This is a genomic window from Frateuria sp. GZRR33, from assembly GCF_051900425.1.
In the GTDB taxonomy this organism is placed as follows: Bacteria; Pseudomonadota; Gammaproteobacteria; order Xanthomonadales; family Rhodanobacteraceae; genus Frateuria_A.
Window position 1 is genome coordinate 1 of the sequence record NZ_JBHZGK010000017.1, and the last position, 40,493, is coordinate 40,493.

Below are 40,493 nucleotides of genomic sequence, written 5' to 3' on the forward strand. Positions count from 1 at the left end.
ACCTTGACATGGTAGGGGTCACAAGTTCGATCCTTGTACCGCCCACCAAGAGTAATCCAGCAACGGCGCGGCTTTCGGGCTTAGCGCCGTTTCTGCTTTCTAGGCCGACTGACCCCGCACTGACCCCACGAAGGCGCGGAACCTTGGCCGCCAGTTCGTCCGCCAGCGCATCCAGCGCCACCCGCGCCTGCCCCAGGTAGCCGGGATCAAACTTCGCGTAAATCTCGCTGGTCCCTGCGGCCTTGTGGCCGATCTGCCCCGACACCTCCCACCCCGGCACGCCGCGACGGCGTAGCTCCGTGGCGACGGTATGGCGCAGCACCTTGGGGATGAACCACGTCGGAAGCTTGGCGTCCGTGCGCACCTTGGCCCATGCCTTCTTGATCGAGGCGATGCGCTTACCGTGCCAGTGGACGTAGTAGGCCGCATCGCAGCCCGCCAGCTCCCGCCGCAGCATCTCCGTCAGCGGCACCACGGGGCGGTACTTCTTGGTCTGCTGCCGGCCTGCCGGATTCAGCCGGATCAAGCCCGCCTGCCAGTCCACCTGGAACGGCTGTAGGCCCAGCGCGGCGTCACCACGGCATCCCGTGCCCAACCGGATCATGCAGTAGGCCCACAGGTGCGAGTCCTTCGGAATCGCGTTGAGGAACGCCGCAAGCTGGTCGATCGTCGCCGTGTGCGGGTAGGGCTCACCGATGGGCGGCAACTCGACCCACGGCACCTGCACGATTTCCTGCCGCTTCCATGCGCGATTCAGGGCCGACTGCCCGACCCCCATCACACGGCGGACATAGCCTTCGCTGTAGGTCTTGCCGCGATACGTCCGCGAGCGCAGCCACTTCACGAAATCCTCTTGGGCGTCCACGGTCAAGTCTGCAACCGTCTTGTCGCCCCAATACTCCCGCCACAGGTCCGCCGCACGCTTCGCCGTGTCCTTGCTGGGAATATGGCTACCGTGCCGGGCGAGGTAGCGCGTCAGCAAGGTCCCGATGGGCACGTCCTCCGGGGCCTGGTCCTTGATCGCCGCGTTGGCGACAAACCACTCGGCTAGGGCGACTTTGGCTTGCTCAAAATCTGCTGTGCCAAGAGAAGCGCGCTGCTTGACCCCTTTTCCGTCGCGCCACGTCCGCTGCCAGTTGGCCGTGCCTTTGCGTCGTTCGAGCCAGTAAATGCCGAGCTGGAAACGTTGCATTGCTGTGCCTCAAGGTACGCGGTGATGTGGTGTTCGGTGTACTTCGGCGTGGGGCCGATCATGATGCAGCCGATCTTGCCCGCCTTGCGATAGCGGGCCAGGGTGATCGTGGAGATGCCGAGGTAGTCGGCCACCTCGGGTTCGCTAAACAGGTGCGGAAGTTTCTCAGCCGCCGACATTCAAGCACCTCCATTGAATCCCACGCTTCATGTCACTGACATTTGACTGGTTGATTCCGTACATCCTTGCAATCTTTCGCTGTGACAGACTGCCGTCCTCAATGAGAGCCTTTATCTCAAGCGCCTGTTCTTTCGTCAGCTTGGCGCCAGGACCGTCCTCACCGAATGGCTGTTTGCCACGGCCTTTCGCCTGACGGTCATCGGCGTTCTCCTTGGCCGTCCCAAGGAATAGGTGGGCCGGGTTAACGCACGATGGGTTGTCGCATGTGTGGCACACACTCAGATCTTTGGGATCGACCCCGTGGGCGAGGAAGTAGGCGACACGCGGGGCCCTATAGCCGCGAAACAGTCCATACCCACGCACGTTTGCACCCTTCCAAAGCCAGCATCCGTCACCGGGCGCTTGATATTTATTGTGGAATGACTCGATTGCCGAATTCGATAACTCAATCGGCCTGAACTTCCTACGCGCAGCGCCCATCACTCGACCTCTTGCTCTTTCTTGTTCGGGCGGATCAGCGCCCATGCCTTGTCCACGCTGCGCTTCAGCAGGACGCACGAACCCGTGCCAAAGAACGTGGCAGATGCGTAGTGGCCTTGAAGTAGCAGATCGCCGCAAGCCATCAACATCACGATGGCCGTAGCCAGGGCTGCCGCGGAGTACGCTACCCGGAATGCCTCCCGGAACCCCTCAATGACGTGTTCCATCATTCCTCCCCCACCACCCGGCCAGGATTTCGGCGGCGCGTTGTTTGACGCATGCGAGAACGAGCGCTGGACTGGCGTAATTCATCTTGCACTCCCCCATCGCCTGCAACAGCGCGTGTGCTGCCATGGCGTCGTGCCAGGCGTCGTTCGGTTCGCCGTCCGCCGACATGCGGCTTGCGAGCGGGACAAGTCGTGTGCGCAGCTTCACCCCTCGCCCTCCTTTGTGGCGTCGATGGCGGCGTCGTATGCCTCGATCGCGTCGTTGAATTCCGCGTCAGAACAGCAGCCTTCCGGCACGTCCTCGCCCGTCCAACTTGGGACGCGACGCGCAACAGCGACCAGACTCTCCGCCGCCTCCATCCGCTTCGCCATGTCGGCTAGGGCGGGGGCGTGGGTGCGGATGAAGTTGACGGAGGCGGCAATCAGGTCAGCGTCCGGCTTGTAGCAGTCGCCACGGATCGTATCGGCAAGGTGCAGCGGTGCCACGTTCGACACCTCGTCAATGTCTGCATCATCCGCGCCATGGACGCTAGCCTCGTCCTCTTGCTGGCCGACGTAGTAGCGCCCGCGCGAGGCTGATTCCCACGGCCCCGGCGTCGCCTTCTCCGACAGCGCGACGATCTTCTCAAGCTCATCCAGCAGGTTAGGCGTCATGGGTGGGGTCCTTGCGCTTGTCTTTTGCATTGTCGATGGGCGCGCAGTCGGTGCAGGCGTAGCCTCCGATCCGGCTCTTAGCGAGAATCCAGCCGCCTTTGTGTATCTGGCTGCGGCTACCCGCCTTGCCGCAGTAGCAGCAGGTAATCTCCGGCAAATCAGCCACGGCTGTTCTCCGAAAGGTGGGCGGTAACGCGGGGGTGCGAGTCGCGCCAAATGGCGTCGGCCTTTTCGAGCCATTCGCGCCCGTTCGTTTGAGCGTCGGCCATGCACTCGTCAAGCGTTTGGAAGCTGTTGCCTGCGCCACTGGTCGCGAAGATGTGGCCGTCAGGCATCATTACGTGCCAGCGCCACAGGTTGTCCGGGGCGATAATCCGCGCGATCTTCAACTGGCAGTGCGGATGGATGCGCGAACAGCGGTGGTAGCACTGCGAACGCTCAAGGGCGCGCTGCAACCGCTCAACCTCCACCTCTCGGGCCAGCAGGTGGGCGCGGATCAATGCCATGCAGCGGGCGTCCTCTTGCGCGGTAGTGCCGCTCAACCGCGATTCGTCCAGCGGCGTGCACATGCGTTCCACCGCCTTCCTCACCTCATCGGGCAGCATCGGGGGTGTCCTCCTGTGGGGCGGTTTTCATGAAGCAAATCCAGTGCGTGCCGCCTTTCTTGCCTGACGGGTGTCCGAATAGCGGCTTCTGGTCGGTAAGCGCCAACACTTCGCGCACCTTGATCTGCGTTTCGTTCCACTTGAAGATCAGAACGCCATCGTTGGCCAAGACGCGGAAGCACTCGGCAAAGCCGGCTCGCAGGTCATCGCGCCAGGTGTCGGCGTCCAGCGCTCCGTACTTCGCCCGCATCCAACTGACCTCGCCCGCTTTGCGCAGGTGCGGCGGGTCGAACACCACCAGCTTGAACGCGCCGTCCTCGTAGGGAAGGGAGCGGAAGTCCAGCGGCACATCCGGGAAGATGGACAGCGTCCGGCCATCGCAAAGCGTGCGCTGCTCCGTGCGAATGTCGCCGTACACCACGCTCGGGTGATTGCGGTCGAACCAGAACATGCGGCTACCGCAGCACGGGTCGAGGATCGTCTTAGCGGTCACCTCACCCCTCCTTCCCGTTGGCGTTGGGGAGGGCGCGGAGCTTTTCGAAGGCGCTGCGGATTCGATCCGGCGACCATCCAGTGCGCATCGCCCCGGTTTCGCAGAACAGCAGCGCCACATCGCACGCGCGCCGCATTTCCACATCCACCGCCTGCGCAGGCTGGGTGAGATGGGCGTCGATGGCGTCGGCCATAGCGCCGTGCTTGCGCATCACGTCAAGCCGGCGCTTGTCCATTGCAGCAACCGCAGCCATCCGCTTGTGATAGTCGAGCACATCACGCAGCGTCATCTTCTCGCCCATCACGGCTTCTCCTGGTGGGTGGTGCGGCTGAACAGGTTTCGCACGGCCACGCGGATGCGATAGACGGCGTTCTGCGCTGGCAGGCCCTCCCGATTGATCGTCAGACGCTTGCTGAACGCATGGATGGAAACCTCATAGCGCAGCGGATTGAGCCACACGCGAAGCGGGATCGTCTCGCGCGGAACATCGCGCCAATACATCCACACCCACAGGCGACCGCCAAAGGCTTTGAGTACAAGATGTTCAGGGCAGTACATCATCCTTCTCCTGGTGGGTGGGGTGGAACTTGGCGAGGGCGGCAAGGGCGCGACGGAAGTTGTCCGCCTTCTGACCGCTCTCGAAATACAGGCGCCCCTTGCCGTCGATCACGCCTTGCGATGCCGCCTCCACCAACTCCCGCACCTCCCCGGACAGGTCGGCGTGGGCGGCGCGGTAGCCCTTTTCGGCCCAGTGGCGATAGTCAGCACCGAACTCGACGCCTCCGTTCTCGGCAATCTCGCGGGCCAGCCACGCCTCAAACCTCGCGCGCACATCGTCACTGTGCATAGCTGGCATCCTCCGCGATGGCTTCCATCGGCGTGAATCCGTCCTTGCGGTACTCCTGCCAGCACTCATCGGCGGCCCAGCTATAAGCCTCGCGTACCGACTTCGCCCAATTCAGGCGGCGCAGGTGGTAGGCCAGTCGAACGGTCCAAAAGAAAGCGCGCACATCGTCAGGGGCGGTCATGGGGTGGCCTGCTGGGCGGCGGTGAGCAACACGGCGCGCATCTGGTCGAGGCACTCGTCGGGGATGGTGCAGTTGTACTTACGCAGGCACACGTAGGCTTCGCGCACTTCTTCGCAGGTGAACGCCACATACCCATCCACCCCATTCCCGCCCTCGGACGGCGCGGGGGTGGCGGCGATGACGCGGCGCAGTTCAGCCAGCAATTCGTCGGCGCCTTCGTAAGTTCCGGGCTCTTCGGAATCGATCACGTTGCCGATCAGATAGGCGCACTCGCGAAGCAGCCCAGTGTGGCTATGCACGCGCTCGGCAGGTTGGGCGGGCGGGGCGGTGTCACCGTAGACCAGCGGACGCGGCTTGTGCGTCACGCCATCGCGGTCAGTCACCGGGTGCGAATCACCGATCAGCTCGGGATGCCACGCAACCGTGCCATCGATGACAGCCTGCATTTCCGGCGGGCAGCTTGTCCGAACAGCGTCCCTAAAGCTCACGATGTGCGGCACCATCCACGCCACCGCCTCCCCCTGCGCGGCAGGCTCGGGGGCGGCCAGGGCGGCGATGTACTTGCGCGCGAACGCCTCAGCTTCCGCACGGGACGCGCCATAGCTCCACGCATCTTCCGGGATCGGGGAATCCCTGTGCATCGCATAGCCGGCAAACCACGCCTCCGTCATTGCATCCACCATCGCCTCACTCACCCCTCGCGTGGTCGTGGTCGTGTTCATGTCAGGCTCCTTGGGTGAGGGCGGCGGCGGCGCGGACGATGGCGCGGCGGGTGGAGGCGTATGGGTCGGAGCCCAAGCCCTCAGCCGCAAAACGGTCGGCATCCTCCGTGATGTTCTCGGCTACTACATCGACATGGCTGCCGGGGTAGAGCAACACGCTCAGATTCAGCTTCACCGCCAGCCGGAATGCGTCGGCATCGGACTCAAGAGGATTCCAGCCGGTAGCGAACGTCCCGCCCTCATAGCGAATCCAGAGCGAAGGAACGGGCGGATCAAGTTCCATGCGCTCGCGGTTCATCGGGTGACTGGTGTCATAGCCCGCAGCCTTCGCCGCTAGCTCCAACAACTCCCGCTGCTCCGTGGTGGGATGGGTCATGGGGTGGCCTCAGAAGGGGATTTTTTCGGAGTCGTCGAAGTCACCAGCCGGAGCCGGTGCCTGCCGCTGCTGACGCGGGGCGCTGGATTCGGGCTTATCGCCCTTGCCGACGATCAGGTGAACGTCGCTCGCGTTGACCTCGACGGACGTTCCCTTGCCGCCATCCTTGCGGTCGTACTCGCGCACGCGCAGCTCGCCAGTCACGGCAACCTGCGTGCCCTTGGTCAGTTCCAGCTTGGCGAGCGATTCGGCACGCTTGCCGAATACCTGGGCGGTGATCCAGTTCGTGCCCTTGTTGTCGCCGTAGCCGTAGCCGACAGCCACGCGGGCAGACCACACGGCGGTACCACTTCCGGTGTAGCGGGTTTCGGCATCAGCGCCGAGACGGCCCGTGAAGGTGTAGGTATTCAGGTCGCTCATGCCGCTTTCTCCGTAGTCTTGGCCTTGGCCGCTGCATCGGCCTTCTTGAGTGCGCTGCGAGCCTTGCTGTCGAAGCGAGTCCAAAGCGCGATCTTTTCGTCAGAGTCCAGGTTCTGGCTCTGGATGTAGTCGTGGGCGGCTTCGGCATCACCGGACGCCAGCAACTCGCCGGCCTGCTTGGCGATGCCCAGCAAGTACGCCTGTTCTTCCTCGTTCATGGCCTCCCACGCGCCATCGGTGGGCTTGCCTGCGGGCAGGGCGGGTGCCTGCGAAACCTGCGTGACTTCCACCACGCGCGCCTCGCCGTTGTCCGCCTGCGCCATCTCGTCGGCGGTATAGAGGCCGGAAAGTTCGGCGGGGAAGGCGCGGCGCAGCGCAAGAGCTTCGGCCACCTTCGCCAGCATCAGTTCCGGCATCTTCCCCCACAGGCCAGACAGCTTGCCTTCGCGTGTTGTCTGCGCGTAGCTGTCGAAGCGGGCCACGGCGTACAACGGCTCTTGGAAGTCGGAGCGCATCACGCCCACCTTCGCGGCCATCGGCGGCTTGCTGTCCAGCCAGCAGTCAACCCAATCCTTGCCATCGGCGGTCCACCACGGGCCACGCTGGCCGGCGTACTTGCCGCTGCGCTCAGCGATCAGGCGGAAGCCGTCGATGCTGACCTGGATGGACATGACCTCGCGCTTTTCGCGGCCATCCCAACGCTTCACCGCGTAAATCTGGCGGGCGAACGGGTCAAGCCCGGTGCGCTGGCATTGCTGCACGAACAGGGCAAGCTCGTCATTGGTCGAACCCTTGGCGATGGTGCGCTTGATAAGCTCGATCTGCTCACCGCCCATCGAGCCTTGAACTGCCAGTTGGTTGCTCATCTCATCCTCGCGCCGATACGCCCGGCGCTGGCGTGTGTGGAATAGGTTTGCCCGTTGCTGCTCGTGGACGGGCGCTCACCGGAGCGGCGCTAGCAGCTAGCGGGCGGTGTTACTTGTCGCTCTTGGCGGGCTTTTCGTCGCCGGACAGATTGCGCAGGGCGTCTTTCGCCAACCCATAAAGTTCCTTCGCCTCGTTGCCCATGGCGTCGAGTGCTTGCGGACTGGTGATCTTCGGAAGCACGACCATCGCTGCGATGGTCTTGGTAGACGGCATCAAACAGGCGACCGCGAAGCAAACAACGGCGGCTGGCGCGGTCCTTTTGAAAACCTTGGAACCGATAGCCTTTTGCGCCAGTACGTCGTCACGGTTTTCCCATGAACAGATGCCCTGGGTGGCCACGGCAAGGGCGATGCACGCGGCAAGCGCCAGAACGAGCGATAGCACGCCAAAGAGCGCGGATATGCCATCGGCCTGAAACATCAGATAGACAAGAAGCGGACTCATGGTGATTCCCTCTGTTGGATTCAGTGCTGCGGCTGATGCCACGCGATCACATCGCGGGCCTGCTCTGCCGTGATTTCGATGCTCCCGACCAGCGCGACCAGGATCGACTGCGCGCGGGAGATAAACACGCTGTCCAGCGGGTCAACCGGCGCTGACAGTTGCGGCCACGGTTTGACGCCATAGGGCGACTTGGGGGCGTGGGTGAGGGTGGTCATGCGGCCTCCGCGATGGCATGGGGCCATTCGGTGATGGGGTTGATGGTCAGGCGACCGCCAAACACGCAGCCCGTATCGACGTACCGCACGTTGCCAAGCTCCACCGGCTGCTTGAGCGGGGTGTGCCCGACATACAGGCAATACAGGTCGTTGATGTGGCTTGTGTCGCCGTAGGTGATACGGGTACGCGACCACAGCGCGATTTCCGCCAGCCGCTTGCGCTTGTTGTTGGAATCCGCCTCGCTCATCGCTTCCGCGAAGTCATCCCAGCTATCGCCATTTATTTCGGCGTGCACGAGGCCAACGCGACCGGCCCGCGTCTCCACTTCGATCAGGTACGGCAGGGAGTCCAGCACTTCGGCAATGAGCTTCTGGCGCGAATCATCCAGCGATAGGAACCAACCACCGCCGTTGGCGAGGTAGTTGCCCAAGTCATGCTTGCCTGCCGCAACACCGACTGCCATCTGCTCGTGGTTGCCGCGCACCGCGTGGAACCACGGCTTAGCGATCCAGTCGATGCATTCCTCGCTGCTCGGGCCACGGTCCACAAGATCACCAACGCTGAACAGGCGGTCACGCGAGCCGTCAAAGCCGATGGCATCCAGCTCGTATTGCAGACGCTCGAAGCAGCCGTGAATGTCGCCAACAACGAAGTCACAGCCAGTCGTGTTGAGCGGAAAACGCCGAATAACGTTCACGCCGCATCTCCTTGCTCAAAAGTGCCACCGCCGACAGCGTCAACGCAGGGGTTCGTATCGGCTGCCGGGGTGGCGGGGAAAAGTTCGTCAAAGGCGTTTTCGATACGCCGCATGACGGTCAGCTTGCGAAGCTGGGCAATGGCGTCGTCGGTCAGCAGATCGCACATCACGCGGCCCTCGCTTCGGCTTCGTCCTGGCGCGCACGCTCTGCCATCTCGTCGGCCAGCTCAGACGCCTTGTTGGTGGTCTCGTCGTCCACGGCGCGGCTGCACTGCTTGGTCAGGTGGAGCAAGGCACGCAGGGCAATGGCGCGCTCCGGGTACTTGCGCTGGCTCTCCATCAGCTCGCCCACGGAGCACTGGCGGGTGAACAGTTGATCGAGCATCCAGTGGGCGTCGGCCAAGGTTGCGATCTGGTCGGCCAGTGCCTCGCGGGGTTCGTCGCCACCGAAGCTGTCCGCCACGCTCAGCACAATCTCGCGCTGCTGATCGTCGGTCAGCGATTCGCGGGCGCGATCCATGGCCGAGTTGTCGCAGTCCGACCTGGCCAGCAGGTAGGCGTCGTGGTTGGGGATGCTATAGGCGTTCATACATGACTCCCCAAATACTGGCCGGCGAGGTCGCACAGCCACAGAACACCCAAGCCGAAGGCCAGCCACCCAGCGATGCAGGCAAAGCCCTTGGCGATGATTGAAACGGCCTCGACCAGCGTCACAGGCGGCTCAGGCGTCACGTCGCAGCAAGCCACCCCCGCCGCCTCCACAGGACTGATGAGGGCCTGCGTCTTTTCGTACTGGCGGATCGGGTAGCGCTTGGCGTGGTCCGCGTGCAGGGCCTTACGCTGCGCAATCGTCGGGACGGGCTGGTAGGGGAGGGCGGTCATGGCTGCGCTCCCACGTTGGCGAGGGCGGCTTTAGCCTTGGCAATGACATCCTGTGCGCGCGGATGCTTGCCGTAGAATTCTTCGGTGGCCTCCATGTCGATCACGCACTCGGAAAGCGCCTGGATCAGCTCGGCCACGGCTGCACGGGCCAGCTCAAGCTGCTTCATGTCAGCTTCGTAAGTGGCGCGGGTATGGGCGTGGAGTTCGCAGTCGTCAGAGCAATCGTTTGCGGTGATAAGCGCCTTGTACTCAAGGATGGCGTCATCCATCACCGCCAGCACATCCACCCGCTGCTGTTCGTTAGGGGAGGTCATGCGGCCACCTTCTGCGAATCAATCGCGTCCAGCAGATCAGCGGCGAGCTGGGCGGCTTCCTCGCGGGAGAGGTAGATGGTGCAGTTGCTGGTTTCGATGCGGATGGCCTGCCAATCGGCATAGCCCTCGGTGGTCGCCGCCTCGACCCGCGCCGGCTTGTGGAAGCTGGTGAAGCTGATGCTTGCCATATCTCACTCCCCCTTCATGGCTCGGCTGTGGGCGGAGCCTTCGGTGTCTTCGGCTCGGCTGGCCGCGTTGGCCAGTGCTTCGGCAATAGCCGAATGGCTGGCGGCGAGCTGGCGCGCCTTCTCGGGGGTTAGGACGATGGAGAGGGTTTCGTCGCCGTGTTCGCTGACGAAGTGCACGCCGGTTGCGTGCGCCACGACGATCACGTCTGCGTCGCCGTGCTGGATCAGGTCTGACTTCCAGGTTCCCATCGCCGTCCCCTTGTTGGTTGGCTTGGGAGTAAGACTAAAGCAACACTTGATATCAGTCAAGCATGGGTTGAAGTAGAGTAAAGCTAAGCTTGCTGGCTGTTTATCAGATGTTCAGGATTGTGCCCAGGACAAAAGAAAGCCCGCACGAGGCGGGCTAGAGGTGGATGAAGGTAGTTCTGCTACTTGTTTGGTTGATCCATGTGCAGCGCCTGCATGTATTGGACGGCCAGTGCTGGATCGATGGCGGCCATCTTGTTCAAGGCGGCCCATCGCTCATCGTCGGTTTGAGCCAGGAGCAGCACGCCCGCCAAGCGCTTCACTTCCTGCTGCTGTTGCTGCTCCTGTTCCTGTTGCGCCTGGAATGCCTGCTGTTGCCTTAGGGCCTCTTGCGCTTGCTGTATCTCGATGTTGCGCATCCGCGCGGCTTGCCCCTCTGCATAGCCGCGCTGGAACGACCCCACTATGTCCGGATGCTGTAGCTGGACCTGCTGAGCGAACAAGCGGCTGCATGTAAGAAGCATGGCCGCAGCCATCGCCAGCCTAGCCATGACCGTTACTCGGTTGAGCAAAGGGGTCTTTAGTTCCCTCTTGGCCCGTGAACGGGTTGATGTTCGGCTTGCTTGACCAGTTGTTTGTTCTAGTGCCGTCCGGAGCTGTCTGATAGTGCGGCTGGACGTAGGTGCCGTCCTTCTTGACGTACCCGTTGTGGTGGACTGGCGCTCGATAGATAGGCGCGCCTGGAGCTTTGGGTACCTTATACGGCTTGTAGTGCTGTGCTGACGCCACAAGCGAGAATGACATAAGCACTGCCGCTATCGGTAGCTTCTTCATGTTTACCCCCTGGATGCTGGTACTACAGGTCTCCGCTCCGCTGCACGGCGCGGCCGATGATATATATGTCTTCGGCGCTTTCCCGATCCACTACCTCATCCGGATACATGCGTTTGTCCGGGTTTTCGCTCATGACGATGAGCGAGCCATCCACGCCCCAGCGAAGCGTCTTGATCTTTGCCTCCCGGCCAAGCACCAGCGCATACACCTTGCCATCCACCACCCGCGTGTCTGCGCGGTTGATTAGCACCGCATCGCCATCCGCTAGGCGGGGAAGCATGGAATCGCCACGGACGGGCATCACGACAAGATCGCCCTCACGTAAGCGCTTCTTTTGGAGCCAGGCGCGGGAATAGGCAAGCTTGCGCTTGGTGCGCCGGAATTCCGGCACCGTGCGCCCACCGCCCGCCGAAAGTTCGACGTCAACCAAATCTACCATCACATCCTCGCTGGGATCGGCGGATTCGTCGTCAACGCCACGTATCTGATACGCGGGGATGCTCACGGGCCGCCGTGAAAAGGCGATCCCAGAATCGGGCTCGTCCTCACCTAGCCAGTATGCAAGCGGCTTGCCAGTGAGGTCAGACAGCGCCGCAAAGTGCTTCTTGTCTATGCGTCCCGTGCGCTTCCACTGACTTACGGCTTGAGGCGTGACGTTGCACGCCTCAGCAACGCGGGCCGCAGCGGAGGGAATTCCCTCTATGGCGCGGTTAAAACGCTCTTTTAGTTGGTTGGCATCAAGCATTGCTGGATGGTCCCATTGCGGGCTTCCGCCGACAAGCAAGTTATGCTTGACATGGGTAAAGTGATGCTTTACCGTGTCAACCACTATGAATTCCCTTCATCAAGCAATCCGCTACGTCGGCTCCCAGGCCGAGCTTGCCCGACGCCTTGGCGTCCGCCCGCAGCTTATCAGCCAGTGGAAGTCCGGGAAACGACCCATCCCCCCGGCGCGCGCCGCTCAGATCGAAGAAATCACCCACGGCGAAGTTCGGCGCCAAGACCTGCTGCCCGATTTCCCGTGGGTCGTAAGCCCCACTGCCAACCACAAGACCTCCTGAAGGAAGACCAGCCATGGCCTACGAAGACCCGGCCCATGTTCGAGACAACGTCATCAAGGTCCGTCTTAACGACATTGAGGACGAGCTGATCCGTGCCGCCGCCAAGTTCAACCAGCGCCAGCCAGCAGCCTTTGTTCGTGAGGCGCTGCTCGACTGGATGGCTAAAAACGTGGGGCAGAGTAACGACCATGCCCGCGCTGCGTGAAGGCCCCAACAGGGTCCGCAGGGGGGCCTATGGAATTGAACCTATCGGACGCGGAGTTCAAGGAACTCTGCGAAGCCGCTGCGCGCGTCGGGATGACTCCCGAGGAATTCGCGGAGCAGGCCATTTCTGCCGTCATCAAAGCCCGCTACGCGCTTCCCAAGTTGGAAGGGCGCGTCCTGGCCTTTGGGCGTCCTAAGAGGGACGACACATGTCCGTAATTGCGTTCCCAAAACGCGCAGCCCGCACCTCCCCGCAGCATGAGCCTGCTTGCGTCGAAGTGAACGCAACGGCTCCCGACTGTGAAGCCGTGCGCGACATGTTCAATGAGGCCCGCATTCGGGTACTTGGCAATGCGTGGCTGATCGCGGCCACCGCTGGCGACGACAAGGCTGAGCGCCAGTTTTGGGACGCCTACGTGGAGGCTAAGGCCAAGCGTAGCCCTGCCCTGGTCGCACGGATCGAGACGGCCAGGGGGCTGCGGTAATGGCCGGCTGGATCAAACTCAGGGACGATTTCGACTCTGCTGGCGGCCTCTTTCGCATCTCGCAGAGCCTAGGCATCACCTACGCCGAGGCGTTCTACAAGGCGGTATCCGTCGCAAGCTGGTTTGCGCGGCATGGCAAGCAAGGAAAGCTTGAAACGGAAAGCTGCGTGATTGACTGCTATGTGGAGTGCCCCGGCTTCGCGGAGGCCATGAAGCAGGCCGGTTATTTGCGCGAGCATGGCGGCGTTCTGACGCTGCATGGCTACTGCACGGTTAGCGCCACCCGCAAGGGCCTTGGCAAGAAGATCAGGGCTGAAATCCTCAGCGGTGCCTCATGCGCCGCCTGCGGTGCGACAGGCGGCCTTGTCATCGACCACATCATCCCCGTTGTCCGTGGTGGCACCTGTGAGCGAACCAATCTCCAGGCCCTTTGCGCCCCGTGCAACATGGCTAAAGGCCGCAAGACGATGGACGAGTTTATGGCTGCGCGGGGTGCCGCGTAATGGCCGCGCTCCCCTACATGCAGCTCTACGTTGCCGACTATCTGGCCGACACGGCGCACCTGTCCGCCGAGGAAAACGGTGCCTACCTACTGCTGATATTCAACTACTGGCAGCGCGGCCATGCCCTGAGTAACGCAAGCGAACGCTTAGCGAACGTTGCGCGCTTGTCTAGCGAACGCTGGGCGGAAATCAAGCCGAAGTTGGCTGAGTTTTTCACCATCGACGGCGATACCTGGACCCATGACCGGATCGAGGCCGATTTGGCGGCTGTTGCTGCGAAATCGACCAAGGCGAAGGCCGCTGGGGCCACTGGTGGAAGCAAACGCGTAGCGAACGCTAAGCAGACGCTTGGCGAACGCTCAACGGATGCTGATCAAACGTCAAGCCATACAGATACAGATACAGATACAGAAGATAAGAGCAAATCCGCTGGCGCGGACCTTTTGGGGGCCTCAAAAGGCAATCCCGAGGGCCGGAAGAGTTCGGCTACCGAAATCGACACTTGGCTTCGTTCGCTGGATGGTGACGCCATCCCTGCTGACGACCCGATTTTCTCCTACGCCGAAAACGCCGGCATCCCGCTCGACTTCCTTGAGCTGTCCTGGCATCGCTTCGTGGAGGACATGCGGGAGCGTGGCAAGCGGCAGAAGGACTGGCGGGCGCATTACCGCAACGCGGTCAAGGGCAACTGGCTCAAGCTGTGGTGGCTTCAGGACGGCGAGTACCGCCTGACCACGGCTGGCGAGCAGGCGCGGAGGGCTCGCGCATGAACGCCGTGGCCCGCTTTGATGACTACGCCGACGCCCGCCCGCTGCCCCAGGCCATCGACGCCGAGCAGAGCGTGCTTGGTGGCTTGATGATCGACCCTCGCGCCTTCGCCAAGGTGTCCGACTGGCTGCACGCCGAGGATTTTGCCAAGGCTGAGCATCGCCTGATCTTCAAGGCCATCGCCGGGCTGATCGAACGAGGCTCGCCGGTGGATGCCGTAACGCTGGGCGACTGGTTTGAGGACAACGGCATGGCCGATGGCTTCGGAGGTCCCGGCTACCTGTACGACCTGAGCAACAACACCCCGAGCGCCGCCAACATCGTGGCGTATGCGGAAATCGTGGTGGAGAAGTCGCGGCTTAGGAAGCTGCTGGATGCCGGCCAGCGCATGGCGTCCGCTGCGGTGGCTCCTGGCGCGAACCCGCAGCACATCGCCGGTACTGCCGCTCACGAGCTGGCGCAAATGCAGGTTGCTACGACACGCGGTGGGCTGGCGACGGCCAAGGAGTCCATGAACCGCTTCTATGCCGAGTTCATGGAGCGGTATCGCAACAAAGCGCCGCTGCTTGGCATTCCTACGCCGTGGCATGAGGTAAACAGCCGCACCAAGGGCCTGCGCGATGGCGTGTTCTACGTCGTGGGTGCCCGTCCAAGCATGGGTAAGAGCGTGTTCGGCTTGCAGCTAGCCGGGTTCGCCTCGATCCACGACCACCGCACGGCGCTGTTCTCCGTCGAGATGACCGAGCAGGAGTGCATGGGCCGCATGGCTGCCTGCTTCGGCTGCATCCCGCACGAGTGGGTCGAGCAGCCCGACGACGAGCTGGCCGATTCCGAGGACTACTGGAACCGCTTCACGCCGACGACGACCAAGCTGCGCGAGTCGCCCCTGCTGATCGATGCAACGCCCGGCCTGACGGTCGAGCAGTTCATGGCCCGCGCCCGCCGTGCGCACCTGCAAAAGCCGCTCCGCCTGATCGTGCTGGATCACATGCACGACATGGGGTTGGACCGTAAGGCCGAGACGCGCCACGAGTACGGACGCATCGCCCAGGCAGGAAAGACGCTCGCCAAGGAATTCAACTGCCCGGTCGTGTTCCTGGCCCAGCTCAACCGCGCCGCCGCGACCCGTGCCGAGAAGCGCCCGACGATGACCGATCTTCGCGAGTCCGGCGAAATCGAGCAGAAAGCGGACGTGATTCTGTTCCTGCATCGCCAGGACTACTACACGCCCGGCGACATGCCCGGCGTAGTTGAGGTCATCCCGGCCAAGGGACGAAACATCCGCACGGGCGAAACGATCCATCTGCGCAACCGCTTCGACCAGATGCGGCTAGAGGATTGGGAGGGCGCACTTCCTGAGCCGGTGGTTACAGGGCCTCAAAAGTCACGCGGTTTCGGTGCGCCCGTATGACCGCCTTTTGCTGCTTCAACCACATCGAGCGCATTGCGCGCCTTCCCACTGACCAGTGGAAGCCCGAGGTCGAGAAGCTTCCGACCGACTGCGGGAACGATCAATGCACGACACGCAACTGCCAGGAAGAGGTGCGCGGACGGCTGCGCATGCACTGGCTAATCAAGCGAGGGAACAAGCGATGAGCAAGGCACTCAAGACGGGCGATGTGAAGCGGTATAGGACTAACCCGTTCGTTGTCGGTCCGATCCATTCGTGGGCCGTGGTGGATGGCGAGGGCTGGGTGTTCGGATGCATCCGCCGCGCTCATGCGCGCGATTGGAGGGCTTACTTCAAGGGCGAAGGTCACCGCATCGCCCGCGTCCTCTCGATCGGCCCGAAGCTGGTCACGGTGAGGATCGAGAAGTGACCGCTCTCGTCATCAACTCCGCCGAATCCCTGAGTCGCGCGCTTGGCGATATCCGCGAACTTTGGAATACGCACAAGTTCCTTCGGCTGAATGTGCGCACGGGCAGGGATCGAAGCCTGCCGCAGAACGCCTTCACTCACGTTTGGTACGAGCAGATCGCCCAAGAGCTGCGCGAGGACGACGAGCTTGGCTGGAAGTGCTACTGCAAGCTGCACCACGGCGTGCCGATCCTGCGGGCAGAGAACGAGGAATTCCGCCTCGCCTATGACAACGCCATCAAGGGCCTGAGCTACGAGCAAAAGCTTCAGGTAATGCGCCTGCTTCCGGTCACGTCGCTGATGACCAAGGCGCAGTTGAGCAAGTACGCCGATGAAGTGAAGAAGGACTTCGCACGTCGCGGCGTGCGCCTGGAATTCCCGGAAAACACGGGGCCTCAAAAGGCGCGGAGGGCGGCATGAGCCGAATCGAAACCATCGGCAACGCAACCCTGTATTTAGGCGACTGCCGCGAAATCCTGCCGACGCTGCCATCCGGTTCCGTGAACTGCTGCGTGACCAGCCCACCCTATTACTGGCAGCGAGATTACGGTGTAGACGAGCAGATGGGTCAGGAGGACACCCCTGACGCATTTGTTGCAGCACTTGTCGGCGTAATGCGCGAGGTGCGCCGCCTTCTCACTGACGATGGCGTTCTCTGGCTGAACCTGGGGGATAGCTATTACAGCGGGAATGGACAGCCTTGCGGTTCTGATCCCAAAAGCCCGTCGCGGAACTGGATGCGCGAAAAGGTCCGGCCCTTAGATGTGGCGGGGCTTGGCTTCCCGAAGAAGTCCTTGCTTGGTCTGCCGTGGATGGTGGCAAAGGCGTTACAGGCAGACGGCTGGACGATCCGTGCAGATGTGATCTGGTGCAGAGATACAGCTTTCGCGGAGCCATCGGTAAAAGACCGCCCCCACCGTCAGCATGAGTACCTTTTCCTTGCTAGTAAGTCGCGCAGATATTGGTTCGACCGATCTGCACTCGAAGAGGAAAGCGTTTGGCACATCCCGCATGAGCGCGGCGTGCGCGGACATAGCGCCGCATTCCCTCAAGAGATAGCGCGTCGATGCATTTTATCTAGTTGCCCGGACGGAGGCATGGTTCTTGACCCGTTTGGTGGGTCTGGAACATCTGGCGTCGTCGCAGAGAAGCTTGGCCGTAGTTCCATTCTATGCGAGTTAAGCCAAGCCTATCTTGACATCGCCCGCCGCCGAATCGAGGACGCCCAGCGGCAAGGGAGGCTGATCGCATGAACGCCACCGAGCGCCAGTGGTTCTCCACCATCGCCGCGCTAGAGACATGCGCCCTGTGCGGTGCTTTCGGGGTCCAGGTGGCCCATCAGAACGAAGGGCGCGGCATGGGGCAGAAGTCCAAGCCGTGGCAGACAGCCCCGCTGTGCCCGAGCTGCCATCACGAAATCGACAACGGCAAGAACCTGAGCCAGGACGAGCGTCGCGCGCAAATGCGGCTGGCTCGCCTGCGGACCATCGACCGGCTGATCGAGGCCGGCAAACTGAGGCTAGTCAAGTAATGCGCATCCACATCACCACCGACAACCCGACCCAAGCCGCATGGGAGCTTTACGACAAGCTGGCGGCGGTAGACGGGCAATGGGTTGTCCATTCCGTAGGCAAGGAAGGCTTTGTCGCTGGCCGGCTGGGTACGCGCTATGGCGATGCGCTGGCGAAGTACAGCCCCGATGAGGGCTTGTGCGGCGTCTACCGTGGAGGCAAGCCGCCGTCGCTCAATCTGCTGCGCGAGGACTTACGCATGGGGCGGCGGGAGTACCTGGAGGTCTACGGCGAGTCCGCCGACCGCGGGCATGAGGTCATCGACCGTCGCGGTACTGGCAAGGACAGGACGTTCACCCCGCTAGAGGAAATCGCCTACGCCGCGCTGGAAAAGACAGGGCCACATTCGGCGCTGAGCCTCGCTGCCGAGCTTCGGTCATCCCGTAGCGCGACCACGACGGCGCTCAAGAAGCTGCTGGAGGCCGATCGGGTGAAGGTTGTGCGCCTGCTGCCGAGTACCAGTCCGCGCGGTGGCGTCAAGACGCGCGTGTTCGGGGTGGCTGCCTAATGCACACGCCCCTGCGAGTCACGATAGGCGTTGACCCCGGCTTGCATGGGGCTGTTTCCATCCTCGTTGACGACCGCTTCCACGCGGTCCACGACACGCCGACGATGGGCACGGGGAAGTCGGGACGGCAAAGCGTCAACGCCGCTGCGCTGGCCGAAATCGTCCGCACCGAGCTTGCCCGCTTCCCTGGCGTATCCGTGCGCGGGGTCGTGGAGCAGGTAGGCGCGAGGCCCACGGATGGCAAGGCTGCCGCGTTCCGCTTCGGGGAAACCTACGGGGCCATCAAGGGCATCTTCGGTGCGCTGCGCATCCCGTACACGACCGTCGCCCCGGTGAAGTGGAAGCGGTTTTACAACCTGATTGGCACCGAGAAAGACGCCGCACGGGGAAAGGCCATCGAGCTATTCCCCGAGGCGCCGCTGAGCCGCAAGAAAGACTGTGATCGCGCCGACGCCATCCTGATCGGGTATTGGGGCTGGCGTTATGACCTGGTTCCTTGAGGGGAAGGACATGAGTCGAGCATTGCTGGTGATGGCTCTCGCAAAGACGATAGGCCGCCCGCCCACGGATGCGGAGCGCACGGAATACCTGGCGGCTCTGGCATCACTGGCAGGCGGGGAGTACCTCTACATCCCCATGTTGCCGCAATCGATTGGGGTGGACGCGGCCCACATCCACGATATGCATAAGGCAGGGGTGAGCATCCGAAAGATTGCGCGATCCGTTGGGTGCAGCAAGTCGCATGTTCATCGCGTGCTGTCCCAGTTTTCCCCCTACGTCATGGACACGGAAGCCGCTTAACTGCTAGCCGACCCCAAGAGGATCGGCTAATGCACGCGAGCTTCCCGCCCTACACAAAGCAGCAGCCGACAGGCGCGTATCGCTCAACCAGCGTCGAGCGCGTCCGCGTCCTGCCACTGGTCAATGCTGACCTGCACAAGCGCGTCGCCAAGGGCGCAGGCGAATACGGCGAGCCGCTTACCACGCACAACGGGCGCGATGCCCTGTGGGACGCCTACGAGGAAGCTCTGGACCTGTGCATGTATCTGCGGCAGGCGATTGAAGAGCGCAATCAACCCACGAGTTGCAAAGGCCAGAATCAACCTACGAGTTGCGCGCCCGAGCGCATCGCCAAGGTTGCAGCGGGCAATCCGCCGACCGTCCCCGGCTACCCGATTGAAGGCGTGCCGCCCGAGCGCATCCCAAAGTGGGACCCGGCATGGGGCAAGCCACCCAACTGCGACGGCCACCCGATGCAGGCCGAGGCTATCCGTGACCACGACGAGCGCCTGAGTGGCGCGGAGGATCGCCTCTAATGCGCATCCTGCTTCTGGATATCGAAACCGCTCCGCACCTCGCAACCGTGTGGGGCCTGTGGCAGCAGAACGTCGCCATCAACCAGATCATCGAAACCGGCTACACGTTGTGTTGGGCGGCGAAATGGCACGGCGAGCGGGAAGTCATGTTCGACAGCATCAAGGCGTCGAGTCCCAGGCGGATGATCGGTCGCGTCCACAAGCTGTTGTCCGAGGCTGACGCAGTAGTTAGCTACAACGGCGTCAAGTTCGACCTGCCCACGTTGAACAAAGAGATTCTGCTGCACGGCCTGAACCCGCCCGCGCCGTACAAGCAAATCGACCTGCTGCAAACCGCTCGCCGCCGCTTCCGCCTCGCTTCCAACAAGCTGGATTTTGTGGCGCAACAGCTTGGCCTAGGCAAGAAGCTCGCCCACAAGGGCCATGAGCTGTGGCTGGGCTGCATGAACAAGGACGCCGAGTCCTGGCGCGTCATGGAGGCATACAACAAGCAGGACGTGTTGCTGCTGGAAAAGGTTTACGACCGCCTGCTGCCGTGGGTCGCCAATCACCCCAACCGCAACAACTACGGTGAGGCACACGTCTGCCCGAAGTGCGGCGGCGAGAAGCATCAGCGTCGTGGCTACGCGGTCACGTCCACGCGGCGGTACGCGCGCATGCAGTGCCTTGGGTGCGGCACGTGGTTCCGGTCCACCGACTGCGAGCCGGGGCGGGCTAACTACGTGGAGGCGGCATGATGCTTTCGATCATCACCCAGTTGGCATGCCTCGTTCTGGGTTTCGTATGGATGATTGCCGAGCCTCACGGCGCGCAGTCTGCGGTCTGGTTCGCGGCATCTATGGTCATCGGCGCGCTAAGGGTCCGCAAGGCATGACCACCGCCACTATCCCCCAGGCCGTGGGCGACTGGTCATGACCGTATTCGACCCGACCAAGCCGCACCCGTGCGAACGCATCGCCCGCATTGAGGGCCAAACCAACTTCTGGCGGCTCCTGGCCGGCGTAGAGGAAAGCGTAGACACGACCGAGGACATGGCGGCCCTTTCCTTCGCACGCAGGTCCGGATGCCCGCCTGAGTTGCTAGAGGCGTACTGGGGCGGCTCCCGTATCCACCGCCGCGAGCTGTGCCTGATGTGCTTCCGGGTGCTGGACGCCATCGGAAGGGGCATACGCGACAAGGATCGCGTCTGGACGCTGGGGGCGATCATCGACGGCTTCGACCGCTTCTGCGGTATCCGGCGTAGCGCCAAGAATCGGGCGGAACACTTCAAGGCCCGCCGTGAGGACTACTTGGCGACCCGGAAGCTGGCCGAGGGCTTGTTCTACCGCTGGGCCGGATTCGTGCAGCCTGAGTGGATCAAGGCCCGCTATCGGCGCGGAACGATTTACCCCCCAAGTTTGGGCAACATGACAAGTGAAGGGGCGAATAGCGGCAGCGCCGCCGCCCCGCCCGCCGCTGTACTGGACCACCCTGGCAGCGCGCGGGTTTTTGCAAGGCCGCGCAAGCTCGAAGCGGCGTAAAGAACCCCCCTAGTAGGCGTGGCTGCTGAACCGGGCTCACGGCGAGTAGCCGGCGATAAGGTGTCGCTCTGCCAGCCACGGCACCGACCCCGGCGGCCAACCGGGACCTATTCCACAAGGCAAAGCCCATGCTCCTAGCCCGCCTAATCTGGCTGCTGGTGATGCTGGCGGCTGCGCTTAGCCCGTTCTTTGGAGAACCGGAAGAATGACCGTCCGCGCGAAGTTTGTCTGTGATTCCGTAAAGCAACACCGCTGGAATCCAACCCTCAAGACCTACGAATTCAACGCCGTTTGCGCTGATGAGGTGCCTGAGAACCAGCGGTATCACAAGTACACGCCGGCTGGATCGCTGCAAATCAGTGTGGACAACCCTTCCGTCGATTTTGAGCTTGGCAAAGCGTACTACCTCGATTTCACGCCCGCTGGTTAACTCCGTTCTTTGGTGAGCCTGATGAGTGACGACGCCGACGAGATTGCCGAGATTGAGGCGCTTGTTGACGGCGAGCGTGACTCCGACTGGCACGAGTTCTCCGGTGCGGGCAGCTCTCAAAGCGGCGTAGTGATCTTTCCCGGTGGCGTTGAGACGTTCGCTTCGGAAGTGGGCGCTATCGCCATCCGCATTGCCGACAAGGGTGGCGAGATCGAGATTCTGACGGAGCTGGGGCGTCCCTGGCGTCAGGTGGACAAACCCTCCGGCGGCTTGGCTGCCGTGCCACGGAAAGACAAGTGAACATCTCGGAGCGCGGACTAGACCTGATCCGCGATTTTGAGAAGTGCAGGCTTAAGGCGTACCGAGACAGCGGCGGCAGATGGACGATTGGCTACGGCCATACGGCTGGCGTCCGTGAGGGCGACACGATCACGCAGGCGCAGGCCGATACGTTCCTGAAGGCTGATGTTGCGGCCACGGTCCATGCGGTGAACGGCATGGTCAAGGTGCCGGTCAGCCAGTGTCAATTCGATGCGCTGGTGGACTTCGCTTTCAACTGCGGGGCTAACGCCCTGATGCACTCGACCCTGCTGAAGAAGCTCAACGCTGGCGACTATGACGGCGCTGCGGCTGAGTTCTTGCGCTGGGACCACGACAACGGGCAGCGGGTTGCTGGCCTGACCAAGCGGCGCACTGCCGACAAAACACTGTTTGAGGCGGTGGCCTAATGGACTGGACACAGATCGGTACGAACGTGGGCCTCCTTGTCGGCGGCGTGTTCGCGTACTTCGCCGGGCGCGGTAAGCGTCAGGTAGGCGAGGCAGCCGATCAGGCGGCGGTGTCCGAGTTCAAGGTAGACGCCACGATCAATGCGGCGTCACAGAAGCAGATCGACTGGCTGGCAGGGCGCATCGAGGCGCTGGAAAAGAAGTATTCGACCATCTGGGACGAGCTACAGGCCGAAAAAGTCACGACCTCCAAGCTGCGCGACCGAGTGCGCCAGTTGGAAGGGATTCTGCGCGACAACAACATCACGGTGCCGGCCGAGTCCTAATGTTCCCCCGGCTCACCAAGTGGCTGTCGGTAGGTTTGGCCGTGCTGGCGGTCGCGGCGGTGATGCTCGCCATGCACTTTCGCGGGGCTCTCGCTGTTTCCCGTGATCTACAGCATCAAGCCGAGCAGCGAGCGGCCCAACTGGACGCCAATCTGAAGGCATCCGAAGCGGCGAGGAAGGCGGAACAGGCTCAGGCCGACAAGTTCCAGGCCATCGCCCAACAGAATGAACAGGACAAAGTCCGTGCCGAAGCTGATGCCAAGCGCCTTGCTGCTGACCTTCGCGCTGAGCGGGTGCGCCTCCGTCCCGAGTGGCGATGTGAAGTGCCCGCAGCTTCCGCCAGTGCCGGCAAGCCTGATGCAGCCGCCGACGACCGAAGCAAAGGTGCGGCAGACATTGTTCGAGCCGCAGCAGACGCCGACGCCCAAATCCGTGGGCTCCAAGCACTCTTGAGGGCGGAAAGGCAATGAGCGACGGCGGCAAGGGCAGCGCACCGCGCCCGTATAACGTTGACCAGCAGACGTTCGCGGCCAACTGGGAACGTGTGTTCGGAAAGGGATCGAAGCCGGCCGTTCCGGCTGATCTGCCGGTTGCGATGGATAGCCAAGAGCGCAAGGAAGCGCAATGACCAGCCGGCTTAAGGACATTAACGCGACCTCCGGCGAAAAGCTCCTGGTCGCCAACAACTGGACCGCCGAGGCTGAGAAGCGCGGCACCACCGTAAGCACCAGTACATGGACGTACACGGGAGCAGGGACGCTCTCTGGCGCCTCTCTGACCGTTGCCAAGTCGGCTGTGAACCTCGCGCCGACGTGTCATGGAGTCCTGACCAACACCGTCACCCTTGCCAATGGCGAGACGCTGATCGCTGAGCGCGTTGTGTGCGTGAAGCCCCAGCAAATCGGGTCTGTTTCCGCTTAACGAATCAACCGTTTAACTGTCGAGTCAATTTTTCATGGCCGCCCCTGTAGGTAACTCCAACGCGAAGAAGGGCAAGGAGTGGTTCGACGCCCTGCGCAAAGAGTGTGTGCAGAAGGACGCGCTGCGGAAGATCGCCTCTGTCGTGGTCGAGAAGGCCATGCAGGGCGAGACGTGGGCGATTCAGGAGGTGGCTAACCGCTTTGACGGCAAGCCGGCCCAGGCGGTCGAGGTTTCTGGCGCCGATGGCGGTCCTGTCGAGACGGTGACGCGCATCGAGCTGGTAGACATGGATGGCAACGGCTCGGATTGAGCTACCGCGCAAGCTGAGGCCCGTTTTCACCGGCCCTGCGGATGTGCGGGGCGCTTACGGCGGCAGAGGTTCGGCCAAGACGCGCAGTTTCGCCAAGATGGCGGCGGTGTGGGGCTACAGGTTCGGCCAGGAAGGCGTAAGCGGGATCATCCTGTGCGCGCGACAGTTCATGAACTCGCTGGAAGATTCCTCGTTGGAGGAATGCAAGCGGGCTATTGAGGACGAGCCGTGGCTGGCCGCCTACTACGACGTAGGCGAGAAGTACATCAAGAGCCGCGACGGGCGCATCTCGTTCGCCTTCGTCGGCCTTGACCGCAACATCGCCAGCGTCAAGTCCAAGGGTCGCATTCTGCTGTGCTGGGTGGACGAGGCTGAGCCGGTTACGGATACGGCCTGGACGACGCTTGAGCCGACCCTGCGCGAAGAGGGCGAGGGGTGGAGCGCTGAGCTTTGGGTGACGTGGAACCCGGCCCGCAAGACTGCGCCGGTAGAGAAGCGCTACCGCAACGCCAATGACCCGCTCATCAAGGTGGTTGAGCTGAATTGGCGGGATAACCCGAAGTTCCCGGCCAGCCTTGAGCGCAAGCGGCAACGTGACCTGACCAACCGGCCCGACCAGTACGACCATATTTGGGAAGGCGGCTTTGTGACGGTCGTAGAGGGCGCCTATTACGCGGGCGACCTGACCCGAGCCAAGGCAGAGGGCCGCATCGGCAACGTCGCTCCTGACCCGCTGATGAGCTTCCGGGTGCATTGCGACATTGGCGGCACGGGCGCCAAGGCCGACGCCTTCGTGATGTGGGCGGACCAGTTCATCGGTAAGGAAATCCGCGTTCTCGACTACTACGAGGCGCAGGGCCAGCCGATGGCGACTCACGCGCAATGGCTGCGTGAGAAGGGCTATCTGCCGGGTAACACGACCATTGTGCTGCCGCATGACGGCGACCAGCACGACAAGGTTTACAGCACCAGTTACCGGACGGCGTTTGAGCAGCTTGGCTACACGGTCGTCGTGATCCCGAACATGGGGCGCGGCGCTGCCAAGACACGCATTGAGGCCACGCGACGGCTGTTCCCGGCGTTCTGGTTCAACGAGGCAGCGACGGAAGCCGGACGCGCTGCGTTGGGCTGGTACCACGAGAAACGGGACGACAAGCGCGAAATCGGCCTTGGGCCTGACCACGACTGGTCAAGTCATGGCGCCGACGCCTTCGGCCTGATTGCCATCGACCACACAGAGAACGCGCCAAGGACTGGCGTGACGTTCGACACCACCTCTTTTGCCTCGGAGTTCGCGTGAAGGAAAAACGCAAGGCTGCCAAGGATGGCGGCAACTCCACCGACTTCATGAAGGAGATGCGCGAGCGGTACGAGCGCGCCGTGGAGGCGGACCAGGAGAACCGCGAGCTTGCCATCGATGACCTGAAGTTCGTTACGGTCCCCGGCAACCAGTGGGACGAGCAGCAGCGCAAGGCCCGCAAGGGTCGCCCGTGCTACGAGTTCCCGATCCTCCGCTCGCACTGGCGTCAGGTCGTCAACGACCAGAAGAAGGCGCGTCCGGGGATCAAGATTCGCCCCGTCGAGAACGGCGATGCGAAGGGTGCGGAGCTTCGTCAGGGCTTGATCCGCAACATCGAGTCGCGATCCAACGCTGAGCGGGCCTATGACGGCGGCTTCGAGCTGCTTTCGGCCTGTGGCTTCGGTGCGTGGCGTGTCTCGACCGAGTACAGCACGGACGACAGTTGGGACCAGGACATCTGCGTTAAGCCGATCCCTGACCCGCTAACGTCCGTATGGTTCGACCCTGACGCCAAGTCGCCCGACATGCGCGATGCGCGGTATGCGTTTGTCGAGGAATCCATGAGCCGTTCTCGGTTCAAGGAGCTGTACCCCGACGCCGAGCTGGTGAATTTCGAGTCGGCCAAGGACTACGGCGATTGGTTCGGTGAGGAATCGGTTCGCGTTGCCGAGTATTGGCGGCTTGAGCCGGTCACCAAGACGCTGCTGCTGCTCTCGGATGGGCGCACGGTGGACGCGGCCGAGGTTGACGATGTGGAGCTTCAACAGCTTCAGGCGCAGGGCATCACCATCGAGCGCCAGCGCACGGTCAAGACGACGAAGGTTGTGTCGTCCATCGTCTCGGGCGCGGAGGAAATTGACGGCCCGTATGACTCCGTCTTTGACCGCATCCCGATTGTTCCGGTGTACGCCAACCGCCACTTCATCGACGGCAAGTGGGTCTGGTGCGGCATGGTCCGCTTCAGCCGCGACCCGCAGAAGTTGGTGAACTACAACTTCACCACGGGACAGGAGGTGCTGGCAAAGCAGCATAAGGCCACGCCGGTCCTGACGCCGAAGATGCTTGAGGGTCCAGGCGTAAAGGCGCTATGGGATAAGTCCAACGTGATGGACTTGCCCTACTTGCCATTCACGCCTGATCCGACCATGCCAGGTGGGCTGCCTAAATACCTTGAGCCGCCTGCTGTACACGCTGCCTTTGCGCAGTTTGGCCAGCTCGCCATTGACATGCTCAAGGCGTCGGACGGCATCTTTGACGCCTCCGTGGGTGCTAGGTCGAACGAAACAAGCGGCAAGGCCATCATGGCTCGCCAGCAGGAGGGCGACACCGCCACGTTCGACTACCAGGACGCGCTCAACTTCGGCATTCAGTCCACGGGCGAAATCCTGCTTTCGGCGCTGCCCAAGGTGTACGACACGCCTCGCGCCATCCGCGTGCTGGGCAAGGATGGCGGCGAGCAGTTCGTGCAGCTCTACCAGCCCACGCCGGACGGCAAGGTGCTGAACGACCTGTCGGCGGGCAAGTACGACGTAACGGTCACCACGGGGCCGGGCTACGACACGCAGCGCATGGAGTTTGTCGATGCGCTGGTGCAGTTGAGCCAGGGCAATCCGCTGATCGGCCAAGCGGTGCCTGACCTGATCGTTGGGAGCATGGACTTCCCGAAGGCCGATGAGGCTGCCGAGCGGTTGAAAATGCTGCTCCCGCCGCCGATCCAGCAGGCGATGCAGAAGGGCAAGGATGTGCCGCCCGAAGTGGCGCAGATGCAGGCGCAGATGCAGCAAATGGCGCAGATGGCCCAGCAGCAGCTTGGCGAGCTTCAGCAGCGGTTGCAGCAGGCCGAGGCCAAGGCATCGAGCAAGGATGCCGACATGCTCAAGGCGCAAATCTCCATGCGCGAGCTGGATATCAAGTGGTACGAGGCCGAAACCGCCCGCCTCGCCGCGATCCAGAAAGACCAGGCCGCCGTCGCCAAGCTCAACTTGGACGCCGCCGCCACGCTCGACCAGTCCCTACACGCTCATGCCGACCGCGCCATGTCGGTGCAGCAGGCAGAACAGCAACAGGCCGCACAGGCCCAATCCGCTGACCAGCAGGCCAGCGCGCAGTAACCGCACCGGACGGTATCCGGGCTATTCGTCAAGGATGACGCGCAATGAGTGATGTTGTTTCCGCCGCTGATGACGGCGCTTCGGTCGCACCTGTCGATAACGCTGCCAAGGAGCAGATCACCGATCAGGCACAGGCTCAGGACTCGACCACTGAGCAAGTTGACAAGCCCCAGGACGACAAGCCCCGCGATGAAAAGGGCCGATTCGTACCGCAGGAGCGCGTCAATGAAATTACCAGGGCACGGCGAGAGGCCGAGCGGCGAGCAGAAGCACTAGAGCGGGAGTTGGCAACGTATCGCCAGCAGCAGCCCGCGCAACATTCGTCGCAAGGCACGGAGAAAGCACCGACGCTGGCTGACTTCAACTACGACATGGACGCATGGTCGCAAGCGGTGCTTGAACACGCCGCCCAGCAGGCCGCCGTCAAGGTCGAGCAGACGTTCACCAGCAAGACCCAGCAGCAGCGCCAGCAGGAAGCCCAGCGCACGTTTGAGGATCGGGCGGCGAAGTACGCAGCCGAACACCCGGACTTTGACAAGGCGATGGACGACTTGGGCCGAACCATCCGGTTCTCGCCGGAAGTGGTCGAGGCCATCAGCGTCAGCGATCACGGCCCAGCGGTCGTGCATTACCTGGCGCAGCACTTGGACGAGGCCGACCGCATTGCGCGGCTGCCAGCCCACCTTGCCGCTGTGCAGCTTGGCCGCATCGAGGCGCAGGTTTCCACGCCCAAGCCCAAACCCGTCACCAAGGCACCCGACCCGGCACCGACGCTGGGCGGTGGCGCTGCGGCCAGCAAGGACCCGGATCGCATGACGACCGACGAATGGCTGGCCTGGCGTCGCAAACAACTTTCCAAGTAACCCCAGGCGGCACGGAGGCCGCTAACTCATGTCGAATAGCCTGCTTACCCCTACTGCGGTGACTCGCGAGTCGCTGCGCGTCCTGCACCAGAAGCTCAATTTCGTGGGTGCCATCACCCGCGACTACGACGATTCCTACGCCAAGTCCGGCGCGAAGATCGGTGACACCCTGAAGATTCGCTTGCCGAACCAGTACACGGTTCGTAGCGGTGCCACGCTGGCCGCTCAGGACACCACCGAAAGCTCCGTCAGCCTTCAGGTGGCGACGCAGAAGGGCGTTGACCTGAACTTCACCAGCGTTGACCTGACCCTGTCGTTGGACGACTTCAGCAAGCGCATCATCGAGCCGGCCATGTCGGTCCTCGCGGCCAACATCGAGGCCGACGCGCTGAACATGTACAAGGACGTGTACCAGTCCGTGTGGAATGGCGGCTCTTCGGCCACCTACAACAAGGCGCTGGATTGCCGCGTGCTGCTTCAGCGTTCTTTGACCCCGAGCAACGACCGCACCATGCTGCTCGACCCGCAGGCCATGGCGGATGTCATCAAGGACACCAAGACCCTGTTCCAGGATCAGGCGTCCATCGCCAAGCAGTTCAAGGAAGGCATGGTGGGCCGCGCCGCTGGTTTCGACTGGGGCGAGAACACCCTGCTCCCGTCGCACCTGCGCGGCGCTTCGGCGGCCACCACGGGCGACTCCACCACCTTCATCGCCGGCAACCAGCCGATCAGCCAGATTGCCGTTCCGGCTGGCGCGGGCACGTTCAAGAAGGGTGACGTGTTCACCATCGCCAACGTGTTCTCGGCTCACGCGGAGACCAAGGCGTCCACCGGCCAGCTTCAGCAGTTCGTGGTCACGGCGGACTACGCGGGCGGTGCGGGCAACCTCGCCTTTGCCCCGGCTGTGTATGTCTCGGGCGCGAAGCAGAACGTGGTCGTTTCGTCCACCTCCGCCACCGCCACGCTGACCCCTGCCGGTACCGCTTCCACCTCCGTGCAGACGGGCCTGGCCTTCCAGAAGGGCGCGTTTGCCTTCGCGACGGCTGACCTGGTGATGCCCAACGGCGTGGACTTCGCGGCTCGCGAAGTGATGGATGGTCTGTCGATGCGCATTGTCCGTGCCTACGACATCAACAACGACCAGTTCCCGTGCCGTCTGGACATTCTGTACGGCTACAAGACGCTGCGGGCTGCCCTGGCCGCTCGTTACCACAACAACTAAGCAGTAGCGGTACATGGGGCGGTTCTTCGGAGCCGCCCCTTTCTTTTGCACGGATGCAACTCGGGGCAAGGACGCCCCACCTTTTCTAGAGGCCACGGATGGCAACGACTGCGGGTGACATCATCAAGCGCGCCTTGCGGCTGTGCCGTGTCGTGGACGCTTATACGGCGGTCGATCCCAACGACGCCGCCGATGCGCTGCAAACGCTCAACGCCATGCTGGCCGAATGGCACGAGGCCGATATTGGCCTGCCCGATTACAGCCTTGCTAGCCTGACGGACGAGCTGGCATCGGACGCCGCCGACCGTGAGGCCATCGCCTACCAGCTTGCGGCCCGTCTCGCGCCCGAGTACGGCGTGTCGCTGCCTGTTGAAGTGGCTGGCGTGGCTCAGGGCACGATGGACCGCCTGCGGCTGCGGTATTTCCAGCCGGGTTGCGTGAGCTTCGATCAGTTGCCGAGCAAGCGCTACGGCTTCGACATTGAGGTTGGCTGATGGCCCGCTGGGTGCCTTTCCAGCTTGTTGGCGGTGCCTACGCCGACGATGCGCTCCCGTGGTCCGCGCAGGATTGCGTCAACTACCTGCCCGTCCCCGCTGAAAAGGCAGGGACGCGTTCGCAGTCCATGCTGCGCGGCCTTCCCGGTCTTGCGCCCATGTCCCTGCTTGGGACGGCTGCGCCGATTCGCGGCATGCGCAATGTGGAGGGCCGGCTTTTCGTCGTTTCGGGCCAAAGCCTGTTCTCCATTGGGCTGGACGGCACACCCACGGAGCTTGGCACCATTCCCGGCGTCACTCGCTGCTCGATGAGCCACAACCAGATCACGGGCGGAAATGAGGTCGTCATCTCCAACGGCCAGAGCGGGTACGTGTACAACACCGCCGCCAACACGCTCTCGCAGATCACGGACGACGGCTTCCCTGGCGCAATCAGCTTCGATTTTGTGGACGGCTACGTGCTTGGCATCGAGCCGGCCCGACGCTTTGCGTTCACGTCCGACCTTGCGGCGGCAGGCTCCTACAGCACGCTTGACCGCTACGAGGCCGAAGGTTCGCCCGATCTGCTAGTGGGTCAGGCCGTCACCCACCGCGAATGGTGGCTGATGGGCGAGCGGACCATCGAGCCTTTCACAAACACGGGCGCGGCTACGGGAACCTTCCAGCGCTCGCAGGGCACGGTGATTGAGGTGGGCTTGGCGGCGACCCATGCGGTGGCCGTGATGGACAACTCCGTTTTCTGGCTCGGCTCTGACGGCATCGTCTACCGGGCCAACGGCTACACGCCCCAGCGCATCTCTACCCATGCCATCGAGCAGGCCATCGCCCGCTGCAACATGGCGCAGGCGTTCGCCTTCACCTTCGAGGACAAGGGGCACAAGGTCTTTTACCTGACGTTCCCGGATGGACAGACGTGGGGCTACGACGCCGCCACGGGCGAGTGGCACCGCCGCAAGAGTCACAACCTTGACCGCTGGCGCATCAACTGTCTGGTGAAGTGGCGCGGCAAGTGGATTGCAGGCGACTACGCCAACGGCATCCTGTACCAGCTCGATTGGGACACGCAGGACGAGAACGGCGAGCCGATGGAGCGCCGGCGCATTACGGGCGTGACCCACGACAACCAGAACGCCATCGTCATCAATGGTCTTGAGCTGGTGGTGGATACCGGCCTGCCTCCGGGTGACGGGGGACAACTTCTCGTCCCGCCGCTGTCGCTGGCAGGCCATCTACAAGCCTCAACGCAGGGTGAAACCGTTACCTATCAGTACACCCGCAAGGGTGGAGTGCAGCCGGTCACTATCGCGCTCGCCTCTGGCGCACTTCCAACGGGGCTGAGTATCAGCGCGGCAGGAAAGGTGACGGGGACAATCACGGCAGGCGGCTCCTTTAGCTGGACGCTGCGCGCAACGGATGCCCTGGGCAACACTTGCGACCTTGACGACAGCGCGGTTGTCACCAGCACAGACATTCTGACCTACGCCACAGTTAACGACGGGTTGAACCAGACGCCATCCAGCGTGGCCGTATCGGACGGCATCATCTTCGTTGGCTGCAACAACAGCAGCGCCACGATTTCCACGGACAAGGGCGCGACGTGGACGCTCAATGACGTGACCGGCATCGTCGCGCAGCAGTCGATCACGGCAGCCATTAAGTACGGCGGCAACTGGTACGCCTTCGCCAGTGGATCGGCGGCGCGGTGCGTTGGTGACAGTTTCAGCTTTGCGGGTATCACAAGACCCGCAAATGGCGTCCCTTGCGCCGCTGAGATGGGCGGTAGCCTCTATGTGAGCCAGACTATTTCGAACGGCGCTAACACGGTCATTGCCAAGATGGCGACCGATGCTCCCACTTGGACGACTGTGGACTTCGGCGGTGCTTATGGCGAGGTTCGCGCCATGGTGGGCACCGGCTCGGCCTATCTGTTTGCCACCAGTACCGGCGTGATTGTCCGGTCCGCCGACTTGGTCACATTTACGCCAGTCAAGACCGGGACAGGACAGGTCTTTTCGGGCATGGCCTATCTTGGCGCAATTGTTGTCGCCACCAGCAGCGGCGGCACGCACTACGTCTCGACCGACCACGGCCTGACGTGGGACGCAGGAAGCGCCTCTCCCGCGCTGTCCTACGTCTGCGCCACGCCTTCCATGTTCATCGGCGCGCGGGTCAACAGCGTCTACACCTCCACGGATGGTGTGAATTGGACGCTGCGCCATTCCGCCCCGCTCACCGGCGCGGGCACGCAGTACAACGGTGGTGCGGCAAGTGACGGCACCACGGCCTGCTTCCCACGTCAGTCCAACTGGGCCACGGTGGGCACGGCATGAGCAGCGTAGACGTTCGCTACAGCCGCGATGGTGGCCGCAACTGGTCCGACTGGCGAAAGCTCGATATGGGCGAAGTGGGCGACTTCTGCAAACGCCTGCCGCTTCGCCGCCTGGGCCGTGGCTACCAATGGGTGTTCGACATTCGCGTTACCGATCCGGTACGCGCCGACCTGATTGCGGCCAGCATCATGCCTGAGGCGACGGATAGCTGATGCCTTCGATTCAACACCTTTCCAGTGGGCTCAACGTGGCCCCGCTGGTGTACCAGCTTGCCCGGCATCCGGAGCTTTGGAATCAGCACACGATGCGCACGGATGCCTACGGCACGCCGCATCGGGAAGTGGATGACATTTGGGTGCGCTACAACCCGTGGCGCAACTTCACTGGTGACGTGCAGGCGTTCAACGCGGAACACGTTAGCGAGTGGTACCCGTGCGTTCACTTCATTCCTGGCGCGTGGAAGTTGGCGCGGGAAGTCATGCGCCGCATCGGCGGCAAGACGCTAGGTGGAGTGCTGATTACCCGCATTCCGCCCGGTGGGCAGGTCAGGCCGCACGTCGATACCGGATGGCACGCAGGCCACTACGAAAAGTTCGGCGTGCAGATCAAGGGCGGCAAAGACCAAGCCTTCTGCTTTGAGGGCGTCGAGCTGCGCCCTGAGCCGGGCGACCTCTACACGTTCGACAACTCGAAGCTCCATTGGGTCATCAACGACTCGGACCACGAACGGATAACTCTCATTGTCTGCATCAAGCGTTGAGTCTGTCTCGCACGAAGAGCGCATTGCCTTCGACATGTATTTCGCCTCGCTTTGCTCCATGCAGTTTCACCCCGGAGCGGGGACGAAAGAACACCGGAAATTGAGCCTTGAAGAGTGCCGCGACCAGGCGCTCTCGATGCTCGCCCTTCGCCGTCTTTCAGTAGGGGAGTAACTTATGCCTTGGGGTGTAGCAGCCGCAGCCGTCATCGGCGCTGTGGCACAGAACAGTGCGGCCAACAAAGCGGCAAGCGCGCAGAAAAACGCGGCCAATCAGGCCATTGCGGCGACCCAACAGAATTACGACCGCACCAAGTCCGACCTTCAGCCGTACATAACGCTGGGAGGCAATGCGGTAGGCACGCTCAACGCGCTCAATAGCGGCGACTACTCGGCTTTCCACGCTGACCCGGGCTATCAATTTGCATTCGACCAGGGCTTGCAGGGCTTGGACCGCAGCGCGGCGGCTCGCGGCTCGCTGTACTCGGGCGGGCATAGCGCCGACCTGATCCGCTACGGGCAGGGCATGGCCGACCAGCAGTACGGCCAGTTCTACAACCGCCTGATGGGCCTTGCCAGCTTGGGCCAGAACGCATCGAGCAACCTTGGCAGTGTCGGCACCGGCAATGCGGCTTCCATCGGCGCAAACCTGACCAACGCAGGCAACGCGGCGGCCAACGGCTACATGAACAGCGCCAACGCCTTCAGCAACGGCCTAGGCCAGCTTGCAGGGGCTTACGGCATGTACAAGGGCCAGCAGACGCAATCGTCGTACATACCCGCCACGGGCTACCAGGACGCTCCCGGCGCAGGCAATCCGCAGTACGCCCCTTCCGACATTACGTGGTGATCTGACAATGGCAGAGCTTCAGTTCCCCAACATCGTCGGCATGTTCCAGCAGGGCCAGCAGTACGGGCAGGCCCAGCGTGCAAACAAGCTCGCTGGCCTCGCCTACGGCTCTCAGGGAGCCGACCGTCAGGCCGCGCTAGGCCAGCTTGCCGGCGTCGATCCGCGCCTCGCTTTGGGCCTTGGCAACGCCTTCCAGCAGCAGGATGCGGCGCAGCAGCAACAGGCGCAGGCGCAGGAAGTTGACCACGCCAAGAAGATCAACGGCGCGGCCAATTTCATGCTTCAGGCGGTCAAGACGGGCGACCCGGCACGCATTCAGGGCGCCTACCAGACCGTGCGCCCGTATCTCGCGGAGCTGGGCGCGTCTGAGGGCAAGGTTCCTCCGGAGCAGTTCGACCCGTCCATGCTTCCGCATATCTACGCGATTGCCGGACAGACGGGCGGCCTGCCTGAAAACAAGCCCGTCATCCTCTCCAACGGCGCGCAGCTTGTGGACCCGTCCACCGGCCAGGTGGTGGCAAACAACGCCCTTGAGCAGAAAGACCCCGAGGCTATCGCCACGCTCAAGGCGCTTCAGTCTGACCCGGCGCTGATGGCGGCTTGGCAGCGCACGCATCCGCGAGCTTCTACGGAAGGTGCTTCCATGCCTAAGCCGCCATCCGGCTATCGCTGGACGCAGGACGGAAACCTCGCGCCCATCGCTGGTGGCCCTGCCGATCCTGCCCGCAAGAGCGCAGGGGGCACGGTGGTGACCAACCCTGACGGCTCGACCACGATCATTCCGGCAGGCAAGGCCAACACGCAGGAGTTGAACAACGCCGGCTTCTATCAGCGCATGGTGCAGGCCGACAAGGATCTGAGTTCGCTTGAGCAGAAGGGCTACGATCCGACCAATCTGCGCGACAAGCTGACCGCTGGCGGGACGTTCAACGCACTGTCTTCCGCTGACGGCCAGAAGTATCACCAAGCGGCGATGAACTGGGTTCGCGCCAATCTTCGCAAGGAGTCTGGCGCTGCCATTGGCGCGGCGGAAGCAGAGCAGGAGTTCCGCAACTACTTCCCGCAGATCGGTGACTCGGATGCGGTCATCGCGCAGAAGGCGCAAATGCGGCAGGTCGTGGAAGATGCCATGCGTACGGCCGCAGGCCCGGCCATTGGTCGGGTGACTCAGTCGCAGCAGCCCGCACCCGCGCAATCAGGCGGCGTCGATGAGCTCCTGTCCAAGTACGGAGTGCAGTAATGCCGACCCTTGACCAGATCGCGCAGGCGCTCAAGGCGGCTGACGCGGCGGGCAACACGGAGGATGCGCGCCGACTGGCCCAGGCTTACAAGCAGATGCGGGATGCGCAGGCGCAACCCTCCGAAGCGCAGCCTGCCGCCCAGTCGCAGGCCAGCAATGACGGCGAGCTGACACTATCCGACCTCATCACGGGCCGCCGTCCGCCGCCGACCGTGGGCCATCAGATCGGTCGCGCCTTCGCGATGGCGGGCCGCAATGTTGTGCATGGACTCGCATCCATCCCCAGCCTCATCAATGACCCCATCGTCAACACGCTCAACTATGCCGAAGACAAGCTCGGGATTGATCCCCAGTACCGCTTTGGCACGGCGGGGCAGGCGGCCGATTACGTCCTGAACAAGGCGGGCGTTCCCGACTACCAGCCGCAGAATGGGACGGAGCGGGTGGTTGGCGATATTGAGCAGGCCATTGGCGGATCGCTAGGTGGGAGCGGCGTGGCTCGCTACTTGTCAAAGGCGGCTAGCCCGGTTGTGTCGGCCATTGGCGACACGATGCAGGCCAACCAGGGCACGCAGCTAGCCAGCGTGGTCGGCGGCTCTAGCTTGGCTGGCCTTACCCGCGAGGGCGGCGGCGGCCCTGTTGCGCAGACGGTGGCAGGACTGGTCGGCGGAACCTTGGGCGCATCTCCGCAGATCGGCGCGGCAACCTTGCGCGGGCTGGTGCGTGGCGGTGAGGCTGGGCGTCAGCGCATGCTCGCCAACATCGCTGACTTTGAGCGTGCGGGCACGACGCCAACCGCAGGGCAGGCCGCTCAGAATGGCCGCATGCAGGGACTCGAATCGCTGCTATCCAAAGCCCCTGGTGGTGCAGGCGTTATGCGTCGCGCGGCTGAGGATCAGGCGGTGCAGGTATCCGAAGGCTTGGATGCTATCGGCGGCAAGCTCGCCCCGTACTCCGACCCTGCTCGCGTGGGTCGCGTCATTGACCGTGGCGTGACCGGCGAGGGCGGATTCATCGACCGCTTCAAGCAGCAATCGTCGGCTCTCTACGACCAGCTAGACCAGCACATCGCGCCGCAGACGCGCGTGAGCGTGAACGCCACGGCCAATGCGCTAGATGTGCTTAACCAGAGCATCCCTGGCGCGCCAAGCCTTTCCAGGTTCTTTCAGAACGCCAAAATTGGATCTCTCAAGAGCGCGTTCAAGTCGGACACGCAGGGCGAGGCGGCGGCGATGAGCCGCCCCGAAGTCGCTGGCCAGGTGCAGGCGTTGCGCGACGAGGCTGCCGCCAAGTCCGCCTATGGGCAGCAGGTATCGGAGGGCACGGCCTCCGCGCTAGAAGGGCAGAATCGCGTTCGCCAGGCGCTCGGCATGAAGCCCAAGGCCGCTCCCGAGGCGGCGCCTGTGACTGCGGACGACGAGATTGCCGACCTGCTTGCACAGATGGCAGACGGGAAACTCCCTTATGAGGCCGTCAAGAAGCTGCGGACGCTCGTAGGCAACGAGCTTGAGAACGTATCCATCGTTTCCGACGTGCCGCGCAGTAAGTGGAAGGCGCTTTACGGGGCGCTGTCGCAGGATATGAAAAACGCTGCCGATGAGGCAGGCCCAGCCGCTCAGAAGGCTTTCGGTAGGGCGAACGCCTACTATCAGGCGGGCAGCTCCCGCATTGACGCGCTGTCCACCGTTCTTGACAAGAGCGGCGGCCCCGAGGCGATCTACAACGCGGCCACCTCTGGCACGCGTGATGGCGCGACCACGCTGCGGACGGTCATGCAGAGCCTTAAGCCGGATGAGCAGAAGGTACTCGCCTCGACCATGATCCGCCGCCTGGGCAAGGCCACCGCAGGCCAGCAGAACGCTACGGGCGACGAATTCAGCATGAGTACGTTCCTGACCAACTGGAACAAGCTCAGCCCGCAGGCGAAAAGTACCCTGTTTGACCGCTTCGGATCGGGGTTCCGCTCCGACATGGACGCGGTAGCACGCATGGCGGCGAACGTGCGGCAAGGCTCCAAGGTGTTCGCCAACCCCTCTGGATCGGCCTCGACCGGCGCGCAGCTTGGCACGGTCGGCGGCTTCGTGATGGCGGCACTATCCGGGAATGTGGGAACCGCGTCTGCCATTGCTGGCGCGGCTGGCGGGGCTAACCTGTTAGCAAGGGCGCTAACAAGTCCTGCCGCAGTGAAGTTCCTGGCAAGAACCTCGCGCGTTCCGCTTCAGGGGCTTGTTCCGATGCTAGCAAGCCTTCATGCGTCGGCCCAGAAGTCTAACGACCCCGGCTTGCGCGAACTGGATACCGCCTTACAGCAGGCTGTAAATGATCAAAAACGGCGACAGCAGCAGGAAGGCCAGTAGTAATAGCACTCCGATGCCGTACTTCCACGTCTGCCAAGTCGTGAAGTGCATTTCCTCGACCGCGCGCATCGCCTCATAGCGGCGATCAATCTCAAAAGCCTTACCAGTCGGTTCGTTCATTCCCAGCCCCGCCCCGTGCGGGGCTTTTTCTTGGAGCCAACATGGCTGCTTTCCGCATCCTATCGCAATCCCCCGTGTATTTCCTGTTGGACGGTGTCACCCCAGCCGCAGGAGGCCGGATTGAGTTCTACGAGGCCGGGACGACCACGGCAAAGGACGTTTACGGGGACAAGGCGCTGACCGTGAACAACGGGTCAAGCATAGCCCTTGGCTCCGATGGCCGCGCGGTGGGCGACGTTTGGGGCAATGGCTCCTATCGCGTCCGGGTGTACGCCTCGGATAACACGCTCATCTCCGACGACGATAACGTGGAGATTCCGGGCGGCTCGGGCCAAGTCCTGCCGACGCTGGCGGACGGGCAGTTCATCAGCTCGCTGGGCGGCGTGCTGGTGGCGACGGACATTATCCAAGCTCCGGACCCGACCGGCTACAGCGGCAAAATCCTTGGCTCGGACGGCACCAACTACCTGTTCCAGGACCCGCCTGCCACGCCTACGGTGCCGATCACGGTAGGCGCTGACAACGCGCAGATTGGCAATACGAGCGGAAAGGCGTTTTACATCCAAGGCGGCACGGCGACGGCCCCGGCGAGCGGCGCGTACACCACGAGCAAGGCCATCACCTTTGCAAAGACGTTCGCCACGGTGATCCATGTGAGCGTGACGCCCCTGTCCGTGCAGCCCGGTGGCCCTGTCGTGGCCTACCTGACGACCCCGCCGACCACGGGAGGCTTCACGGCGGTCTTTGACGTGGCCGAAGGTGCCAACGCCAACAACACCATCGCCAGCGATATCCCCTTTAGCTGGTCCGCGTGGGGCGTGGTGAATGTCGCTTAAGACCGACCTTCCCGGCTACCGGCAGGCTGTCGCAGAGGGTGGATCAGCCCCAATATCGCGCGCGTATTACGTCTACCTGCAAAACATCGCCACGACGGTGGATGGGCTTTCCGCAGCCTCGGGCAACGCCACCGCCCCCGAGTTGCCGATCAGCGAAAACGCCAACGTCGTCGGCGCGTCCGGGTTCTCGGTCTACACCCAGGGCACGCTCAAGAACGGCATTGTCCGCGTGCTGCTCATGGGCGACACGCAGAATCCGGGGAACACGCAGTATTACGGCAGCGGACCCACGGGCGAGCGTGGCTGGTACGCCGTCTCCGATGCGCTAGACAGCACGACCAACATCACGCTCAGCGTGGGCGCGGATGGCGTTACGACGTTCGACCTTGCCGACTTGGCGAACTCTGGCACCGGAGCCGCCCTGGTCAAGCTCACGCGCGACAGCAAGGGCCGCATCAGCGGCACCAGCTCGGCCAGCACGTCTGACCTTGCCGAAGGGTCGAACCTGTACTTCACCAATGCGCGAGCTGCGGCAGCGTCACCGGTTCAGAGCGTCAATGGGAAGACGGGAACGGTATCGCTGACGGCTTCCGATGTGGGCGCGGCAACTACTGCGCAAGGCGCCAAGGCTGACTCGGCGGTCCAGTCCATCGTCGCCGGAACGGGCATTTCAGTGGACGTCACCGATCCGCAAAACCCCGTGGTAAGCACGACGGGAAGCGGCTCCGGTGATGTAGTTGGCCCTGCTTCTGCCACAGACAGCGACGTGGCCTTGTTCGACGGCACCACCGGCAAGCTGCTAAAGGACGGCGGATCGCTTGGCGCGGCGGTGCGGACAGCGGTACTCACCGGCCTGTCCACTGCCACCAGCGCCGTCATTGCTGCGACCGACACGGTTCTAGGCGCGCTTGGCAAGCTACAGGCACAGATCACCGACAACCTGCTGCCGTCCGATTTTATCGCTGGTGGACAACTGGTGTGGGTCAACGGCACTGCGGTGACAGTGCGGGCTTGCGCATTCTATGTACCAAGCCTCGGGAAAGTGCTGCGCAGTGGAACCGATATAGCCAAAACTGGCCTATCGCTCTCGGCCAGCACGATGTACTACCTGTACGGCTACAGCAATGCCGGTACGGCGGATGTAGAACTATCGACCACGGCGCCGGCCATCCCCTACAGCGGCAGTGCGCGGTGCAAAATTGGCGACAATAGCCGGCGCTTTCTTGGGGCTGTGCTGACAGACTCCGGCGGCAGCATAACCAGCTTTTCGCACGCGGTTGCACAGGGTCGAATCGACTACCGTACCAACATCGGTCCAACGCCATTTCGCGTTCTGAGCAATGGTAGGGCTACCACGGAAACATCGCTGTCTCTGGCGGCGATCATCCCCACGGGCTCTACCCATGCAGTTGCCTTCATGTACAACTCCTCCGATACCACGCAAACAGCGCTCTTTTCGGCAAGTGACGGGGCCTCCTTGCCATCCGGCTTTGAGGGTTTCGTGGCATCTGGTACCCAGTTGAGCGGAGTGGTTCGCATGGATGCCAGCCTTGCGATTACCTATGCGTACCAGGGCGCTCCTGCCGGCTCAAACGGATTCACCGTCCGAATTGGCGGATACATTTTCGGGCGATGAGCATGTACGGATATGCGGTTACATTTCATGCGGACGGAACCACCGGATACCGCGCCATCGCCTCCGAGGCCGACCTGCTGCCGGGCGAAACCTTCGCAGCCGAGCCGCCAGCGCCAACGCTGGCTGACGTATCCGCCGCCCTGACCGCCGACGTGCAGGCATGGCTCGACGCCACCGCGCAGGGCAACGGCTACGACTCCATCGCTTCGTGCATTTCCTACCGCGGCAGCGCCGTGACGCAATGGAACGACGACGCAGTTGCCGCGCTGGCCTGGCGCGATGCCGTCTGGCAAGCCGCGTTCCAGTGGCAGCAGGACGCGCTGGCCAATCCACCCTCCACTTTTCCGACCTCGCAGGAGGTCATCGCACAACTTCCGCAGCCGGCGCAATACGGCTGGGTCGTGCATGCGCCTGGCTCCGCTGGCTGACGTTCTTTGACGCCGCCCCCTACATCGCCAAGAACGGCGATGGGCGAGGGTTCGAGGCGAGGGACTACAGCGTGCGCAACCTGTAAGCGGTACTTTCAAGTTGCCCCGCGAGTCAGGCCCTATCCGATGTAAGTCAGGCGCGGGCCGATGACCGGGGTGACTGACCCCAAACTGACCCCACGATGGCCCGTAAGCCTTGATCTTGCGTGATAGTTGTCGGTCGCTGAAAGTAGGCCTAGTCGTTGTTTTTGTTGATCTTCCCTGACCTTGACATGGTAGGGGTCACAAGTTCGATCCTTGTACCGCCCACCAAGA

The 40,493-nt window shown here is 62.9% G+C and carries 67 protein-coding genes; 39 read left to right on the plus strand and 28 right to left on the minus strand.

Annotation, left to right across the window (positions count from 1 at the left end):
* The 27 genes from ACFWZU_RS15425 to ACFWZU_RS15555 form a co-directional block, all read right to left on the minus strand.
* On the minus strand, positions 1-1,192 hold a 1,192-nt coding region (locus ACFWZU_RS15425; protein ID WP_439702413.1), incomplete at its 3' end, for a tyrosine-type recombinase/integrase.
* Between the two features lie 165 nt (positions 1,193-1,357).
* Entirely contained in the window at positions 1,358-1,897 is a 540-nt protein-coding gene (locus ACFWZU_RS15430) for an HNH endonuclease (protein ID WP_439702414.1), read from the minus strand.
* Positions 1,852-2,079, minus strand: a complete 228-nt coding sequence (locus tag ACFWZU_RS15435) for a hypothetical protein (RefSeq protein WP_439702415.1) — start codon at positions 2,077-2,079, stop codon at positions 1,852-1,854. The genes ACFWZU_RS15430 and ACFWZU_RS15435 overlap by 46 nt, the downstream gene beginning before the upstream one ends.
* Positions 2,063-2,287 (minus strand): hypothetical protein, encoded by a 225-nt coding sequence (locus tag ACFWZU_RS15440; protein ID WP_439702416.1) that lies wholly within the window; start codon positions 2,285-2,287, stop codon positions 2,063-2,065. Before ACFWZU_RS15440 ends, ACFWZU_RS15435 begins: the two co-directional genes overlap by 17 nt.
* Complete coding sequence (locus ACFWZU_RS15445) at positions 2,284-2,733, minus strand: hypothetical protein (RefSeq protein ID WP_439702417.1); 450 nt, start codon at positions 2,731-2,733, stop codon at positions 2,284-2,286. The genes ACFWZU_RS15440 and ACFWZU_RS15445 overlap by 4 nt, the downstream gene beginning before the upstream one ends.
* Positions 2,723-2,899 (minus strand): hypothetical protein, encoded by a 177-nt coding sequence (locus tag ACFWZU_RS15450; protein ID WP_439702418.1) that lies wholly within the window; start codon positions 2,897-2,899, stop codon positions 2,723-2,725. The genes ACFWZU_RS15445 and ACFWZU_RS15450 overlap by 11 nt, the downstream gene beginning before the upstream one ends.
* Positions 2,892-3,338 (minus strand): hypothetical protein, encoded by a 447-nt coding sequence (locus tag ACFWZU_RS15455; RefSeq protein ID WP_439702419.1) that lies wholly within the window; start codon positions 3,336-3,338, stop codon positions 2,892-2,894. The genes ACFWZU_RS15450 and ACFWZU_RS15455 overlap by 8 nt, the downstream gene beginning before the upstream one ends.
* Positions 3,325-3,831 (minus strand): class I SAM-dependent methyltransferase, encoded by a 507-nt coding sequence (locus ACFWZU_RS15460; RefSeq protein ID WP_301143806.1) that lies wholly within the window; start codon positions 3,829-3,831, stop codon positions 3,325-3,327. Before ACFWZU_RS15460 ends, ACFWZU_RS15455 begins: the two co-directional genes overlap by 14 nt.
* A gap of 1 nt (position 3,832) precedes the next feature.
* Positions 3,833-4,132, minus strand: coding sequence for a hypothetical protein (locus ACFWZU_RS15465; protein ID WP_439702420.1), 300 nt, complete (start codon positions 4,130-4,132; stop codon positions 3,833-3,835).
* Positions 4,132-4,389, minus strand: coding sequence for a hypothetical protein (locus ACFWZU_RS15470; RefSeq protein WP_439702421.1), 258 nt, complete (start codon positions 4,387-4,389; stop codon positions 4,132-4,134). Before ACFWZU_RS15470 ends, ACFWZU_RS15465 begins: the two co-directional genes overlap by 1 nt.
* Positions 4,376-4,678, minus strand: coding sequence for a hypothetical protein (locus ACFWZU_RS15475; protein ID WP_439702422.1), 303 nt, complete (start codon positions 4,676-4,678; stop codon positions 4,376-4,378). Before ACFWZU_RS15475 ends, ACFWZU_RS15470 begins: the two co-directional genes overlap by 14 nt.
* A complete protein-coding gene (locus ACFWZU_RS15480) occupies positions 4,668-4,859 on the minus strand; it encodes a hypothetical protein (RefSeq protein ID WP_301143828.1) in 192 nt (63 codons plus the stop codon). The genes ACFWZU_RS15475 and ACFWZU_RS15480 overlap by 11 nt, the downstream gene beginning before the upstream one ends.
* Complete coding sequence (locus ACFWZU_RS15485; protein ID WP_439702423.1) at positions 4,856-5,581, minus strand: hypothetical protein; 726 nt, start codon at positions 5,579-5,581, stop codon at positions 4,856-4,858. The genes ACFWZU_RS15480 and ACFWZU_RS15485 overlap by 4 nt, the downstream gene beginning before the upstream one ends.
* Position 5,582: 1 nt before the next feature.
* Positions 5,583-5,957 carry a hypothetical protein gene (locus ACFWZU_RS15490; RefSeq protein ID WP_301143787.1) on the minus strand — a complete coding sequence of 125 codons (375 nt, stop codon included), beginning with the start codon at positions 5,955-5,957 and terminating at the stop codon, positions 5,583-5,585.
* Between the two features lie 9 nt (positions 5,958-5,966).
* The gene (locus tag ACFWZU_RS15495) at positions 5,967-6,377 is read right to left on the minus strand and encodes a single-stranded DNA-binding protein (protein WP_439702424.1); all 411 of its coding nucleotides are present in this window, start codon (positions 6,375-6,377) and stop codon (positions 5,967-5,969) included.
* Entirely contained in the window at positions 6,374-7,243 is an 870-nt protein-coding gene (gene bet / locus ACFWZU_RS15500) for a phage recombination protein Bet (protein WP_439702425.1), read from the minus strand. The genes ACFWZU_RS15495 and bet overlap by 4 nt, the downstream gene beginning before the upstream one ends.
* A 109-nt stretch (positions 7,244-7,352) precedes the next feature.
* Positions 7,353-7,748 (minus strand): hypothetical protein, encoded by a 396-nt coding sequence (locus tag ACFWZU_RS15505; protein ID WP_439702426.1) that lies wholly within the window; start codon positions 7,746-7,748, stop codon positions 7,353-7,355.
* A gap of 20 nt (positions 7,749-7,768) precedes the next feature.
* Entirely contained in the window at positions 7,769-7,963 is a 195-nt protein-coding gene (locus tag ACFWZU_RS15510) for a hypothetical protein (RefSeq protein WP_439702427.1), read from the minus strand.
* Positions 7,960-8,661 (minus strand): metallophosphoesterase, encoded by a 702-nt coding sequence (locus ACFWZU_RS15515; RefSeq protein WP_439702428.1) that lies wholly within the window; start codon positions 8,659-8,661, stop codon positions 7,960-7,962. The genes ACFWZU_RS15510 and ACFWZU_RS15515 overlap by 4 nt, the downstream gene beginning before the upstream one ends.
* Positions 8,658-8,828 carry a hypothetical protein gene (locus ACFWZU_RS15520; protein WP_439702429.1) on the minus strand — a complete coding sequence of 57 codons (171 nt, stop codon included), beginning with the start codon at positions 8,826-8,828 and terminating at the stop codon, positions 8,658-8,660. The genes ACFWZU_RS15515 and ACFWZU_RS15520 overlap by 4 nt, the downstream gene beginning before the upstream one ends.
* Positions 8,828-9,250 carry a hypothetical protein gene (locus ACFWZU_RS15525; protein ID WP_439702430.1) on the minus strand — a complete coding sequence of 141 codons (423 nt, stop codon included), beginning with the start codon at positions 9,248-9,250 and terminating at the stop codon, positions 8,828-8,830. Before ACFWZU_RS15525 ends, ACFWZU_RS15520 begins: the two co-directional genes overlap by 1 nt.
* The gene (locus ACFWZU_RS15530) at positions 9,247-9,543 is read right to left on the minus strand and encodes a hypothetical protein (protein ID WP_301143784.1); all 297 of its coding nucleotides are present in this window, start codon (positions 9,541-9,543) and stop codon (positions 9,247-9,249) included. The genes ACFWZU_RS15525 and ACFWZU_RS15530 overlap by 4 nt, the downstream gene beginning before the upstream one ends.
* A complete protein-coding gene (locus ACFWZU_RS15535; RefSeq protein WP_439702431.1) occupies positions 9,540-9,857 on the minus strand; it encodes a hypothetical protein in 318 nt (105 codons plus the stop codon). Before ACFWZU_RS15535 ends, ACFWZU_RS15530 begins: the two co-directional genes overlap by 4 nt.
* Positions 9,854-10,045, minus strand: coding sequence for a hypothetical protein (locus ACFWZU_RS15540; protein ID WP_439702432.1), 192 nt, complete (start codon positions 10,043-10,045; stop codon positions 9,854-9,856). Before ACFWZU_RS15540 ends, ACFWZU_RS15535 begins: the two co-directional genes overlap by 4 nt.
* Positions 10,046-10,048: 3 nt before the next feature.
* Positions 10,049-10,294, minus strand: coding sequence for a hypothetical protein (locus ACFWZU_RS15545; RefSeq protein ID WP_439702433.1), 246 nt, complete (start codon positions 10,292-10,294; stop codon positions 10,049-10,051).
* A gap of 179 nt (positions 10,295-10,473) precedes the next feature.
* Positions 10,474-10,842 (minus strand): hypothetical protein, encoded by a 369-nt coding sequence (locus tag ACFWZU_RS15550; RefSeq protein WP_439702434.1) that lies wholly within the window; start codon positions 10,840-10,842, stop codon positions 10,474-10,476.
* Between the two features lie 305 nt (positions 10,843-11,147).
* Positions 11,148-11,954, minus strand: a complete 807-nt coding sequence (locus ACFWZU_RS15555) for a S24 family peptidase (RefSeq protein ID WP_439702435.1) — start codon at positions 11,952-11,954, stop codon at positions 11,148-11,150.
* 1 nt (position 11,955) lies between these two features.
* Between ACFWZU_RS15555 and ACFWZU_RS15560 the strand changes: the two genes are divergently transcribed.
* The 36 genes from ACFWZU_RS15560 to ACFWZU_RS15735 all read left to right on the plus strand — a co-directional run bounded on the left by ACFWZU_RS15560 (position 11,956) and on the right by ACFWZU_RS15735 (position 37,158).
* The gene (locus ACFWZU_RS15560) at positions 11,956-12,186 is read left to right on the plus strand and encodes a transcriptional regulator (protein ID WP_439702436.1); all 231 of its coding nucleotides are present in this window, start codon (positions 11,956-11,958) and stop codon (positions 12,184-12,186) included.
* Between the two features lie 13 nt (positions 12,187-12,199).
* Positions 12,200-12,391 carry a hypothetical protein gene (locus ACFWZU_RS15565; RefSeq protein ID WP_439702437.1) on the plus strand — a complete coding sequence of 64 codons (192 nt, stop codon included), beginning with the start codon at positions 12,200-12,202 and terminating at the stop codon, positions 12,389-12,391.
* Positions 12,392-12,599: 208 nt separating this feature from the next.
* Positions 12,600-12,875 (plus strand): hypothetical protein, encoded by a 276-nt coding sequence (locus ACFWZU_RS15570; protein ID WP_439702438.1) that lies wholly within the window; start codon positions 12,600-12,602, stop codon positions 12,873-12,875.
* Entirely contained in the window at positions 12,875-13,378 is a 504-nt protein-coding gene (locus ACFWZU_RS15575) for an HNH endonuclease (RefSeq protein ID WP_439702439.1), read from the plus strand. Before ACFWZU_RS15570 ends, ACFWZU_RS15575 begins: the two co-directional genes overlap by 1 nt.
* Complete coding sequence (locus tag ACFWZU_RS15580) at positions 13,378-14,148, plus strand: YdaU family protein (protein WP_439702440.1); 771 nt, start codon at positions 13,378-13,380, stop codon at positions 14,146-14,148. The genes ACFWZU_RS15575 and ACFWZU_RS15580 overlap by 1 nt, the downstream gene beginning before the upstream one ends.
* Positions 14,145-15,557 carry a replicative DNA helicase gene (locus tag ACFWZU_RS15585; RefSeq protein ID WP_439702441.1) on the plus strand — a complete coding sequence of 471 codons (1,413 nt, stop codon included), beginning with the start codon at positions 14,145-14,147 and terminating at the stop codon, positions 15,555-15,557. Before ACFWZU_RS15580 ends, ACFWZU_RS15585 begins: the two co-directional genes overlap by 4 nt.
* Positions 15,558-15,738: 181 nt before the next feature.
* Positions 15,739-15,966: a hypothetical protein gene (locus ACFWZU_RS15590; protein WP_439702442.1), complete on the plus strand. Its 228-nt coding sequence runs from the start codon at positions 15,739-15,741 to the stop codon at positions 15,964-15,966.
* A complete protein-coding gene (locus ACFWZU_RS15595) occupies positions 15,963-16,424 on the plus strand; it encodes a hypothetical protein (RefSeq protein WP_439702443.1) in 462 nt (153 codons plus the stop codon). Before ACFWZU_RS15590 ends, ACFWZU_RS15595 begins: the two co-directional genes overlap by 4 nt.
* Positions 16,421-17,257 (plus strand): DNA-methyltransferase, encoded by an 837-nt coding sequence (locus ACFWZU_RS15600; RefSeq protein ID WP_439702444.1) that lies wholly within the window; start codon positions 16,421-16,423, stop codon positions 17,255-17,257. Before ACFWZU_RS15595 ends, ACFWZU_RS15600 begins: the two co-directional genes overlap by 4 nt.
* Positions 17,254-17,535: a hypothetical protein gene (locus tag ACFWZU_RS15605; protein ID WP_439702445.1), complete on the plus strand. Its 282-nt coding sequence runs from the start codon at positions 17,254-17,256 to the stop codon at positions 17,533-17,535. The genes ACFWZU_RS15600 and ACFWZU_RS15605 overlap by 4 nt, the downstream gene beginning before the upstream one ends.
* Entirely contained in the window at positions 17,535-18,083 is a 549-nt protein-coding gene (locus ACFWZU_RS15610) for a hypothetical protein (protein ID WP_439702446.1), read from the plus strand. Before ACFWZU_RS15605 ends, ACFWZU_RS15610 begins: the two co-directional genes overlap by 1 nt.
* A complete protein-coding gene (locus ACFWZU_RS15615; RefSeq protein ID WP_439702447.1) occupies positions 18,083-18,583 on the plus strand; it encodes a hypothetical protein in 501 nt (166 codons plus the stop codon). The genes ACFWZU_RS15610 and ACFWZU_RS15615 overlap by 1 nt, the downstream gene beginning before the upstream one ends.
* Positions 18,584-18,719: 136 nt before the next feature.
* Entirely contained in the window at positions 18,720-18,884 is a 165-nt protein-coding gene (locus tag ACFWZU_RS15620) for a helix-turn-helix domain-containing protein (protein WP_439702471.1), read from the plus strand.
* 29 nt (positions 18,885-18,913) lie between these two features.
* Positions 18,914-19,399, plus strand: coding sequence for a hypothetical protein (locus ACFWZU_RS15625; RefSeq protein ID WP_439702448.1), 486 nt, complete (start codon positions 18,914-18,916; stop codon positions 19,397-19,399).
* Entirely contained in the window at positions 19,399-20,136 is a 738-nt protein-coding gene (locus ACFWZU_RS15630) for a ribonuclease H-like domain-containing protein (RefSeq protein WP_439702449.1), read from the plus strand. The genes ACFWZU_RS15625 and ACFWZU_RS15630 overlap by 1 nt, the downstream gene beginning before the upstream one ends.
* A complete protein-coding gene (locus tag ACFWZU_RS15635; protein ID WP_439702450.1) occupies positions 20,133-20,273 on the plus strand; it encodes a hypothetical protein in 141 nt (46 codons plus the stop codon). The genes ACFWZU_RS15630 and ACFWZU_RS15635 overlap by 4 nt, the downstream gene beginning before the upstream one ends.
* A gap of 37 nt (positions 20,274-20,310) precedes the next feature.
* Positions 20,311-20,919: a hypothetical protein gene (locus ACFWZU_RS15640; RefSeq protein WP_439702451.1), complete on the plus strand. Its 609-nt coding sequence runs from the start codon at positions 20,311-20,313 to the stop codon at positions 20,917-20,919.
* 205 nt (positions 20,920-21,124) lie between these two features.
* On the plus strand, positions 21,125-21,349 hold the full coding sequence (locus ACFWZU_RS15645; RefSeq protein WP_439702452.1) for a hypothetical protein: 225 nt from the start codon (positions 21,125-21,127) through the stop codon (positions 21,347-21,349).
* Positions 21,350-21,370: 21 nt separating this feature from the next.
* Positions 21,371-21,649: a hypothetical protein gene (locus tag ACFWZU_RS15650; protein ID WP_439702453.1), complete on the plus strand. Its 279-nt coding sequence runs from the start codon at positions 21,371-21,373 to the stop codon at positions 21,647-21,649.
* A complete protein-coding gene (locus ACFWZU_RS15655; protein WP_301143780.1) occupies positions 21,646-22,077 on the plus strand; it encodes a lysozyme in 432 nt (143 codons plus the stop codon). Before ACFWZU_RS15650 ends, ACFWZU_RS15655 begins: the two co-directional genes overlap by 4 nt.
* Positions 22,077-22,403, plus strand: coding sequence for a hypothetical protein (locus tag ACFWZU_RS15660; protein ID WP_301143781.1), 327 nt, complete (start codon positions 22,077-22,079; stop codon positions 22,401-22,403). The genes ACFWZU_RS15655 and ACFWZU_RS15660 overlap by 1 nt, the downstream gene beginning before the upstream one ends.
* Complete coding sequence (locus ACFWZU_RS15665) at positions 22,403-22,873, plus strand: hypothetical protein (RefSeq protein ID WP_439702454.1); 471 nt, start codon at positions 22,403-22,405, stop codon at positions 22,871-22,873. Before ACFWZU_RS15660 ends, ACFWZU_RS15665 begins: the two co-directional genes overlap by 1 nt.
* Positions 22,870-23,031, plus strand: coding sequence for a hypothetical protein (locus ACFWZU_RS15670; RefSeq protein WP_301143791.1), 162 nt, complete (start codon positions 22,870-22,872; stop codon positions 23,029-23,031). Before ACFWZU_RS15665 ends, ACFWZU_RS15670 begins: the two co-directional genes overlap by 4 nt.
* Positions 23,028-23,324, plus strand: coding sequence for a hypothetical protein (locus tag ACFWZU_RS15675; RefSeq protein WP_301143790.1), 297 nt, complete (start codon positions 23,028-23,030; stop codon positions 23,322-23,324). The genes ACFWZU_RS15670 and ACFWZU_RS15675 overlap by 4 nt, the downstream gene beginning before the upstream one ends.
* Positions 23,325-23,358: 34 nt before the next feature.
* On the plus strand, positions 23,359-23,634 hold the full coding sequence (locus tag ACFWZU_RS15680; RefSeq protein WP_439702455.1) for a hypothetical protein: 276 nt from the start codon (positions 23,359-23,361) through the stop codon (positions 23,632-23,634).
* Positions 23,615-24,934 (plus strand): PBSX family phage terminase large subunit, encoded by a 1,320-nt coding sequence (locus ACFWZU_RS15685; RefSeq protein ID WP_439702456.1) that lies wholly within the window; start codon positions 23,615-23,617, stop codon positions 24,932-24,934. Before ACFWZU_RS15680 ends, ACFWZU_RS15685 begins: the two co-directional genes overlap by 20 nt.
* Positions 24,931-27,045, plus strand: coding sequence for a portal protein (locus ACFWZU_RS15690; RefSeq protein ID WP_439702457.1), 2,115 nt, complete (start codon positions 24,931-24,933; stop codon positions 27,043-27,045). The genes ACFWZU_RS15685 and ACFWZU_RS15690 overlap by 4 nt, the downstream gene beginning before the upstream one ends.
* 44 nt (positions 27,046-27,089) lie before the next feature.
* Complete coding sequence (locus tag ACFWZU_RS15695) at positions 27,090-27,908, plus strand: hypothetical protein (RefSeq protein ID WP_439702458.1); 819 nt, start codon at positions 27,090-27,092, stop codon at positions 27,906-27,908.
* Positions 27,909-27,936: 28 nt separating this feature from the next.
* A complete protein-coding gene (locus ACFWZU_RS15700; RefSeq protein ID WP_439702459.1) occupies positions 27,937-29,130 on the plus strand; it encodes a P22 phage major capsid protein family protein in 1,194 nt (397 codons plus the stop codon).
* 98 nt (positions 29,131-29,228) lie between these two features.
* Positions 29,229-29,624: a packaged DNA stabilization gp4 family protein gene (locus ACFWZU_RS15705; protein ID WP_439702460.1), complete on the plus strand. Its 396-nt coding sequence runs from the start codon at positions 29,229-29,231 to the stop codon at positions 29,622-29,624.
* Positions 29,624-31,954: a putative Ig domain-containing protein gene (locus ACFWZU_RS15710; RefSeq protein WP_439702461.1), complete on the plus strand. Its 2,331-nt coding sequence runs from the start codon at positions 29,624-29,626 to the stop codon at positions 31,952-31,954. Before ACFWZU_RS15705 ends, ACFWZU_RS15710 begins: the two co-directional genes overlap by 1 nt.
* The gene (locus ACFWZU_RS15715) at positions 31,951-32,166 is read left to right on the plus strand and encodes a hypothetical protein (protein WP_439702462.1); all 216 of its coding nucleotides are present in this window, start codon (positions 31,951-31,953) and stop codon (positions 32,164-32,166) included. The genes ACFWZU_RS15710 and ACFWZU_RS15715 overlap by 4 nt, the downstream gene beginning before the upstream one ends.
* Positions 32,166-32,714: an aspartyl/asparaginyl beta-hydroxylase domain-containing protein gene (locus ACFWZU_RS15720; protein ID WP_439702463.1), complete on the plus strand. Its 549-nt coding sequence runs from the start codon at positions 32,166-32,168 to the stop codon at positions 32,712-32,714. Before ACFWZU_RS15715 ends, ACFWZU_RS15720 begins: the two co-directional genes overlap by 1 nt.
* 175 nt (positions 32,715-32,889) lie before the next feature.
* Positions 32,890-33,561 carry a hypothetical protein gene (locus tag ACFWZU_RS15725; protein ID WP_439702464.1) on the plus strand — a complete coding sequence of 224 codons (672 nt, stop codon included), beginning with the start codon at positions 32,890-32,892 and terminating at the stop codon, positions 33,559-33,561.
* A 7-nt stretch (positions 33,562-33,568) separates the two neighbouring features.
* Positions 33,569-34,801 carry a hypothetical protein gene (locus ACFWZU_RS15730; RefSeq protein WP_439702465.1) on the plus strand — a complete coding sequence of 411 codons (1,233 nt, stop codon included), beginning with the start codon at positions 33,569-33,571 and terminating at the stop codon, positions 34,799-34,801.
* Positions 34,801-37,158 (plus strand): hypothetical protein, encoded by a 2,358-nt coding sequence (locus ACFWZU_RS15735; RefSeq protein ID WP_439702466.1) that lies wholly within the window; start codon positions 34,801-34,803, stop codon positions 37,156-37,158. The genes ACFWZU_RS15730 and ACFWZU_RS15735 overlap by 1 nt, the downstream gene beginning before the upstream one ends.
* Here ACFWZU_RS15735 and ACFWZU_RS15740 read toward each other — a convergent pair.
* Entirely contained in the window at positions 37,105-37,278 is a 174-nt protein-coding gene (locus tag ACFWZU_RS15740; RefSeq protein ID WP_439702467.1) for a hypothetical protein, read from the minus strand. The genes ACFWZU_RS15735 and ACFWZU_RS15740 overlap by 54 nt on opposite strands.
* 41 nt (positions 37,279-37,319) lie before the next feature.
* On the opposite strand from ACFWZU_RS15740, the gene ACFWZU_RS15745 reads away from it, so the two are divergent.
* From ACFWZU_RS15745 to ACFWZU_RS15755, 3 genes are read left to right on the plus strand one after another with little or no spacing between them, the layout of a single operon-like run.
* On the plus strand, positions 37,320-38,114 hold the full coding sequence (locus ACFWZU_RS15745) for a hypothetical protein (protein WP_439702468.1): 795 nt from the start codon (positions 37,320-37,322) through the stop codon (positions 38,112-38,114).
* Positions 38,104-39,750, plus strand: coding sequence for a hypothetical protein (locus ACFWZU_RS15750; protein WP_439702469.1), 1,647 nt, complete (start codon positions 38,104-38,106; stop codon positions 39,748-39,750). Before ACFWZU_RS15745 ends, ACFWZU_RS15750 begins: the two co-directional genes overlap by 11 nt.
* Positions 39,747-40,178, plus strand: a complete 432-nt coding sequence (locus ACFWZU_RS15755; RefSeq protein ID WP_439702470.1) for a hypothetical protein — start codon at positions 39,747-39,749, stop codon at positions 40,176-40,178. Before ACFWZU_RS15750 ends, ACFWZU_RS15755 begins: the two co-directional genes overlap by 4 nt.
* The last annotated feature ends 315 nt before the right edge of the window (positions 40,179-40,493 follow it).

Coding starts and splice junctions, on each gene's coding strand:
- ACFWZU_RS15430 (WP_439702414.1), bottom strand. CDS start 1,897: ATGGGCGCTGATCCGCCCGAACAAGAAAGAGCAAGAGGTCGAGTGATG.
- ACFWZU_RS15435 (WP_439702415.1), bottom strand. CDS start 2,079: ATGGAACACGTCATTGAGGGGTTCCGGGAGGCATTCCGGGTAGCGTAC.
- ACFWZU_RS15445 (WP_439702417.1), bottom strand. CDS start 2,733: ATGACGCCTAACCTGCTGGATGAGCTTGAGAAGATCGTCGCGCTGTCG.
- ACFWZU_RS15455 (WP_439702419.1), bottom strand. CDS start 3,338: ATGCTGCCCGATGAGGTGAGGAAGGCGGTGGAACGCATGTGCACGCCG.
- ACFWZU_RS15465 (WP_439702420.1), bottom strand. CDS start 4,132: ATGGGCGAGAAGATGACGCTGCGTGATGTGCTCGACTATCACAAGCGG.
- ACFWZU_RS15470 (WP_439702421.1), bottom strand. CDS start 4,389: ATGTACTGCCCTGAACATCTTGTACTCAAAGCCTTTGGCGGTCGCCTG.
- ACFWZU_RS15475 (WP_439702422.1), bottom strand. CDS start 4,678: ATGCACAGTGACGATGTGCGCGCGAGGTTTGAGGCGTGGCTGGCCCGC.
- ACFWZU_RS15480 (WP_301143828.1), bottom strand. CDS start 4,859: ATGACCGCCCCTGACGATGTGCGCGCTTTCTTTTGGACCGTTCGACTG.
- ACFWZU_RS15485 (WP_439702423.1), bottom strand. CDS start 5,581: ATGAACACGACCACGACCACGCGAGGGGTGAGTGAGGCGATGGTGGAT.
- ACFWZU_RS15490 (WP_301143787.1), bottom strand. CDS start 5,957: ATGACCCATCCCACCACGGAGCAGCGGGAGTTGTTGGAGCTAGCGGCG.
- ACFWZU_RS15495 (WP_439702424.1), bottom strand. CDS start 6,377: ATGAGCGACCTGAATACCTACACCTTCACGGGCCGTCTCGGCGCTGAT.
- bet (WP_439702425.1), bottom strand. CDS start 7,243: ATGAGCAACCAACTGGCAGTTCAAGGCTCGATGGGCGGTGAGCAGATC.
- ACFWZU_RS15505 (WP_439702426.1), bottom strand. CDS start 7,748: ATGAGTCCGCTTCTTGTCTATCTGATGTTTCAGGCCGATGGCATATCC.
- ACFWZU_RS15510 (WP_439702427.1), bottom strand. CDS start 7,963: ATGACCACCCTCACCCACGCCCCCAAGTCGCCCTATGGCGTCAAACCG.
- ACFWZU_RS15520 (WP_439702429.1), bottom strand. CDS start 8,828: ATGTGCGATCTGCTGACCGACGACGCCATTGCCCAGCTTCGCAAGCTG.
- ACFWZU_RS15525 (WP_439702430.1), bottom strand. CDS start 9,250: ATGAACGCCTATAGCATCCCCAACCACGACGCCTACCTGCTGGCCAGG.
- ACFWZU_RS15530 (WP_301143784.1), bottom strand. CDS start 9,543: ATGACCGCCCTCCCCTACCAGCCCGTCCCGACGATTGCGCAGCGTAAG.
- ACFWZU_RS15535 (WP_439702431.1), bottom strand. CDS start 9,857: ATGACCTCCCCTAACGAACAGCAGCGGGTGGATGTGCTGGCGGTGATG.
- ACFWZU_RS15540 (WP_439702432.1), bottom strand. CDS start 10,045: ATGGCAAGCATCAGCTTCACCAGCTTCCACAAGCCGGCGCGGGTCGAG.
- ACFWZU_RS15545 (WP_439702433.1), bottom strand. CDS start 10,294: ATGGGAACCTGGAAGTCAGACCTGATCCAGCACGGCGACGCAGACGTG.
- ACFWZU_RS15550 (WP_439702434.1), bottom strand. CDS start 10,842: ATGGCTAGGCTGGCGATGGCTGCGGCCATGCTTCTTACATGCAGCCGC.
- ACFWZU_RS15560 (WP_439702436.1), top strand. CDS start 11,956: ATGAATTCCCTTCATCAAGCAATCCGCTACGTCGGCTCCCAGGCCGAG.
- ACFWZU_RS15565 (WP_439702437.1), top strand. CDS start 12,200: ATGGCCTACGAAGACCCGGCCCATGTTCGAGACAACGTCATCAAGGTC.
- ACFWZU_RS15570 (WP_439702438.1), top strand. CDS start 12,600: ATGTCCGTAATTGCGTTCCCAAAACGCGCAGCCCGCACCTCCCCGCAG.
- ACFWZU_RS15575 (WP_439702439.1), top strand. CDS start 12,875: ATGGCCGGCTGGATCAAACTCAGGGACGATTTCGACTCTGCTGGCGGC.
- ACFWZU_RS15580 (WP_439702440.1), top strand. CDS start 13,378: ATGGCCGCGCTCCCCTACATGCAGCTCTACGTTGCCGACTATCTGGCC.
- ACFWZU_RS15585 (WP_439702441.1), top strand. CDS start 14,145: ATGAACGCCGTGGCCCGCTTTGATGACTACGCCGACGCCCGCCCGCTG.
- ACFWZU_RS15590 (WP_439702442.1), top strand. CDS start 15,739: ATGAGCAAGGCACTCAAGACGGGCGATGTGAAGCGGTATAGGACTAAC.
- ACFWZU_RS15600 (WP_439702444.1), top strand. CDS start 16,421: ATGAGCCGAATCGAAACCATCGGCAACGCAACCCTGTATTTAGGCGAC.
- ACFWZU_RS15605 (WP_439702445.1), top strand. CDS start 17,254: ATGAACGCCACCGAGCGCCAGTGGTTCTCCACCATCGCCGCGCTAGAG.
- ACFWZU_RS15610 (WP_439702446.1), top strand. CDS start 17,535: ATGCGCATCCACATCACCACCGACAACCCGACCCAAGCCGCATGGGAG.
- ACFWZU_RS15615 (WP_439702447.1), top strand. CDS start 18,083: ATGCACACGCCCCTGCGAGTCACGATAGGCGTTGACCCCGGCTTGCAT.
- ACFWZU_RS15620 (WP_439702471.1), top strand. CDS start 18,720: ATGTTGCCGCAATCGATTGGGGTGGACGCGGCCCACATCCACGATATG.
- ACFWZU_RS15625 (WP_439702448.1), top strand. CDS start 18,914: ATGCACGCGAGCTTCCCGCCCTACACAAAGCAGCAGCCGACAGGCGCG.
- ACFWZU_RS15630 (WP_439702449.1), top strand. CDS start 19,399: ATGCGCATCCTGCTTCTGGATATCGAAACCGCTCCGCACCTCGCAACC.
- ACFWZU_RS15635 (WP_439702450.1), top strand. CDS start 20,133: ATGATGCTTTCGATCATCACCCAGTTGGCATGCCTCGTTCTGGGTTTC.
- ACFWZU_RS15640 (WP_439702451.1), top strand. CDS start 20,311: ATGACCGTATTCGACCCGACCAAGCCGCACCCGTGCGAACGCATCGCC.
- ACFWZU_RS15645 (WP_439702452.1), top strand. CDS start 21,125: ATGACCGTCCGCGCGAAGTTTGTCTGTGATTCCGTAAAGCAACACCGC.
- ACFWZU_RS15650 (WP_439702453.1), top strand. CDS start 21,371: ATGAGTGACGACGCCGACGAGATTGCCGAGATTGAGGCGCTTGTTGAC.
- ACFWZU_RS15660 (WP_301143781.1), top strand. CDS start 22,077: ATGGACTGGACACAGATCGGTACGAACGTGGGCCTCCTTGTCGGCGGC.
- ACFWZU_RS15665 (WP_439702454.1), top strand. CDS start 22,403: ATGTTCCCCCGGCTCACCAAGTGGCTGTCGGTAGGTTTGGCCGTGCTG.
- ACFWZU_RS15670 (WP_301143791.1), top strand. CDS start 22,870: ATGAGCGACGGCGGCAAGGGCAGCGCACCGCGCCCGTATAACGTTGAC.
- ACFWZU_RS15675 (WP_301143790.1), top strand. CDS start 23,028: ATGACCAGCCGGCTTAAGGACATTAACGCGACCTCCGGCGAAAAGCTC.
- ACFWZU_RS15680 (WP_439702455.1), top strand. CDS start 23,359: ATGGCCGCCCCTGTAGGTAACTCCAACGCGAAGAAGGGCAAGGAGTGG.
- ACFWZU_RS15685 (WP_439702456.1), top strand. CDS start 23,615: ATGGCAACGGCTCGGATTGAGCTACCGCGCAAGCTGAGGCCCGTTTTC.
- ACFWZU_RS15695 (WP_439702458.1), top strand. CDS start 27,090: ATGAGTGATGTTGTTTCCGCCGCTGATGACGGCGCTTCGGTCGCACCT.
- ACFWZU_RS15700 (WP_439702459.1), top strand. CDS start 27,937: ATGTCGAATAGCCTGCTTACCCCTACTGCGGTGACTCGCGAGTCGCTG.
- ACFWZU_RS15705 (WP_439702460.1), top strand. CDS start 29,229: ATGGCAACGACTGCGGGTGACATCATCAAGCGCGCCTTGCGGCTGTGC.
- ACFWZU_RS15710 (WP_439702461.1), top strand. CDS start 29,624: ATGGCCCGCTGGGTGCCTTTCCAGCTTGTTGGCGGTGCCTACGCCGAC.
- ACFWZU_RS15715 (WP_439702462.1), top strand. CDS start 31,951: ATGAGCAGCGTAGACGTTCGCTACAGCCGCGATGGTGGCCGCAACTGG.
- ACFWZU_RS15720 (WP_439702463.1), top strand. CDS start 32,166: ATGCCTTCGATTCAACACCTTTCCAGTGGGCTCAACGTGGCCCCGCTG.
- ACFWZU_RS15725 (WP_439702464.1), top strand. CDS start 32,890: ATGCCTTGGGGTGTAGCAGCCGCAGCCGTCATCGGCGCTGTGGCACAG.
- ACFWZU_RS15730 (WP_439702465.1), top strand. CDS start 33,569: ATGGCAGAGCTTCAGTTCCCCAACATCGTCGGCATGTTCCAGCAGGGC.
- ACFWZU_RS15735 (WP_439702466.1), top strand. CDS start 34,801: ATGCCGACCCTTGACCAGATCGCGCAGGCGCTCAAGGCGGCTGACGCG.
- ACFWZU_RS15740 (WP_439702467.1), bottom strand. CDS start 37,278: ATGAACGAACCGACTGGTAAGGCTTTTGAGATTGATCGCCGCTATGAG.
- ACFWZU_RS15745 (WP_439702468.1), top strand. CDS start 37,320: ATGGCTGCTTTCCGCATCCTATCGCAATCCCCCGTGTATTTCCTGTTG.
- ACFWZU_RS15750 (WP_439702469.1), top strand. CDS start 38,104: ATGTCGCTTAAGACCGACCTTCCCGGCTACCGGCAGGCTGTCGCAGAG.
- ACFWZU_RS15755 (WP_439702470.1), top strand. CDS start 39,747: ATGAGCATGTACGGATATGCGGTTACATTTCATGCGGACGGAACCACC.